Annotated in this window: 64 protein-coding genes and 1 riboswitch (1 of these 65 running past the window's edge); of the genes, 28 read left to right on the top strand and 36 right to left on the bottom strand. The window is 69.3% G+C overall.

Features of this window, described 5'->3' with window-relative positions; all coding sequences use genetic code 11:
• Positions 1–90: 90 nt before the first annotated feature.
• From ABZ863_RS28540 to ABZ863_RS28595, 12 genes are all read right to left on the bottom strand, one after another.
• Positions 91–663 carry a nucleotidyltransferase family protein gene (locus ABZ863_RS28540; protein ID WP_358541795.1) on the bottom strand — a complete coding sequence of 191 codons (573 nt, stop codon included), beginning with the start codon at positions 661–663 and terminating at the stop codon, positions 91–93.
• Positions 660–1454, bottom strand: a complete 795-nt coding sequence (locus ABZ863_RS28545; RefSeq protein ID WP_358541797.1) for an IclR family transcriptional regulator C-terminal domain-containing protein — start codon at positions 1452–1454, stop codon at positions 660–662. The genes ABZ863_RS28540 and ABZ863_RS28545 overlap by 4 nt, the downstream gene beginning before the upstream one ends.
• 9 nt (positions 1455–1463) lie before the next feature.
• A complete protein-coding gene (gene pcaC / locus ABZ863_RS28550) occupies positions 1464–1841 on the bottom strand; it encodes a 4-carboxymuconolactone decarboxylase (RefSeq protein WP_358541799.1) in 378 nt (125 codons plus the stop codon).
• On the bottom strand, positions 1838–2602 hold the full coding sequence (gene pcaD, locus ABZ863_RS28555) for a 3-oxoadipate enol-lactonase (protein ID WP_358541959.1): 765 nt from the start codon (positions 2600–2602) through the stop codon (positions 1838–1840). The genes pcaC and pcaD overlap by 4 nt, the downstream gene beginning before the upstream one ends.
• 2 nt (positions 2603–2604) lie before the next feature.
• Positions 2605–3939 carry a 3-carboxy-cis,cis-muconate cycloisomerase gene (pcaB, locus tag ABZ863_RS28560; protein WP_358541801.1) on the bottom strand — a complete coding sequence of 445 codons (1335 nt, stop codon included), beginning with the start codon at positions 3937–3939 and terminating at the stop codon, positions 2605–2607.
• A complete protein-coding gene (pcaG, locus tag ABZ863_RS28565) occupies positions 3932–4450 on the bottom strand; it encodes a protocatechuate 3,4-dioxygenase subunit alpha (RefSeq protein ID WP_358541804.1) in 519 nt (172 codons plus the stop codon). Before pcaG ends, pcaB begins: the two co-directional genes overlap by 8 nt.
• Complete coding sequence (gene pcaH, locus ABZ863_RS28570) at positions 4447–5199, bottom strand: protocatechuate 3,4-dioxygenase subunit beta (RefSeq protein WP_358541806.1); 753 nt, start codon at positions 5197–5199, stop codon at positions 4447–4449. The genes pcaG and pcaH overlap by 4 nt, the downstream gene beginning before the upstream one ends.
• 14 nt (positions 5200–5213) lie before the next feature.
• Positions 5214–6389 (bottom strand): thiolase family protein, encoded by a 1176-nt coding sequence (locus ABZ863_RS28575; RefSeq protein ID WP_358541808.1) that lies wholly within the window; start codon positions 6387–6389, stop codon positions 5214–5216.
• Positions 6386–7162, bottom strand: a complete 777-nt coding sequence (locus tag ABZ863_RS28580) for a CoA-transferase subunit beta (RefSeq protein ID WP_358541810.1) — start codon at positions 7160–7162, stop codon at positions 6386–6388. The genes ABZ863_RS28575 and ABZ863_RS28580 overlap by 4 nt, the downstream gene beginning before the upstream one ends.
• Positions 7159–7977 carry a CoA-transferase gene (locus ABZ863_RS28585; RefSeq protein WP_358541812.1) on the bottom strand — a complete coding sequence of 273 codons (819 nt, stop codon included), beginning with the start codon at positions 7975–7977 and terminating at the stop codon, positions 7159–7161. The genes ABZ863_RS28580 and ABZ863_RS28585 overlap by 4 nt, the downstream gene beginning before the upstream one ends.
• A gap of 70 nt (positions 7978–8047) precedes the next feature.
• Positions 8048–8347, bottom strand: coding sequence for a transcriptional regulator (locus ABZ863_RS28590; protein WP_358541814.1), 300 nt, complete (start codon positions 8345–8347; stop codon positions 8048–8050).
• Positions 8344–8811, bottom strand: coding sequence for a hypothetical protein (locus ABZ863_RS28595; protein WP_358541817.1), 468 nt, complete (start codon positions 8809–8811; stop codon positions 8344–8346). The genes ABZ863_RS28590 and ABZ863_RS28595 overlap by 4 nt, the downstream gene beginning before the upstream one ends.
• 124 nt (positions 8812–8935) lie before the next feature.
• On the opposite strand from ABZ863_RS28595, the gene ABZ863_RS28600 reads away from it, so the two are divergent.
• Positions 8936–9910 carry a D-glycerate dehydrogenase gene (locus tag ABZ863_RS28600; RefSeq protein WP_358541819.1) on the top strand — a complete coding sequence of 325 codons (975 nt, stop codon included), beginning with the start codon at positions 8936–8938 and terminating at the stop codon, positions 9908–9910.
• Positions 9911–9916: 6 nt separating this feature from the next.
• A complete protein-coding gene (locus ABZ863_RS28605) occupies positions 9917–11038 on the top strand; it encodes a glycerate kinase (protein ID WP_358541821.1) in 1122 nt (373 codons plus the stop codon).
• Positions 11039–11137: 99 nt separating this feature from the next.
• On the opposite strand, the gene ABZ863_RS28610 is transcribed toward ABZ863_RS28605, so the two are convergent.
• The 3 genes from ABZ863_RS28610 to ABZ863_RS28620 all read right to left on the bottom strand — a co-directional run bounded on the left by ABZ863_RS28610 (position 11138) and on the right by ABZ863_RS28620 (position 12612).
• Positions 11138–11437 carry an iron-sulfur cluster biosynthesis family protein gene (locus tag ABZ863_RS28610; protein ID WP_358541824.1) on the bottom strand — a complete coding sequence of 100 codons (300 nt, stop codon included), beginning with the start codon at positions 11435–11437 and terminating at the stop codon, positions 11138–11140.
• Between the two features lie 93 nt (positions 11438–11530).
• Positions 11531–12172, bottom strand: coding sequence for a UdgX family uracil-DNA binding protein (locus ABZ863_RS28615; protein ID WP_358541961.1), 642 nt, complete (start codon positions 12170–12172; stop codon positions 11531–11533).
• 2 nt (positions 12173–12174) lie between these two features.
• Positions 12175–12612 carry a hypothetical protein gene (locus tag ABZ863_RS28620; protein ID WP_358541826.1) on the bottom strand — a complete coding sequence of 146 codons (438 nt, stop codon included), beginning with the start codon at positions 12610–12612 and terminating at the stop codon, positions 12175–12177.
• Between the two features lie 239 nt (positions 12613–12851).
• On the opposite strand from ABZ863_RS28620, the gene ABZ863_RS28625 reads away from it, so the two are divergent.
• The 3 genes from ABZ863_RS28625 to ABZ863_RS28635 all read left to right on the top strand — a co-directional run bounded on the left by ABZ863_RS28625 (position 12852) and on the right by ABZ863_RS28635 (position 14980).
• Positions 12852–13274 carry an anti-sigma factor antagonist gene (locus ABZ863_RS28625; protein ID WP_358541829.1) on the top strand — a complete coding sequence of 141 codons (423 nt, stop codon included), beginning with the start codon at positions 12852–12854 and terminating at the stop codon, positions 13272–13274.
• Positions 13275–13609: 335 nt separating this feature from the next.
• Positions 13610–14248: an RNA polymerase sigma factor ShbA gene (gene shbA / locus ABZ863_RS28630; protein WP_358541832.1), complete on the top strand. Its 639-nt coding sequence runs from the start codon at positions 13610–13612 to the stop codon at positions 14246–14248.
• Positions 14249–14488: 240 nt separating this feature from the next.
• Positions 14489–14980: an ANTAR domain-containing protein gene (locus ABZ863_RS28635; RefSeq protein WP_358541835.1), complete on the top strand. Its 492-nt coding sequence runs from the start codon at positions 14489–14491 to the stop codon at positions 14978–14980.
• A gap of 8 nt (positions 14981–14988) precedes the next feature.
• Here ABZ863_RS28635 and ABZ863_RS28640 read toward each other — a convergent pair whose 3' ends face one another.
• Together ABZ863_RS28640 and ABZ863_RS28645 are read right to left on the bottom strand one after the other, a co-directional pair.
• Complete coding sequence (locus ABZ863_RS28640; RefSeq protein WP_358541838.1) at positions 14989–15288, bottom strand: WhiB family transcriptional regulator; 300 nt, start codon at positions 15286–15288, stop codon at positions 14989–14991.
• A 77-nt stretch (positions 15289–15365) separates the two neighbouring features.
• On the bottom strand, positions 15366–15542 hold the full coding sequence (locus ABZ863_RS28645) for a hypothetical protein (protein ID WP_358541840.1): 177 nt from the start codon (positions 15540–15542) through the stop codon (positions 15366–15368).
• Between the two features lie 129 nt (positions 15543–15671).
• Here ABZ863_RS28645 and ABZ863_RS28650 point away from each other — a divergent pair, with 129 nt between their 5' ends.
• The gene (locus ABZ863_RS28650) at positions 15672–16844 is read left to right on the top strand and encodes a saccharopine dehydrogenase NADP-binding domain-containing protein (protein WP_358541843.1); all 1173 of its coding nucleotides are present in this window, start codon (positions 15672–15674) and stop codon (positions 16842–16844) included.
• Here ABZ863_RS28650 and hemW read toward each other — a convergent pair.
• Positions 16837–18042 carry a radical SAM family heme chaperone HemW gene (gene hemW, locus ABZ863_RS28655; RefSeq protein ID WP_358541846.1) on the bottom strand — a complete coding sequence of 402 codons (1206 nt, stop codon included), beginning with the start codon at positions 18040–18042 and terminating at the stop codon, positions 16837–16839. The two genes, ABZ863_RS28650 and hemW, sit on opposite strands and share 8 nt — an antisense overlap.
• 341 nt (positions 18043–18383) lie before the next feature.
• Here hemW and ABZ863_RS28660 point away from each other — a divergent pair, with 341 nt between their 5' ends.
• The 7 genes from ABZ863_RS28660 (at position 18384) to ABZ863_RS28690 (ending at position 24768) form a co-directional block, all read left to right on the top strand.
• Complete coding sequence (locus ABZ863_RS28660) at positions 18384–20066, top strand: nitrite/sulfite reductase (RefSeq protein ID WP_358541848.1); 1683 nt, start codon at positions 18384–18386, stop codon at positions 20064–20066.
• Entirely contained in the window at positions 20063–20221 is a 159-nt protein-coding gene (locus ABZ863_RS28665; RefSeq protein ID WP_358541851.1) for an Insertion element protein, read from the top strand. Before ABZ863_RS28660 ends, ABZ863_RS28665 begins: the two co-directional genes overlap by 4 nt.
• A complete protein-coding gene (locus tag ABZ863_RS28670) occupies positions 20221–20925 on the top strand; it encodes a phosphoadenylyl-sulfate reductase (RefSeq protein WP_358541854.1) in 705 nt (234 codons plus the stop codon). The genes ABZ863_RS28665 and ABZ863_RS28670 overlap by 1 nt, the downstream gene beginning before the upstream one ends.
• Before the next feature lie 82 nt (positions 20926–21007).
• The gene (gene cysD / locus ABZ863_RS28675; protein ID WP_358541857.1) at positions 21008–21928 is read left to right on the top strand and encodes a sulfate adenylyltransferase subunit CysD; all 921 of its coding nucleotides are present in this window, start codon (positions 21008–21010) and stop codon (positions 21926–21928) included.
• Positions 21928–23223: a GTP-binding protein gene (locus tag ABZ863_RS28680; RefSeq protein WP_358541860.1), complete on the top strand. Its 1296-nt coding sequence runs from the start codon at positions 21928–21930 to the stop codon at positions 23221–23223. The genes cysD and ABZ863_RS28680 overlap by 1 nt, the downstream gene beginning before the upstream one ends.
• Positions 23220–23963, top strand: a complete 744-nt coding sequence (locus ABZ863_RS28685; protein ID WP_358541862.1) for a sirohydrochlorin chelatase — start codon at positions 23220–23222, stop codon at positions 23961–23963. The genes ABZ863_RS28680 and ABZ863_RS28685 overlap by 4 nt, the downstream gene beginning before the upstream one ends.
• Before the next feature lie 34 nt (positions 23964–23997).
• Positions 23998–24768, top strand: a complete 771-nt coding sequence (locus tag ABZ863_RS28690) for an enoyl-CoA hydratase family protein (RefSeq protein WP_358541865.1) — start codon at positions 23998–24000, stop codon at positions 24766–24768.
• A gap of 12 nt (positions 24769–24780) precedes the next feature.
• On the opposite strand, the gene ABZ863_RS28695 is transcribed toward ABZ863_RS28690, so the two are convergent.
• The 3 genes from ABZ863_RS28695 to ABZ863_RS28705 are packed head-to-tail and all read right to left on the bottom strand — an operon-like array spanning position 24781 to position 25790.
• Entirely contained in the window at positions 24781–25155 is a 375-nt protein-coding gene (locus tag ABZ863_RS28695) for a barstar family protein (protein WP_358541867.1), read from the bottom strand.
• Positions 25152–25574 carry a ribonuclease domain-containing protein gene (locus tag ABZ863_RS28700; protein ID WP_358541870.1) on the bottom strand — a complete coding sequence of 141 codons (423 nt, stop codon included), beginning with the start codon at positions 25572–25574 and terminating at the stop codon, positions 25152–25154. Before ABZ863_RS28700 ends, ABZ863_RS28695 begins: the two co-directional genes overlap by 4 nt.
• A gap of 9 nt (positions 25575–25583) precedes the next feature.
• Entirely contained in the window at positions 25584–25790 is a 207-nt protein-coding gene (locus tag ABZ863_RS28705) for a hypothetical protein (RefSeq protein ID WP_358541872.1), read from the bottom strand.
• A gap of 32 nt (positions 25791–25822) precedes the next feature.
• On the opposite strand from ABZ863_RS28705, the gene ABZ863_RS28710 reads away from it, so the two are divergent.
• Positions 25823–26788, top strand: a complete 966-nt coding sequence (locus ABZ863_RS28710) for a zinc-binding dehydrogenase (protein ID WP_358541874.1) — start codon at positions 25823–25825, stop codon at positions 26786–26788.
• A gap of 60 nt (positions 26789–26848) precedes the next feature.
• Entirely contained in the window at positions 26849–27838 is a 990-nt protein-coding gene (locus tag ABZ863_RS28715; RefSeq protein WP_358541877.1) for an alpha/beta hydrolase, read from the top strand.
• A 7-nt stretch (positions 27839–27845) separates the two neighbouring features.
• Here ABZ863_RS28715 and ABZ863_RS28720 read toward each other — a convergent pair whose 3' ends face one another.
• Both ABZ863_RS28720 and lepA read right to left on the bottom strand, forming a co-directional pair.
• Positions 27846–28901, bottom strand: a complete 1056-nt coding sequence (locus ABZ863_RS28720; protein WP_358541879.1) for a nitronate monooxygenase — start codon at positions 28899–28901, stop codon at positions 27846–27848.
• Positions 28902–28959: 58 nt separating this feature from the next.
• Positions 28960–30822, bottom strand: coding sequence for a translation elongation factor 4 (gene lepA / locus ABZ863_RS28725; protein WP_358541881.1), 1863 nt, complete (start codon positions 30820–30822; stop codon positions 28960–28962).
• Positions 30823–30935: 113 nt separating this feature from the next.
• Here lepA and ABZ863_RS28730 point away from each other — a divergent pair, with 113 nt between their 5' ends.
• Genes ABZ863_RS28730 through ABZ863_RS28740 form a run of 3 tightly spaced genes read left to right on the top strand, consistent with a single transcriptional unit; the run spans position 30936 to position 32461 of the window.
• Positions 30936–31547, top strand: a complete 612-nt coding sequence (locus tag ABZ863_RS28730) for a class I SAM-dependent methyltransferase (protein WP_358541883.1) — start codon at positions 30936–30938, stop codon at positions 31545–31547.
• Positions 31548–31563: 16 nt separating this feature from the next.
• Positions 31564–31959: an AraC family transcriptional regulator gene (locus ABZ863_RS28735; protein ID WP_358541964.1), complete on the top strand. Its 396-nt coding sequence runs from the start codon at positions 31564–31566 to the stop codon at positions 31957–31959.
• Between the two features lie 34 nt (positions 31960–31993).
• Positions 31994–32461, top strand: coding sequence for a VOC family protein (locus ABZ863_RS28740; protein WP_358541886.1), 468 nt, complete (start codon positions 31994–31996; stop codon positions 32459–32461).
• A gap of 33 nt (positions 32462–32494) precedes the next feature.
• Here ABZ863_RS28740 and ABZ863_RS28745 read toward each other — a convergent pair whose 3' ends face one another.
• Complete coding sequence (locus ABZ863_RS28745; RefSeq protein ID WP_358541888.1) at positions 32495–32875, bottom strand: VOC family protein; 381 nt, start codon at positions 32873–32875, stop codon at positions 32495–32497.
• A 209-nt stretch (positions 32876–33084) separates the two neighbouring features.
• Here ABZ863_RS28745 and rpsT point away from each other — a divergent pair, with 209 nt between their 5' ends.
• Entirely contained in the window at positions 33085–33345 is a 261-nt protein-coding gene (gene rpsT / locus ABZ863_RS28750; RefSeq protein WP_358541890.1) for a 30S ribosomal protein S20, read from the top strand.
• A 273-nt stretch (positions 33346–33618) separates the two neighbouring features.
• On the opposite strand, the gene holA is transcribed toward rpsT, so the two are convergent.
• Positions 33619–34599: a DNA polymerase III subunit delta gene (gene holA, locus ABZ863_RS28755; RefSeq protein ID WP_358541892.1), complete on the bottom strand. Its 981-nt coding sequence runs from the start codon at positions 34597–34599 to the stop codon at positions 33619–33621.
• Between the two features lie 113 nt (positions 34600–34712).
• Positions 34713–34845, top strand: a riboswitch (SAM riboswitch).
• Positions 34846–34857: 12 nt separating this feature from the next.
• On the opposite strand from holA, the gene thrC reads away from it, so the two are divergent.
• Positions 34858–36120, top strand: a complete 1263-nt coding sequence (gene thrC / locus ABZ863_RS28760) for a threonine synthase (RefSeq protein ID WP_358541895.1) — start codon at positions 34858–34860, stop codon at positions 36118–36120.
• Here the strand turns inward: thrC and ABZ863_RS28765 are convergent.
• The 7 genes from ABZ863_RS28765 to nadD all read right to left on the bottom strand — a co-directional run bounded on the left by ABZ863_RS28765 (position 36114) and on the right by nadD (position 42955).
• A complete protein-coding gene (locus ABZ863_RS28765; RefSeq protein ID WP_358541897.1) occupies positions 36114–38567 on the bottom strand; it encodes a ComEC/Rec2 family competence protein in 2454 nt (817 codons plus the stop codon). The genes thrC and ABZ863_RS28765 overlap by 7 nt on opposite strands.
• Entirely contained in the window at positions 38564–39418 is an 855-nt protein-coding gene (locus ABZ863_RS28770; protein ID WP_358541899.1) for a ComEA family DNA-binding protein, read from the bottom strand. Before ABZ863_RS28770 ends, ABZ863_RS28765 begins: the two co-directional genes overlap by 4 nt.
• Positions 39419–39572: 154 nt before the next feature.
• A complete protein-coding gene (locus tag ABZ863_RS28775) occupies positions 39573–40418 on the bottom strand; it encodes a DegV family protein (protein ID WP_358541902.1) in 846 nt (281 codons plus the stop codon).
• A gap of 10 nt (positions 40419–40428) precedes the next feature.
• Positions 40429–41187 carry a diglucosylglycerate octanoyltransferase gene (gene octT / locus ABZ863_RS28780; protein ID WP_358541904.1) on the bottom strand — a complete coding sequence of 253 codons (759 nt, stop codon included), beginning with the start codon at positions 41185–41187 and terminating at the stop codon, positions 40429–40431.
• Positions 41188–41190: 3 nt separating this feature from the next.
• Entirely contained in the window at positions 41191–41802 is a 612-nt protein-coding gene (locus tag ABZ863_RS28785; RefSeq protein ID WP_358541907.1) for a histidine phosphatase family protein, read from the bottom strand.
• Positions 41799–42209: a ribosome silencing factor gene (gene rsfS / locus ABZ863_RS28790; RefSeq protein WP_358541910.1), complete on the bottom strand. Its 411-nt coding sequence runs from the start codon at positions 42207–42209 to the stop codon at positions 41799–41801. Before rsfS ends, ABZ863_RS28785 begins: the two co-directional genes overlap by 4 nt.
• 149 nt (positions 42210–42358) lie before the next feature.
• Positions 42359–42955, bottom strand: a complete 597-nt coding sequence (gene nadD, locus ABZ863_RS28795) for a nicotinate-nucleotide adenylyltransferase (RefSeq protein WP_358541913.1) — start codon at positions 42953–42955, stop codon at positions 42359–42361.
• 172 nt (positions 42956–43127) lie between these two features.
• On the opposite strand from nadD, the gene ABZ863_RS28800 reads away from it, so the two are divergent.
• From ABZ863_RS28800 to ABZ863_RS28825, 6 genes are all read left to right on the top strand, one after another.
• Positions 43128–45233, top strand: coding sequence for a RecQ family ATP-dependent DNA helicase (locus ABZ863_RS28800; RefSeq protein WP_358541916.1), 2106 nt, complete (start codon positions 43128–43130; stop codon positions 45231–45233).
• 107 nt (positions 45234–45340) lie between these two features.
• A complete protein-coding gene (locus tag ABZ863_RS28805) occupies positions 45341–46621 on the top strand; it encodes an MFS transporter (protein ID WP_358541918.1) in 1281 nt (426 codons plus the stop codon).
• Between the two features lie 520 nt (positions 46622–47141).
• Positions 47142–47498, top strand: a complete 357-nt coding sequence (locus ABZ863_RS28810; RefSeq protein WP_358541921.1) for a sensor histidine kinase — start codon at positions 47142–47144, stop codon at positions 47496–47498.
• An 80-nt stretch (positions 47499–47578) separates the two neighbouring features.
• Positions 47579–48217 (top strand): hypothetical protein, encoded by a 639-nt coding sequence (locus ABZ863_RS28815; protein WP_358541924.1) that lies wholly within the window; start codon positions 47579–47581, stop codon positions 48215–48217.
• Positions 48218–48314: 97 nt separating this feature from the next.
• Complete coding sequence (locus ABZ863_RS28820; protein WP_358541926.1) at positions 48315–50216, top strand: TIR domain-containing protein; 1902 nt, start codon at positions 48315–48317, stop codon at positions 50214–50216.
• 12 nt (positions 50217–50228) lie between these two features.
• Complete coding sequence (locus ABZ863_RS28825; RefSeq protein WP_358541929.1) at positions 50229–50558, top strand: hypothetical protein; 330 nt, start codon at positions 50229–50231, stop codon at positions 50556–50558.
• Positions 50559–50602: 44 nt separating this feature from the next.
• Here the strand turns inward: ABZ863_RS28825 and ABZ863_RS28830 are convergent, their stop codons facing one another.
• Both ABZ863_RS28830 and ABZ863_RS28835 read right to left on the bottom strand, forming a co-directional pair.
• Positions 50603–51400, bottom strand: coding sequence for an alpha/beta hydrolase (locus ABZ863_RS28830; RefSeq protein ID WP_358541932.1), 798 nt, complete (start codon positions 51398–51400; stop codon positions 50603–50605).
• A gap of 49 nt (positions 51401–51449) precedes the next feature.
• Positions 51450–52550, bottom strand: coding sequence for a zinc-binding dehydrogenase (locus ABZ863_RS28835; RefSeq protein WP_358541935.1), 1101 nt, complete (start codon positions 52548–52550; stop codon positions 51450–51452).
• Between the two features lie 127 nt (positions 52551–52677).
• Between ABZ863_RS28835 and ABZ863_RS28840 the strand changes: the two genes are divergently transcribed.
• Together ABZ863_RS28840 and ABZ863_RS28845 are read left to right on the top strand one after the other, a co-directional pair.
• Positions 52678–53052, top strand: coding sequence for a DUF488 family protein (locus ABZ863_RS28840; protein ID WP_358541938.1), 375 nt, complete (start codon positions 52678–52680; stop codon positions 53050–53052).
• A 10-nt stretch (positions 53053–53062) separates the two neighbouring features.
• The gene (locus ABZ863_RS28845; RefSeq protein ID WP_358541941.1) at positions 53063–54118 is read left to right on the top strand and encodes a tellurite resistance/C4-dicarboxylate transporter family protein; all 1056 of its coding nucleotides are present in this window, start codon (positions 53063–53065) and stop codon (positions 54116–54118) included.
• Here the strand turns inward: ABZ863_RS28845 and ABZ863_RS28850 are convergent.
• The gene (locus tag ABZ863_RS28850) at positions 54115–54603 is read right to left on the bottom strand and encodes a carbonic anhydrase (protein ID WP_358541944.1); all 489 of its coding nucleotides are present in this window, start codon (positions 54601–54603) and stop codon (positions 54115–54117) included. The two genes, ABZ863_RS28845 and ABZ863_RS28850, sit on opposite strands and share 4 nt — an antisense overlap.
• A 93-nt stretch (positions 54604–54696) precedes the next feature.
• Positions 54697–55079, bottom strand: partial view of an NrfD/PsrC family molybdoenzyme membrane anchor subunit gene (gene nrfD, locus ABZ863_RS28855; protein WP_358541946.1) — the 3' portion only. Its footprint extends 562 nt past the window's final position; 383 of the gene's 945 nt are visible here — the last part of the coding sequence; the start codon falls outside the window, past its right edge — the gene reads right to left on this strand; its stop codon occupies positions 54697–54699.

A 55079-nucleotide genomic window follows, 5' to 3' on the forward strand; every position in this document is an offset into this window, starting at 1 on the left:
TCACCATGACTCCGTCATGGCTCCCTCCTCCGCCTTGCGATGCATCCATCTGGATCACCGCTCGCACGGAGGACGGTTCCCAGACGCGCTCTAAGGGTTCAGCTCCGCTGGGGTGTCGGCGTCGGCGCCGTGGCCGAGGTCCCCGCACTCCACCAGGCGGACGTCGGCGCGGCCCGACAGCCAACCTCGCGCCCCTCGGTCACCCTGGGCGGTCGCCGCGATCTCCGCCCACCACTTGCGCCCGAACAGCACCGGATGGCCAGGCACACCGTCGTATCCGGCACGGGCGACCGCCTCGGATCCGGTGTGGGTGACCAGGCGGGCCACCACCTCCGCCCCCACACCCGGCAGGTCGACCAGCTGCACGAGCGCGGCGTCCGGCACCGGGTCCAGCGACGGCAGCGCACGCAGCCCAGCGCGCAGGGACGCACCCATGCCCTCGGCCCAGTCGGCCGCTACCACAACGGTCGCCGTCCGAGGCACCAGCGCGCGCGCCTCGTCCGCACCCGCGCCGAGGACCACGACCACCGGATCGCAGCCGCCCTCGGTCAGGATGCGGACCGCGCGCGTCACGAGCGCCTCACCGCCCAGCTCCGCCAGCGCCTTCGGCTTGCCGAAACGGCGGCCGGCACCGGCCGCCAGCAGCAGTCCCGCGGTGATCATGACACCCTTGCCGGTGACGTGACGGCGAGATCGGCCTCGATCCGCCCCGCCGCCGCGAGCAGCGGCGGGAGCAGTTCGGCGCGCACCGACTCGGGCGTGTTACGGCTCGCATGCGTCGACAGGTTGATGGCGGCCACCACGGCCCCGTCCGGCCCGTGGATCGGCGCCGCCACGGACCGCAGGCCCTCCTCGAGCTCCTGGTCCACCAGCGCCCACCCCTGTGTCCGCACGGTCGCCAGCTCGGCACCTAGACGGGCGGGCGAGACGATGGTGTGGGAGGTGTACTGCTCGAACGACGCATGCTGCAGGTACTCGGCGAAGGCCGCCTCATCGAGCCCGGCGAGCAGAACGTGCCCCATCGAGGTCGCGTGCGCGGGGAAGCGCGTCCCGACATTGATCGACACCGCCATGATCCGCGACACCGCGACCCTGGCGACGTAGACGATGTCGGCGCCTTCCAGTACCGACACCGAGCTCGACTCCTGTACCTCCGCCGACAGGCGCTCCAGGTGCGGCTGGGCGACCTCCGGCAACGACAGACTGGACAGGAACGCGTAGCCGATTTCGAGCACGCGCGCGGTCAGCGAGAAGTACTTGCCGTCGGTTCGGACGTAGCCGAGGTCGGCCAGTGTCAGCAGGAAACGCCGGGCCGCCGCGCGGGTGAGCCCGGTGACCCTGGCGACCTCGCTCAGCGTGAGCTCCGCCGACCCGGCACCGAACGCCTTGATCACGGCCAGACCGCGTTCCAGCGACTGCACATGGTGCGCACCGCGCTCCGTACCTTCTGCCATGGAGAAAACCTATATCTCGCCCATCTCGGCCAGCGTGCGCGCCGCGATGGCGAACGCCTCGTTCGCCGCGGGCACACCGGAGTAGACGCCGGTGTGCAACAGCACCTCGGCGATCTCGTCGGGAGTGAGCCCATTGCCGATAGCAGCTCGCACGTGCATGGCGATCTCGCCGTGACAGTGCAGCGCGGTCAGCACGGCCAGGGTGATACAGCTGCGCGTCTTACGGTCCAGCCCGTCCCGGGTCCACACCGAACCCCACGCCGCGCGTGTGATGTAGTCCTGAAACGGCGCTGTGAACTCGGTCGTACCGGCCACTGCCCGGTCGACGTGCTCATCGCCGAGCACCTCGCGGCGGACCTTCATTCCCTCGGCATACCAGTCGGTCATCGCGCCAGCCCTTCGATGATGAGTTCGCTGAACCGCTGCGGCTGCTCCACATTCCCGAGGTGGGCGGCCTGTTCCACGACCTCGAACCGCGCGCCGGCAACGGCATCGGCGATCAGCCTGCCGTGCTCCTCGGGTGGGGTGGCCGGGTCATCGGCTCCGGAGATCACCAGCGTCGGCGCGCTGATCTTGAGCAGGTCGTCGACCAGGTCCATCTCGCCGATCGCAGCACAGCAGGCCGCGTAGCCCTCGGCGGGCGTAGTGGCGGTCATGTGGTGATACTCCCGCGCCAGTTGCGGGTTCGCGGTGAGCCAGTCCTGGGTGAACCAGCGCTGGATGCTGCCGTCCGCGATGGCCGCCATGCCCTCGGTGCGCGCGGTCCGCGCCCGCTCCGCCCACATCTGCGGTGTGCCGAGCCCGGCGGACGTGCAGCACAACACAAGACTCGCGATCCGGGCGGGTTCGTGAATGCCGAGCCACATCCCCGTCATTCCACCCAGCGACAGGCCCACGAAGTGGGCGCGCTCAACGCCGAGCGAGTCCAACAGCTCGACGACGTCACCGCCGAGGTCCGCCAGCGTGCACGGTCCGGACGGGACCGGCGTGCGACCGTGGCCCCGCTGGTCGTAGCGCACCACTCGAAAGCCGGCCGAGGTGAGCGGCTCGACCTGCGGGTCCCACATGCTCAGGTTGCTGCCGATCGAGCCGGACAGCACCACGACCTCACCATCGGCGGGGCCGTCGGCGACGTAGTTCACCCGCACGGTCATTCCTTCCTTGCGTTCTTGTGCGCGGCCAGCGCGCGTTCGACGAACACGCCCGCGCTGCCGAGGTAGTCGGCGGGATCGAGCAGTTGCGCGATGCGTTCGGCGGACAACCGCGCACCCACCAGCGGATCGGCCGCGAGCAGCTCGGCCAGCGTGCCCTCACCGGCCAGCGCCCGGTGGCAGCAGGCGGTGACGGCGTCGTGAGCCGCGAGCCGCCCGGTCTCCGGAGCCAGCTCGGTGGTGATCCGCTCCGCGAGCAGCACTCCCCCACTGCGCTCCAGATTCGCTTGCATGGCAACAACATCCACCTGCAGGCGGTCAAGGCTGGTGCGCAGCCAGTGCGCCGCCGACCCGGCCGCAAGCCACAGCTCGGTGAACGGGCGCCATTCCGCGTGCCACGCGCCCGCGGCGCGCTGGTGCTCCTGTTCCATCGCCGCGAGCAGGTCGGCGACCAGGCCGGGCGCCCGCTTGGCACAGGCCAGCGCCGACACGGCGGCCACCGGGTTGCGCTTGTGCGGCATCGTCGACGACCCGCCGCTGCCCGGCGGGCCCTGCTCGTGGAGCTCACCGACCTCGGTCTGCGCGAGCAGCACGATGTCGCGGGCGATGCTCGCCACCACACCGGCGGCCTCGCCGAGCGCACCGGCCAGGTCGGCGACGGGTGTCCTGTCGGTGTGCCACGGCAGCACCGGTTCGGCCAGCCCCAGCCGGTGGCTGAGCGCGGCGAGCACGGCGGGGCCGTGCTCGCCGAGTGAGGCCAGGGTGCCGCTCGCTCCGCCGAGCTGCGCAGGCAACCGCAACGCCCGCAACCGGTCCGCCGCCGCGTTCAGCGCACTGAGCCAGCCGGCCGCGGTCAGGCCGAACGTCACCGGCAGAGCGTGCTGCAGCAGGGTTCGTCCTACTTGGACGGTGCCGGTGTGCTCCCGCGCGAGCCGGGCTGCCGTTTCGGCACACGCGCCGAGATCGGCCAGCAGCGGCACCAATGCCCGCTTGCTCACCAGCATCGCCGCGGTGTCCAGCACGTCCTGGCTGGTGGCGCCACGATGGACGTGCCGCGCCGCTTCGCCGCCCACCCGCTCGGTCAGTGCCCGCACCAGCGGCGCGGCCGGGTTGCCGATCCCGGTCGCGCCCCGCCCCAGCGCCGCCGGGTCGTAGTGCTCGGGACGGCAGGCCGCGCTGATGCGCTCGGCGTGTGCCCGCTCGATCAGCCCCGCGTCCGCCTCGGCGGCGGCCAGCGCCGCCTCGAAGTCGAGCATGCCGCACAGCCACGCGGTGTCGCCGACCTCGGCATGGACAGCACCCGCTGCGAGCACCGGGTCGAACAGCTCAGACATCGAAGAACACTGTCTCGCCTTCGCCTTGCAGCCGCACGTCGAAGCGGTAGCCGTCCTCGGTCCTGGTGGCGATCAGCGTGCCCCTGCGGTCGGCGGGCACCGACGCCAGCACCGGGTCGGCGGCGTTGTCCGGGAAGTAGATGCGGGTGACCACCCGGTGCAGCAGCCCACGCGCGAACACCGACACGTTGATGTGCGACGCCTCTCCGGGCAGTGCGCCCGGCAGCAGCGTGAGAATCCCGTACTCACCGTCGTCGTTCGTGGGACAGCGCCCGAAGCCACGGAAGCCCGGCCGCGCGCCGCGCGGGTCGTCCGGATGGTCGAAGCGGCCATCCGGATCGGCCTGCCAGGTCTCGATCATCGCGTCCGGCACCCGCGCACCGGCGCCATCGGTGATGACGCCGCGAATCCACACCGCACCGGGTGTGCCCTCCTCGACCACCGTGGGTCCGTCCGGCCACGGCAGGCCGATCGACAGGTAGGGGCCGACAGTCTGTGAGGGTGTGCTCACTCGTCCTCGTCCTCCTCGTTCTCGAACGGCGTCGCCTCGCGCCCGCGCAGCACGATGTCGAACTCGAACGCCAGCGCCCATTCCGGCACCGTGCGGCTCATGTCGAAGCTCGAGACCATCCGCTGCCGCGCCTTCTCGTCCGGCACCGAGTTGAAGATCGGGTCCTGGAAGAACAGCGGATCGTCCGGGAAGTACATCTGCGTGACCAGCCGCTGGGTGAACGCCATGCCGAACACCGAGAAGTGAATGTGCGCTGGCCGCCAGGCGTTGTCGTGGTTCTTCCACGGGTAGGCGCCCGGCTTGATCGTGGTGAACTCGTAACGCCCCTCGCTGTCGGTCAACGTGCGGCCCACGCCGTCGAAGTACGGGTCGACCGGGCAGGGCCAGTTGTCCCACATGTGCTTGTACCGGCCGCCCGCATTGGCCTGCCAGATCTCGATCAGAGAGTTGGGCACCGGCCTTCCGTCACCGTCGAGCAGCCTGCCGTGCACGATGATCCGCTGCCCCTGTGGTTCCTGCGGGTGCTGCCGGGTCAGGTCGTTGTCGAGCTCACCGATGCGGCCGGGGCCGAGCAGCGGCCCGGTGATCTCGGTGAGCTTGTGCGGCAACAACACGAGCGGCTGCTGCGGATGGCGCAGGCCTGTCGACTTGTACCCCAGTGAATCGAGTGGGGGATGTGTCCCTTCCGGATCCCGCCGGTACCTCGGCAGGATGAGCCCGGATTCCGACGACGACGTGTGCGCGGTCATCAACCCTCCTTGGTCTACGCCTCGAGCACAACGGCCAGTCCCTGGCCGACGCCAATGCAGATGGCCGCCAGGCCCCAGCCGCCGCCGCGGCGGCGCAGCTCGTGCGCGAGCGCACCGAGGATGCGGCCACCGGAGGCGCCGAGCGGGTGGCCGATGGCGATGGCACCGCCGTTGACGTTCACGATCTCGGGATCCAGCTTGGGCCAGTCGGCGAGGCAGGCCAGCGACTGCGCCGCGAACGCCTCGTTCAGCTCGACCGCGGCGAGATCACCCCAGCCGATACCGGCACGCTCCAACGCGATTTCGGCGGCACGAACGGGACCGATCCCGAACACGTCCGGATCCACCCCGGCGGCGCCGCGCCCGGCGATGCGCGCGAGTGGCCTCTTACCGAGCCGGTCGGCGGCCTGCTGGTCACCCAGCAGGACGGCGGATGCGCCGTCGTTGAGCGGTGAGGCATTGCCCGCCGTAACAGTACCTTGTGGACGGAATGCCGGCTTGAGCTTCGCCAGTTTGTCCACAGTGGAGTCCGGGCGGATTCCTTCGTCCCGGATGAGCTCGGCGCCTGGCACCGGCACGACATGCGAGTCGTAGAAACCAGCGTCCCACGCCTTTGCCGCCTTGAGGTGGCTGCGCAATGCGAACTCGTCCTGCTGCTCGCGCGTGATGCCGTAGCGCTCGGCAAGCCGCTCGGTGCTCTCACCGAGCGAGATCGTCCACTGCTCGGGCATCTCGGGGTTGACCATACGCCAGCCCAGCGTGCTCGAATGCAGCGTCTGGTTGCCGGCGCCATAAGCCTTTTCCGGTTTCAGCAGGATCATCGGCGCGCGGGTCATGGACTCCACGCCACCGGCAACGACGAGCGAGGCGTCGCCGGTCGCAATCGACCGGCTGGCTTGCATCACCGCGTCCAGCCCGGACCCGCACAGCCGGTTGACGGTGCTGCCGGGCACGCTGGTCGGCCAGCCTGCGAGCAGTGCCGCCATCCTGGCGACGTTGCGGTTGTCCTCGCCGGCCTGGTTGGCGTCACCCAGGATCACTTCGTCTACAGTGGACGGATCAAGGTCGCTCCGAGTCGCCAGCTCACGAAGCACGTGGGCGGCCAGGTCGTCGGGGCGGACCTTCGCGAGCGCCCCGCCGTAGCGGCCGAACGGGGTGCGGATCGCGTCGAGTACGAATGCGTCGTTCACTTGGCTGCCTTCAGTTCACGCAGGGTCTGCAGCTCGGTCTCGGTCGGCGCATCAGTACGAGAGAGCTCCGGCGAGACCTTGAGGTCCCAGCCGGTCGCCGCGCGCACCTGCTCGACCTCGACGCCGGGGTGCAGCTGGCTGAGCACCAGCTCGGCGGTCTCCGGATCGGGCCGGAACACCGCGAGGTCGGTGATCACCAGCGTGGGCCCGGCGCCACGCAGGCCGAGCCGCTCCCTGTCGCCCTTGCCGGAGCCGTGACCGAACGAGGTGATGAAGTCGACCTTCTCGACGAAGCTGCGCGCGCTCTGCCGCACCACGACGAACACCTCGCGGCACGAGGCGGCGATCTCCGGGGCGCCGCCCGCGCCGGGCAGGCGCACCGTCGGCTGGGCGTAGTCGTCGCCGATCACGGTGGTGTTGATGTTGCCGAACCTGTCGAGCTGCGCGGCGCCGAGGAAGCCGACGTCGATGCGGCCGGGCTGCAGCCAGTAGTTGAACACCTCGGGCACGCTGATCACGGCATCGGCGGTCTCGGCGAGGATGCCGTCACCGATCGAGGCGGGTAGCCGGCCGGGCTTGGAGCCGAGCGTGCCGGACTCGTAGATCAGCACGAGGCCCGGAGCGTGTGTGCGGCGCGCGAGGTTCGCGGCCGTGGAGGGCAGGCCGATCCCGACGAAGCACCGCTTCCCGTTGGTCAGCGCCCTGGCAGCGGCGATCGACATCATCTCGTCGGCGGTGTAGGTCCGCTCGGCGTCAGCGGTCGTGGCCGTCATTGCGCACCCTCCATGGTGAACACCTTCTCGCGAAGCCAGTCCTGGAACGAGTCCCGCTTTCGCCCAATGGAATCCCAGTGTGCGTAGTAGGCGTTGTCGCGCTCGTAGTAGCCCTGCGCGTAGGACGGATGGGCACCGTGTGGCGCCACGGCAACGCAGGTGAGCGCCCAGCTCGGCAGGATCAGCTGGCCGGGCACCGGCTCGAGCTCGTCGACGATCTCCTCAACGGTGACCAGGCTCCGCTTCGCCGCGAGTACCGCTTCCTTCTGCACCCCGACCAGGCCCCAGATCTGCACGTTGCCGGCGCGGTCGGCGCGCTGGGCGTGAATGACCGACACATCCGGGTTCAGCGCGGGAACGGCGGCGAGCTGCTCACCCGTGAACGGGCAGGTGATCTGCTTGATCGTGTCGGTGCGCTTGGGCAGGTCGGTGCCGGAGTAGCCGCGCAGCACCGCGAACGGAAGCCCGGAGGCGCCCGCGACGTAGCGGTTGGCCATCCCGGCGTGGCTGTGTTCCTCGATCTCCAGCGGAACCGGCCAGCCGTTCTGCACGGCGTCGCGGAAACGGTGCAGCGAGCCGACCCCGGGGTTACCACCCCAGGAGAAGACCAGCTTGCGCGCGCACCCGGCGCCGATGAGCTGGTCGTAGATGATGTCCGGCGTCATCCGCACCAGGGTCAGGTCCCGGCGCCGCTGGCGGATGATCTCCTGCCCGGCCGCGTGCGGGATCAGGTGCGTGAACCCCTCCATGGCGACCATGTCGCCATCGTGCACCAGCCTCGCGACCCCCTCGGCCAGCGAAACGATCTCCGCCACGTTGCACCACCTCGTTCGCATTGCGCACACACGTTCTGCATATGAACATACTGGGCGCCGCGCGAACCCGTCAATGGCCGACGATGTCGCGCAGTGCAGCCACATGTGCGCGGTAGGCTGCGCGGCCGTCCTTGGTCAGGTGCAACCACACACGCTGCCGGGTGTCGCGAACGGCCTTGCGCTGTTCCACGTAACCGGCGTCCATCAGCACACTCACATGCTTGCTGAGCACCGAAGCGCTGACCCCGAGCCGCTCCTGGACCACGCCGAACTCGGCATGCTCCACAACATCGAGCAGGGCACAGATCCGCAACCGGTTCGGGGCGTGGATGATCGCGTCGAAACCAGTGGCGGGATCACGCATGGTCATGCCATCTTCCGAGCCTTGCGCCGGAGTACGCCACCCATGACCACGATCAGGGCGGCGAGTACACCCGACGCGACGAACCAGATCCACTCCTGGTCGTAGACGTTGACCAGTACCGCGGCGCCGATCAGCAGCGCGAGAACACCGACCATCGGCAGCCACACGACACGCCGCGGCACCGCGCTGACCCGCGGCACGATACCGACCTTCCGCACGTACAGCCCGATCGCGATACCGAGCAGCGCAGTCCATGCCACGACCCCGACGAGGGTCAGCGTGATGCCCAAGAGTGTCGGCGGCGCGACGTTGACGACCGGCGCGATGGCCACCAATGCGGCCAGCGCAAGGAAATACCACCACGGTGGCGGTGTTCCGGCGAGCGAGGCTTGCGCTTGTTCGATCTCCCGCAGGGCGGCGCCTGCTTCTTGCGGAGTCGGCCGGCCGCCTGGTTCCCCATCTGTTTCCATGTTGGAAACCGTAGCCCTTGACTTTCCAAGTCGTCAACACAAGATTTTCCATCCTGGAAAAAGGCGAGCCCCCTACTAAGGTGACTCTGGGGGCATGTTGATCAGCAGCGCATAGGAGCGGTGGATGACGGAGAACCGGCCTCGGATCGTGGTCACCAGGAAGATCGCGGAGCCCGCACTCGCGGTGCTGCGCGAGGTCGGGGACGTGTGGTTCCCCGAACCGGACCGCGCGCTGTCACCCGGCGAGCTGCACACCGCCATTGCGGGCGCCGACGCCATCGTCAGCACACTGCACGACCGCGTCGACGCCGCGTTCGCCGACGCCGCGGGCCCCCAGGTGAAAGTCATCGCCACGGTGGCGGTCGGCTACGACAATGCCGATGTCGCCGCGCTCACCGACCGCGGCATCGTGTTCACCAACACGCCTGGTGTGCTCACCGATGCCACCGCGGACCTCGCCTTCGGCCTGCTGCTGGTGGTGACCCGGCGACTCGGCGAAGGCGAGCGGCTCCTGCGTGCCCGTACTCCGTGGTCCTTCAACCTCGGCTTCATGCTCGGTTCCGGGCTGCAGGGCAAGACGCTCGGCATCGTCGGGCTCGGCCAGATCGGGCAGGCCGTCGCCCGCCGCGCGCTCGCGTTCGGGATGGACATCGCCTACAGCGGCAGGCGGCGGGTCCCCGGCGAGGTCGAGAACGCGCTGCAGGCGCGCTACCTGCCGTTCGAGGAACTCCTGCACACCGCGGACGTGCTGTCGCTGCACTGCCCGTTGACGCCCGAGACCCGCCACCTCATCGACGCCACTGCGCTCGCTTCGATGAAGCCCTCGGCGTTCCTGATCAACACGACCCGGGGGCCGGTCGTCGACGAGGCCGCGCTCGCCGACGCGCTGGCCGACGGTGTCATCGCCGGCGCCGGACTGGACGTCTTCGAGAAGGAACCCGAGGTCCATCCACGGTTGCTGGAGCTGGACAACGTCGCGCTCGCACCGCACCTCGGCTCCGCGACCGTGGAGACCCGCACCGCGATGGCGATGCTGGCCGCGCGCAACGTCGCGGCCGTGCTGACCGGTGGCGACCCGCTGACCCCGGTGAAGGGGTGAGCCGGGATGCGCGTGGTCATCGCACCGGACAAGTTCAAGGGCAGCCTCACCGCCGTGGAGGCGGCCGAGGCCATCGGCGCCGGCGTGCGGGACGCGGTGCCGGATGCCGAAGTGACACTGTGCCCGGTTGCCGACGGCGGTGAGGGCACGCTCGACGTGCTGCTGGCCGCCGGTGGAAAGCGCGTGGACCTGCGGGTCAGCGGGCCGCTCAGCGAGCAGGTCGATGCCTGGTACGTGTTGCTGGACGGCGCGGCCTACATCGAGTCTGCGCGCGCGTGCGGCATCGAGTACGTCACGCCGTCGCCCGCGGTGGCACTGGCGGCGCACACCTACGGCGTCGGGGAGCTCATCGGTCACGCACTGACCGGAGGCGCGAGCCGGATCGTGCTCACGGTCGGCGGGACCGCCAGCACCGACGGCGGTTCCGGGATGCTGCGTGCGCTCGGCGCTCAGGTGCTCGACTCCTCCGGCGCACACACCGCACTGGGCGGCGGCGCGCTCGGTGGGGTCGCCACGGTGGAGCTGGCCGCCGTACGCGAGCGCCTCGGCGACACCACTGTGCGCGTGGCGACCGACGTCACGAACCCGCTACTCGGCCCGAACGGCGCCGCCGCCGTCTTCGGCCCCCAGAAGGGCGCAGGCCCACGTGAGGTGGAGCAGTTGGAGGCGGCGCTGCGCGCCTGGGCCGACGCACTGCACCGGGCAGGCACCATCGCGCTGGGCGATGTGCCGAGTGCCGGCGCCGGCGGCGGCGTGTCGGGGGGCGCCATGGCCGCACTCGGCGCTCGCGCGGAATCCGGGTTCCACCTGGTGGTCGAGCTCACCGGTGTGGCACAGGCGCTGCCTGGTGCGGACCTGGTGATCACCGGCGAAGGTTCGCTCGACCAGCAGAGCCTTGCCGGCAAGGCCCCAGCCGGAATCGCCGCGATGGCAGGGCGGCACGGCATACCCGTGCTGGCCGTGGCCGGGCGGGTCGCGTTGAGCCCCGAGGAGCTCGCCGGCGCGGGTATCGCGGGCAGCCGCGCCCTCATCGACCACGCACCCTCGCTCGAGCACGCGCAACGCGAGGCCGCCCGGCTGCTACGCGAGCAAACCGCCGCCCTGGTTCGGGCGCACCGCGAAGACTAAGAGGACCCCAGCACCACCTTTGTCCACTAAGGACGCACAGCAACATGCTCGGCGGCGGCCGATTCTCCGGCCGCCGCCGAACAACCCACCGGCGCCTTCTCAGGCCTGTGGTTGCTGCATCACCGCAAAGTTCAGCTGACCCTGATCGTCCTGCTGGACGTCGAGCACTTTGTCGTCGAGGAACGTAGCCGCCTGCGGCTCGAGGAAGACGCGCGCACCGCTTTCGGTGTCGAGCACCTGGTCGCCCTCCTCGGGTGCGGGGGCGATCGAGAGGGCCAGCTGCGCACCCGCCTCGGTTTCCTGCCGCACCGAGAACCGCAATCCGGCCGCGCCCTGGCCATCCTGCTGAGAGGTCAGCGCGCTGATCGCCTCAGCGGCAGCGTCTGTCATAGCAAGCATGTTCGGCGTTTCCCTTCGGTGTACTGGGAGGAGCTGCCACTGTCCACCGTAGGGGGGCGAGGCCGAATGCGCTGCCCGCACACCCGATCGCTCTCAGATTGCTTTCGCCACAACGTGAAGATCGGCGACCAGCTCGGCGTATGCCTGCTCGCGCTCCTCCGGGGGCGCGCGTAACACCGCGGACGGATGTAGCGTTGCCAGCACGCGAGGCGCACCCGGCAGTTCGCCCGCGAACCCGTCGAGCAGCAGACCACGCTGCTCGCGGACACGGAAGTCCTTTCCCAGCAAGGATTGTGCTGCGGTCGCACCAAGACAGACCACCACCGCGGGTGCCAGCACCGCCAGCTCCGCGACGAGCCAGGGGTGGCAGGCGACGATCTGCGACCGGGACGGCTTCATGTGAATACGCCGCTTTCCCCTATCTGCGGGGGAAAATCGAAAGTGCTTCACGGCATTGGTGACATACACCGTTTCCCGGTCGATTCCGGCATCGTCCAGTGCCCTGTCGAGCAACGCGCCCGCCGGGCCGACGAACGGCCTGCCCGTCACGTCCTCCCGGTCGCCTGGCACCTCGCCAACGAGCACCACGTGAGCAGTTGACGGGCCTGCGCCGAAAACGGTCTGCGTTGCGTCCCGGTAGAGATCGCAACCGCGGCAACCACGGGCCGCCGACCGCAGCGCCTGCAGGCTGCGGTCGGCAGGCAGGTAACGTTCGGCGCCCTCGTAGCCGACCACGATCATTTCCCGCCCGTCAGCGCGTTCGCCCACCGCAGCACATGAACCACAGCGTCGAGCCTGCCGAGCGGATCCGGATCGCCGGTCACCAGGCCCACCTGGAACCGGGTGCCTGCACCGTCATCGTTGAGCGCGGCGAGCACCGCACGCAGCATCGCCCGCAATGCCGGTGGCACCGCGTCGATCTCCAGCAGACAGTCGTCATCGTCGAACACCTCGACCGTGTACAGCGCGCCGTCACGGCGTCCGACCCGGTGCTGCAGTTCCCGCACGATTGTTGCGATGAGCTCCAGCAGCACAGGCTGGAACAGGTGCCTGCGTGGCGCGCGCTCGCCGATCAACTGGGCAAGCAACACCGCGAGACCGTCCAGGTCGCCAGAGGAGGCAACCTGACGCAGCTGCCCGGCCAGCCCGCGAACACCGAGCTCTCCCCAACTCACCCGGATCAGCCCTCCCAACGCTCGGCTACGCCTGTACCCGAGCCGGCAACGGGGCAAACGCAGCGCACCAGTGCATCGGCAGCGGGTTGCGCATGAGGTGGGAGCTTCCTACGGTGGTAGGCACGGTTGAGCACACAGCCGCGAGCGTTGACTTGCGTGTCGCGCGCCGCGTGGCTCACACAATGTTCTTCTGTAATTTCCCCCAACTCCCTGTCCGAACCCTACGGAGGGATTCCACCGTGCGAAGCACCGAGCCGAACGGCCTGACAGTGCAGTCTCCGGTGAGCACGCGATCCATTGTCGCCGACGCCCACGGCATGCGCATCGAAGCAGAACGCAGGCCGGACGAGGTGGTGCTGGCGCACATCACCGGTGAGATCGACCTGCTGTCGGCGCCCGAGCTGCGGAAATGGGTACAGGAAGTGGGGACACGAGCCGGCGGGCTGGTACTGGACTTCGACGATGTCGGATTCCTCGGTTCCGCAGGGCTGTCGGTGCTGGCCGAGCTCGCTGAGAAGTCCGTATTGGATCAATTGAACTGGGCCATCGTCGCAACCAGCCGGGTCGTACTGCGGCCCTTGGAGGCGACCGGCCTGGTCGTGCAGATGCCCGTGTACGCCAGCGTCGACGCCGCGATCGACGCCGTGGTCATGGGCGCGTAACGCACTAGTTGTACCGGCATTGTCCTGTCGCGACGCCGCGACGAGACGCGATTTGTGCTGTGCTGAGACGACGGATCTGGGCGTGTCGGTGACCCCATCACCGACATTCGACGCTGATCAGGCATTTCCGGTCCGACGCCGTCGTCGCTATAGGACATTCCAGCTAACTTTTCTTGGTAACTGGATTACCTGACTTGACGCCTCTAGCATGGCGCTGAAGTGGTCACGAGCAGGCTGGCTCCCCGCACCTTCCAGCTCATGGCCCGGAAACCCCCCGAATCGCGCCGTCCAAGACCCCGGCGGCGACCGCATTGTTCATGGTCTGGGAGCCGACTATGGAAAGCGTCGCCATCACTCTTGCGCCGACACCTGAGCGCGCTGAGCCCCGGGAGAACCGGGGTTATCCGCTCACTCGTGCGGAGCTCGATCCACTCGTAAAAGCAGCAGCAGGTGGTGATCCATTCGCCGTCGACACGCTGCTGTCAATGATTACCCCTGTCGTCACCAGGTACTGCCGCGCGCGGCTCGGCCGGCGCGATCTCTCCTACGTTTCCGCCGATGACGTCGCACAGGAGACCTGTGTCGCCGTCCTGCGGGCACTACCGAACTACCAGGACCGCGGCGGGTCATTCCTCTACCTCGTGCATGCCATCGCGGCGAACAAAGTGTCGGACGCGTTCCGCCTGGTGGCACGTGAGCGTGCCGACCCGACGCCGGAGGTGCCGGAACCGGGTGCAGGCGGGAACGAACCCGAGCGGCATGCGCTCAACACCGATCTGGGGCGCCGGCTCAGCCGGCTACTTCGCATCCTGCCCAGGACGCAGCGCGACATCGTGACCCTGCGCATCGTGGTCGGGCTGTCCGCGGGCGAGACCGCGGAGGCACTGGGGTTGTCCTCGGCCAACGTGCGGACGTCACAACACCGCGCGCTGACCCGACTGCGCACCCTCGTCAACCAGGACGGTGGGTTCTGAGGACGGTGCCTGCGACGACATTCCGCGGGGCTGTGCGGGCACGCGCGCCCAATCAATCTCTGGAGCCGACGTCAACAGCGGTCGAGAAACCAGCCGCAGCGCGCTGGCGCGGCCGGCGACTGTAAGCGCTCTCGCGTCCGCACCTCTTCGTGCCTGCCGACCGGGGGAGTTTTTCAATGACGTTGCCGCGCCTGCCATTCCGCTGTCACACCACCCCGCGGTAAGTGGGCGGTCCGTCGCGTGGCCCACACTTCGGACACTCCCGGTTCCGGCCCTCCCGACGACATCGGCCTGCGGAACGAACTGGACGGGTTGCGGCGCGCACTGCGCAGTCGCGCCACGATTGAACAGGCCGTTGGCGTGCTGGTGGTCTCGCATCGGTGTTCACCGCAGGAGGCGTTTCGCCTCCTGATCGGGCTGTCCCAGCAACACAACATCAAGCTGCACCGGATCGCGCAGGCGCTCCTACAGCTGGCGGAACGCGTCGAACACGCTGCCATCGAACCGATGTTGGACCGCGCAGTGGCGTCGGGCTCGGTGACGCCGGACGGCACGCCGCCCGGGCCGGCGCCCGAACCGGACCAGTCCGTACTCGACCGTGCGCGGATGCTGGTGGACGCGAAGGGAGACAACGAGATCCGGGCCAATCTCGTGGCGCTGTACGACGTGCTCGTCGACCGCGGCTGGATCCCGCCCTACGAGGTGCTGAGCAGCCTGCGTGCCCGTGCGTGAAAAAGAACTCAGTGCGCTACCGACTGCAGCTTCTTGCGGCGAGCGATCGCATCTCGCCGTTCGGCCTCGTCCAAGCCACCCCAGACGCCGAACGGCTCCTGCACCGTGAGCGCGTGATGCCGGCACTGGACGATCACCGGGCAGGTACGGCAGATCTCCTTGGCCCGCGCCACCCGGTCGGCTCGCGCGAAGCCACGTTCTCCGTCAGGATGGAAGAACACCGAGCTGTCGAGATTGCGGCAGTTGCCATGCCGCTGCCATTCCCAGACCTCGGCGACGGGAGTGGGCAGGCGAGACGTATCGGCCATGTGGTCACCTCCGTGGACGGTGCTGCGCGGTCGCTGGCGCGGTGTACCCACCTTTGTCGAAACTCACACCTCAGCCGTCACCGACGATGGTCGTCGTCTTCATCGAGAGACACCGGGACTGCCTGCTCGGCGACGTCCGCGGGATCGGCCTCGAGCGGCATGGCCGGCTCGAGTTGCTCGGCCGCGCCCCCCGCGGCCGGCCGCTGCTGATCCGAGACGTCCGCCGCGGGCTTCGGCTCATTCTCCTGGGTCATGTGGGCGTGGTACCCGGAACTGGCCGGGCCCAATCGATGCTGCCGCAACGAAAGCCCCGCTCACGCCGATGGCGCCAACGTTGCCTACTTGTGGGTAGCCTACGGGCACCACAGTGGAAGGAGCAGCGGATGGGAGCCGAGCGCGAACACGATCTCGTTCTGTTCGGGGCGACCGGGTTCACCGGCGGACTGACCGCCGAGTACCTCGCCCGGCACACGCCTCCGGGCTGCCGCTGGGCACTCGCAGGGCGCGACCGGACGAAGCTGGAGCGGGTACGCGCGCGGCTGGCCGGACTCACCCCCGCGTGCGCGGAACTGCCGCTGCTGCACGCCGATGCGACCGATCCCGTCTCGCTGCGCGCGGTCGCGTCCGCGAGCCGGGTCGTGATCACCACCGTGGGGCCGTACCTGCGCCACGGCGAGCCGCTCGTGGCCGCCTGCGCGCAGGCTGGGACCGACTACGTCGACCTCAGCGGCGAACCCGAGTTCGTTGACCGGATGTACCTCGCCCACCACGAGACGGCCCGGCGCACGGGCGCCCGCATCGTGCACGCGTGTGGCTTCGACTCCATCCCCTACGACCTCGGCGTGTACTTCACCGTGAAGCAGCTGCCCGAGGGCGTGCCGCTCAGCGTCACCGGCCAGATCCGGGCGCGGGCGGACATCTCCGGCGGCACGTACTCCTCGGCACTCACCGCGTTCTCGAGGGCCCGTTCCATGCTCAGGACAGCGGAACAGCGGCGCCAGGCGGAGCCGTGGCCCGCGCACCGCCGGATCCGCCTGCCGCAGGGCCTGCCGAACCGCGACGAGGAAACGGGGCGGTGGCTCGTGCCGCTGCCGACGATCGACCCGCAGATCGTCGCGCGCTCAGCCGCGGCGCTGGAACGCTACGGACCCGATTTCAGCTACCGGCACACCGCGTCGGTCACACGGCTGCCGACGGTTGTGGCTGCCGGCCTCGGCCTTGGCGCACTGGTGCTGCTCGCCCAGATCCCGCCGGCACGGGAGGCACTCGGCCGGCTCCGCAAACCGGGCGAGGGCCCCAGCGAACGGCGCCGGGCCGCGTCGTGGTTCACGGCCCGGTTCGATGGCCGGGGTGGCGGGCAGCGGGTCGTGACCGAGTTCTCCGGCGGCGATCCCGGCTATGACGAGACCGCGAAGATGCTTGCCGAGTCCGCCCTCTGCCTCGCCTTCGACGACCTGCCGGCGACCTCCGGTCAGGTGACCACGGCGGTGGCCATGGGAGACGCGTTGCTGGACCGGCTCAGCAAAGGCGGGTTGACGATCCGCGTCATCAGCTGACCAGACGGCGGACGACAGCGTCGGCCAGCAGCCGCCCGCGATCGGTCAGCACTGCCCGCCCCGCTGCCAGCGCGGGCTCCAGGAGCAGGCCTTCCGCAGCGGCGGCGCGTGCCTCGCGCACACCGGCGCCATCGAGTGCGTCCAGCGGCAGCCCCTCGGCGAGCCGCAGCTCCAGCATGACCCGTTCGAGGTGACGGTCGGCCGCGGTGAGCACCTCGTGGCCTGCGGCAGGCGGCTCGCCTTCGGCGAGCACCGCCGAGTAGCGCGCCGGATGCTTGACGTTCCACCACCGGACGCCGCCGACGTGGCTGTGCGCACCGGGCCCCGCGCCCCACCAGTCACCGCCATGCCAGTAGCCGAGGTTGTGCCTGCAGCGGGCGCCCGGCTCGTCGGCGGCCCAGTTCGACACCTCGTACCAGCGCAGCCCCGCCGAGGTGAGCGTGCGGTCGATGAGCTCGTAGTCGGCGGCGAGAACGTCGTCGTCCGGTGCGGGCAGCTCGCCCTTACGCACGCGCCGGGCCAGCGCGGTGCCGTCCTCGACGATCAGTGCGTAGGCCGACACGTGATCCACCCCCGCGCCGAGCACCGCGTCGAGCGAGGCCCGCAGGTCGTCGGTGCGCTCCCCCGGCGTTCCGTAGATCAGGTCGAGGTTGACGTGGGCGAACCCGGCGGCGCGCGCCTCCCGCGCGGCAGCGGCAGGCCGGCCCGGCGTGTGCACCCGGTCCAGCACGCGCAGGACGTGCGGGGCCGCCGACTGCATACCGAGCGACACCCGGGTGTACCCGGCCGCGCGGATCCCGGCGAAGAACTCGGGGGAGGTGGACTCCGGGTTCGACTCCGTGGTCACCTCGGCGCCCTCGGCCAGCCCGAAGGCCTGCCGCACCGCGTCGAGCACCGCGCCGAGCCCATCGGCACCGAGCAGTGAGGGCGTGCCGCCGCCGACGAAGACGGTGTCCGCGGCGGGTGGCTCGCCGAGCATCCCGGCCGCCAGGTCCAGCTCTCGGCGCAGCCCCTCCAGCCACGACTCCGGCGAGGCGGCCGAACCCAGCTCGCCCGCGGTGTAGGTGTTGAAGTCGCAGTAGCCGCAGCGGGTGGCGCAGAAGGGTACGTGCACGTACACGCCGAACGGCCTGCTGCCGAGCCCGGCCAGCGCGGTGGCGGGCAGGGCGAAACGATCAGTGGTCGGCGCGGTGGTCACTTCTCCAGTGTCGCACCCTGCTGGCAGGGCCCGGCGAGGCCGCGGGTGACCTTGCTCCCACCATGCGGACGCCTCTGGACCACATTCTGAGCAGCGTGGCACCCTGACAGCGTGACTTCTGCCGGTGTGTCCCTCGTGGTGCGACGCCACGTCGACTACCTGCGTGTCTCCAGCAGTCTCTGCCGGCGCTGAGCTGCCGCGCCACGTGCCCACGACGGACAACCTGGCGCCGGATGTGCCGCGAACTGCTCCCACCACGAGTTCTTCCAGGGCGTTCCGGCACGCGCGGCGCCGGCCGCGGCGAACCGCCGCACACCATGCCCTGGAGGACTGGAGAACAGATGGCCCCGAACACGAGCCGCCCGGCACGGGCGAAGCAACGGCGTGGTGAAGGTCAGTGGGCCCTGGGCTACCGCGAGCCGCTGAACCCGAACGAGCGCTCCAAGAAGGACGACAACCCACTCAACGTCCGCGCGCGCATCGAGAACATCTACGCCCGCGGCGGTTTCGACTCGATCGACCCCGGTGACCTGCGTGGCCGCTTCCGCTGGTACGGCCTCTACACGCAGCGCAAGCCAGGGATCGACGGCGGCCGCACGGCGACCCTGGAGCCGGAGGAGCTGGACGACCGGTACTTCATGCTGCGGGTCCGGCTCGACGGCGGCGCGCTCACCACCGACCAGCTCGCGCTGCTCGGTGAGCTCTCGCAGACCTACGCGCGGGACACGGCCGACATCACCGACCGGCAGAACATCCAGTACCACTGGATCCGGATCGAGGACATGCCGACGATCTGGCAGAAACTCGAGAACGCAGGCATGACCACCATGGAGGCATGCGGCGACAGCCCGCGCGTCATCCTCGGCTCCCCCGTCGCCGGCATCTCGGCCGACGAGCTCATCGACGGCACGCCCGCGATCGCGGAGATCACGCGGCGCTATATCGGCGACCCGCAGTTCGCCAACCTGCCGCGGAAGTTCAAGACCGCGATCTCCGGGTTGCAGGACGTGGCGCACGAGATCCACGACGTCGCGTTCGTCGCGGTCGAGCACCCCGAGCACGGCCCCGGCTTCGACGTCTGGGTCGGCGGCGGGCTGTCCACCAACCCGATGATCGCGCAGCGCCTCGGCGCCTGGGTGCCGCTCGACGAGGTGCCCGAGGTCTGGGCCGGGATCATCGCCGTCTTCCGTGACTACGGCTACCGCAGGCTGCGCTCCCGCGCCCGCATCAAGTTCCTCGTCAAGGACTGGGGTGCGGAGAAGTTCCGGGAGGTGCTGGAAACCGAGTACCTGCACCGCACGCTCGTGGACGGGCCCGCCCCGGAGGTCCCGCAGACGCCCATCGACCACATCGGAGTCCACCGCCAGCGGGACGGCAACTACTACGTGGGCGGCGCACCCGTCGCCGGCCGCGCGTCGGGCTCGATGCTCATCGCGGTCGCCAAGGCGGCCGAGCGAGCCGGCTCCGGCCGGGTCCGGCTGACGCCGCAGCAGAAGCTCGTCGTGCTCGACGTCCCGGAGAGCGAGGTGGAGACCCTGCGGGCCGAGCTCGCCGAGGCAGGCCTGCAGACGAACCCCTCGCCGTGGCGGCGCAGTGTCATGGCCTGCACCGGTATCGAGTTCTGCAAGCTCGCGATCGTCGAGACCAAAGCCAGAGCAGCCGAGCTGGTCGCCGACCTCGAACACAGACTTGCCGGCATCCAGGACGGTCTGGACAACCCGGTCACCATCCACCTCAACGGCTGCCCGAACTCGTGCGCGCGTATCCAGGTGGCCGACATCGGGCTCAAGGGCCAGATAGTCACCGACGACGACGGCAACCAGGTCGAGGGCTTCCAGGTGCACCTCGGCGGTGGTCTGGGACTCGACACGGGCTTTGGCCGTAAGCTGCGCGGGCACAAGGTGACCAGTGCGGAGCTGACGGACTACGTGGAACGAGTCGTGCGCAACTACATTGCCCAGCGCGAGGACGGCGAGCGTTTCGCGCAGTGGGTCACCCGCGCCGAGGAAGCTGATCTGAAGTGACCGACGCCACTCCTTCACGGGCCACGCCTTTCTACTGTCCGTACTGTGGGGATGAGGATCTTCGTCCGGAAGACAACGGGGCGTGGCTGTGTTCGTCGTGTAGACGGGTGTTCTCGGTGAAGTTCATCGGCCTGCAGATACCGGAGGTGACGTGATGACCGCGGCGACATCGGCGGATGCGCTGAAAGCACTGGCGGAGCAGGCGGCGGAACGTCTCGCCGACGCCGGCCCCGGCGAGGCATTGCGCTGGGCCGTCGAGCAGTTCGGCGACGATCTCGTTGTGGCGTCGAACATGCAGGACGCGGTACTGGTCGACCTCGTGACGAAGGTCAAGCCCGATGTGGACGTACTGTTCCTGGAAACCGGCTATCACTTCGCCGAGACGATCGGCACGCGCGACGCGGTGGCCACGGTGTACCCGGACATCAGAATCGTCAACGCCACAGCGGAGCAGACGGTCGCCGAGCAGGACGCCCAGTACGGGCCGAGACTGTACGAGCGCGATCCCAACCAGTGCTGCCACCTTCGCAAGGTCGTGCCGCTGCGCGCGACGCTCGCGAAGTACTCGTGCTGGATCACCGGCGTACGGCGAGTGGACGCACCGACCAGAGCGAACACGCCGATCGTCACCTGGGACGATCGCAACGGCCTCGTGAAGGTGAACCCCATCGCGGCGTGGAGCGACGACGAGTTCAACGGCTACGTCGACCAGCACGGGATCCTGCAGAACCCATTGGTCGGCGAAGGCTACCTGTCGATCGGCTGCGCGCCGTGCACGGCGAAGGTCGCGCCGGGCGCCGATCCCCGCAGCGGCCGCTGGGCCGGCAATTCCAAGACCGAGTGCGGGCTGCACGCCTGAGAAACGGATGGGACGTGCATTGCGTAGCGTGCAGGCAGCGGTGCGAGCTGCGTGCCCCACAGCACTGGAGGAAAAGGACGTCATGACCACACTGGAGGCCGCGACGGATGCGGCTCGGGACAACCTGACCGCCCTGGAGTCCGAAGCCGTCCACATCTTCCGCGAGGTCGCGGGCGAGTTCGACCGCCCGGTGATCCTGTTCTCCGGTGGCAAGGACTCGACGCTGCTGCTGCACCTCGCGATCAAGGCGTTCTGGCCGGCCCCGGTGCCGTTCCCGCTGCTGCACGTGGACACGGGGCACAACTTCGAGGAAGTCATCGACTTCCGCGACCGCATCGTCGACAAGTACGGCCTGCGACTGGTCGTCGCGCACGTGCAGGACTGGATCGACGACGGAAGGCTGACGGAGCGTCCGGACGGGACCCGAAACCCGTTGCAGACACAGCCTTTGCTGGACACCATCGGCGAGCACAAGTTCGATGCCGTGTTCGGCGGCGGCCGGCGTGACGAGGAGCGGGCCCGCGCCAAGGAACGAATCTTCAGCCTGCGCAACGCCTTCGGCCAGTGGGAGCCGCGCAGGCAGCGCCCCGAGCTGTGGAACCTCTACAACGGCAGACACCGGCCAGGCGAGCACGTCCGGGTCTTCCCGCTGTCCAACTGGACCGAGGCCGACGTGTGGAACTACATCGCACGCGAGGGCGTCGAGCTGCCCTCGATCTACTACGCCCACCAGCGCCCGGTGTACCGCAGGGACGGTATGTGGCTCACCGAGGGACCGTGGGGTGGCCCGCGCGACGGTGAGGTCGTTCAGGACCTCACGGTGCGCTACCGCACTGTCGGTGACGGCTCGTGCACCGGCGCGGTGGAATCCACAGCGTCCACAGTGGAGGAAGTGATCGCCGAGGTGCAGGCCAGCAGGCTGACCGAACGCGGGGCCACCAGGGCGGACGACCGGCTATCCGAAGCCGCCATGGAGGACCGCAAGCGGGAGGGGTACTTCTAATGGGATCGAAGACCAGCCTGTTGCGGTTGGCAACCGCCGGCAGCGTGGACGACGGCAAGTCGACGCTCGTCGGACGGCTCCTCTATGACACGAAGTCGGTGCTGGCCGACCAGCTCGACGCGGTACAGCGCGCGAGTGTCGATCGTGGACTGTCCACACCGGACCTCTCGCTGCTGGTGGACGGCTTGCGTTCCGAGCGCGAGCAGGGCATCACCATCGATGTGGCCTACCGGTACTTCGCCACGCCGAAGCGCAGCTTCGTGCTCGCCGACACTCCAGGGCACGTCCAGTACACGCGCAACACCGTGACGGGCGCGTCCACCGCGCAGCTCGCCGTGCTGCTCGTCGACGCGCGCAAGGGTGTCGTGGAGCAGACACGGCGGCACGCGGCGGTGCTCGCACTCCTCGGCGTTCCCCGCCTCGTCCTTGCCGTGAACAAAGTGGACCTCATTGCCTACGACGAGGCCGCGTTCACGGTGATCGCGAAGGAGTTCACCGCGCACGCGTCATCGCTCGGGTACACCGAGGGCTCGGTGCTCGCCATTCCGGTGTCGGCACTGGTCGGCGACAACGTGGCCACGCGTTCGGAGAACACCCCCTGGTACACCGGTCCGACGTTGCTGGAGCACCTGGAGACCGTGCCCGTCGCACCGGATCCGCACGAGGCGGCATTCCGTTTCCCCGTGCAGTACGTGATCCGCCCGCGCACGCCGGAGCATCCCGACTACCGGGGCTACGCGGGGCAGATCGCGGCGGGCACCGTGCGGCCGGGTGACGAGATCGTGGTGCTGCCGCAAGGCCTGCGCACCACCGTCGAGCGCATCGACACCGCCGACGGTCCGCTGCAGGAGGCGGGCACGGGGAGCTCGGTGACCGTGCTGCTGGCCGACGAGCTGGACATCTCGCGCGGCGATCTGATCGCCTCAGCGACTGAACGACCGGTCGTCACCGACGAGCTCACCGCCGCGCTGTGCTGGCTGTCCAGCACGTCGCTGCAGGCAGGCGCTCGCGTGCTGGTCAAACACGGCACCCGCACGGTGCAGGCGCTGGTTGAGGAGCTCAGCTCGCGCTTCGACGAGCAAACCCTGTCCACTGTGGATGGACCGGCTTCGCTGGAGCTCAACGAGATCGGCAGCGTGCGGCTGCGGCTGTCCGAGGAGATCGCGGTGGACGACTACGCCGCGAGCCCCCGCACCGGCGCGTTCCTGGTGATCGACCCCAAGAACGGCGACACGCTCGCCGCGGGGCTGATCGGCGAGCGCTTCGCGGCACTCGGCGGTGCGGAGCCGGAGTGATACCGGGGCCACTCGTCGTCGTCGCGCACGGTAGCCGCGACCCCAGATCGGCGGCCACCGTGCGTGCGCTGGTGGACCTCGTGCGGGCGACCGCCCCCGAGACGGATGCGCGGGCGGCGTTTCTCGACCTGTCCGAACCGCCGGTCGGTGACGTCCTGGCCGGCCTGCATGCCGAGGGGCATCAGCACGTCGTCGTGGTGCCGCTGCTGCTGGGCCGTGCCTACCACGCCAGGGTGGACCTGCCCGGCCTCGTCACCGCGGTGACCGCCCGGCTGCCGCGGCTGGAGGTGTCGATCGCCGGTGTGCTGGGCGCCGACCCACTGCTGGAGGCCGTCGCCGTCGACCGGCTGACCGACGCGGGCGCCGACCTCGCCGCAGCCGACCTCGGGGTGGTGCTCGCCGCGGTGGGGTCCTCACACGCGCCTGCCAACGCCGTCGTCGCACGGCTGGCACGGCGCTGGGCCCGCCACGGCTGCCAGGTGTCACCGGCGTTCGCCAGCGCCACCAAACCCGATGTCGCGGCGGCCGTCGCCAAGCTGCGTGCCCGCGGCGCCCGGCGGTTCGCCGTCGCCTCGTGGTTCCTCGCCCCCGGCCTGCTGCCCGACCGCGTCCGCGCACAGGCCGGGCAGGCGGCTCCCGGTGTGCTGATCGCGGGCCCACTCGGCGCGGACGCGCGGGTGGCGGGTGTCGTGCTCGACCGCTACGCCGAGGCTCTCGCCACCACCGCCCGTTCGGCCTGAGGCCCAGGCCGGGGAACGTGGCAAGGTGTTTCCCATGGCTGACGAACTGGTGCACTACGACGTCGCGCAGGGCGTCGCGACGATCACGCTGGACTCGCCGCACAACCGCAACGCGCTGACCGCGCAGCTGCGCGGCGAGCTGAGCGCGAGTCTGGACAAAGCCATCGGCGACGCCGCCGTGCGGGTGGTCGTGCTGACCCACACGGGGCCCGTGTTCTGCGCGGGGATGGATCTCAAGGAGGCGCGCGGGGCAGGCGCACAGGATCAGGGCGTCAACGAGTTTCCCGCAATCCTCGAACGGATCTGGACGAGCCCGAAGCCCGTGGTGGCCAGACTCGCCGGCCCGGCGAGGGCAGGCGGCGTTGGTCTGGTGGCCGCGGCCGACATCGCCGTCGCAGTCAGCGACGCGACGTTCGCGTTCACCGAGGTCCGCATCGGCGTCATCCCGGCGATCATCTCGGTGACGGTGCTGCCGCGACTGGCGCCGCGAGCCGCGCACGAGCTGTTCCTCACCGGCGACGTGTTCGACGCCGAGCGCGCCGCCACGATCGGCCTGATCAACGCCGCGGTGCCCGCCGAGCAGCTGGACGCCACAGTGCAGCGCTACGTCGACTCACTCGGTCTCGGCGGGCCGCGGGCGCTCGCCGCCACGAAGGACCTGCTCCAGGGCGAACGTGCCCGCGGAATGGGACAGACGTTCGAGGCGATGCTGGCCACCTCGGCCCGGTTTTTCGCCAGCGACGAAGGCCAGGAAGGGATCACCGCCTTCGCCCAGAAACGCAACCCGAACTGGGTTGTCTCCTAGGCGACGGACCCGCTAATCGTCGGTGAGGACGACGGTGAGGGTGCGGCTGTCGGCGCGCTCACCGCCGGGGGCGAGGGCGCGCTGGGCGTCCGAAAGCACGCTGTGCACGGCGAGGTAGGACTTCGGGTCCGCGCGCCTCAACACGTCCGAGGCGATCCAGATGAGGACGTGCTCGCCCGCGGGAAGCCACGACAGGTCGGTGAGACAGTCGTACAGCGCGTCGAGGTTGCGGCCGAAGTAGTCCGGGAAGGACAGTGCGGCGGCGATCGCGTCCAGCGTGCTCAGCTTGTCGCCGAGCGCGCGGCCGTCGAGGACGTGACTGAACGCCCCACGGGCGCGAGCCTGCTGGGTGATCGTCTTCGAGTCCGGTTTCTGCTGCACCGTCATCGCCGGGGGTCCACGACTTCGAACGACGCGTAATGGTCGCTGGTGTAGTACAACTCGTGTTCCTGGCCGGTGACAAGGCGTCGAGCTCCGCGGTCGGCGCTGCCCGGCGTGTCGACCGTGTATTCGCGGTAATAACCGGATGCCTTCTCGGGCAACAACCTCTCCCTATTGCCGAACGTCGTGCCGTCTTTGCCCGGATACGGGAAGGGGCCACCGTGCTGGATCAGCTGCCAGGTCTGGCTCACCTCGGGCGGCAGGCTGGACAACGCCACCACCTGCAGCCCCGAATCCGCGCCCGGGAGGCTACCCCCTCCTGGGGGATTGCCGTCAACCGCTGTGACATCCCTGACCAGCCACCCACCGAGCACGAGAACGATGAGGGCGATCAGCGCCACGCTGATGCGCCTGCGGGAGAACAACGCCGCCCCCTAGAACGTTCTGCCCGGTCGGCGGCTGCCACGGCGGTGGCGCGCGGCACGATCGGCTACGACGTCAACGACACGATGAACCAGCCATGCCAGCCCCACGCACAGCGGCACGAGCACAGCCATGACCAAGACGAACTGCACGGGGAACCATTGTTGCACCAACCACAGCTCGAAGCCGTCCCACCAGCGGGTCACTCCGTCGAACACAACGGAGAGCGTACGCCAGGTAGGTTGGCGCCATGTTCGCCGTCTATGCCAAAGAAGCCAATCCTGACGATCCGCTGGCATCGCTCGTGGTGGGTGAGCGACCGGAACCCGAGGTGTCCGAGGGCTGGGTGAAGGTGACCGTCAAGGCGGCCAGCCTGAACATGCACGACATCTGGACCCTGCGCGGCGTCGGAATCAGGCAGGAACAGTTCCCGATGATCCTCGGCTGCGACGGCGCCGGTGTACTCGACGACGGCACCGAGGTGGTCATCCACTCGGTCATCAACGACGAGTCCTGGCGGGGCGACGACACGCTCGACCCGAAGCGCACACTGCTGACCGAGAAGCACCAGGGCACGTTCGCCGACGCGGTCGTCGTTCCGGCACGCAACGTACTGCCGAAGCCGGCGGGGCTGTCGTTCGCCGAGGCCGCGACCATGGGCACCGCCTGGCTCACCGCCTACCGGATGCTGTTCGTCAAGTCGGGCCTGCGGCCAGGGCAGACGTTCCTCGTGCAGGGAGCCTCCGGCGGGGTGTCCACCGCGCTGGTCCAGCTCGGGCGGGCAGCCGGCTTCCGGGTGTGGGTGACCGGACGCAGCGAGGACAAGCGCGCGCTGGCCGAGCAGCTCGGCGCGCACCAAACCTTTGAATCGGGCGCACGGCTGCCGGAACGCGTCGACGCCGTGTTCGAAACGGTCGGCAAGGCCACCTGGGCGCACTCGATGAAGTCACTCAAACCGGGCGGAACGGTTGTCGTGTCCGGTTCCACCAGCGGTCCGGACCCCAGCGCCGACCTCCAGCGCCTGTTCTTCCTGCAGCTCCGCGTGGTCGGTTCCACCATGGGGACCAGGGACGAGCTGGCGAGCCTGCTCAGCTACACCGACATCGCCGGCATCCGGCCGCAGATCGGCACCGAGCTGCCGATGACCGATGCCGCGAGCGGGTTCGCGGACATGCTCAAGGGCGAGACCGCCGGAAAGATCGTGTTCACACACTGATACGACTTCGTATCCTCTTTCCGGCGGAAAGAACGGAGGGTTATTGGCTACCCTGGGGGGGTGGTCGCAGCGCAGCGACAGGTCTTGCCGATACCGGCAGGCCCGGGAGTATCCGGCCCGGATGTGAGGGCCGGATACCGCCGCTACGCCGGTTTCCGGACACGCGTGCTGGAAGCCGGACCAGTCACCGCCGACGGACGCCCCAAGCGGCGCAAGACAGTCCACCCGACGGCGCCTCGAATCGTGTTACTGCACGGATACTGCGACAGCGCCGACACCTGGCGTTCCGTCCTCGCCGAGCTGGCTACCGCGGGAATCGCGGCCATCGCTGTCGACCTGCCCGGTTTCGGCGAGGCAGCCGCTCTGCGACCGGGCGCCATGTTGCCGCAGCTGGACGCGTTCACCGCCGCCGTCATTCGTGAGCAGGCCGCGCTGGGCAGCGTCGTGCTGGTCGGCAACTCATTGGGCGGAACCATGAGCCTGCGGGCTGCGCAGAACCCGGCACTGCGCGTCGCCGGCGTGGTGTCCATATCGGCACCGGGTTTCGTCGACTCCTGGCTCATCAGAACGATTGCGAGCTATCCGCTGGCCTTGCGCGTGTGCGCGTCACTGCCGGTACCGGGCGTCATCGTCCGCACGATCGCCCAGCAGGTGGTGCCGCGCCTGCTCTACGCGGACCTGAAAACCGCCGATGCGGTACACGTGCGGCGCTTCCTCGAGCTCTTCCCCGACTACCAGTCCACGACGAGCCGCCTTCAGGAGGCGAGAAGACTCATCTCCGAGCTCGCCGGTGCCTACCAACTCGACCGGATCAGCGTGCCGCTGCTCGTCATCGCCTGCGGCAAGGACCGGCTGGTCAGCGCCGCCTCGGGCAAGCAACTGCACGGCCTCGTCCCGCACAGCAGGCTCCTGGTCAGGGAGGACTGGGGGCATTGCCCACAGCTGGACGACCCACTGGCGATCGCCGAGGTGCTGGGCTACTTCGCCACGGGCGCGCTGCGCGGGCAGACGCGCGGCGCACCGGCCTCCTCCACCGAAGCCGCAGGCTGATACAGCGTCAGGCGAACCTTCCGGCGCCCTGCCGCAGGGCCTCGACAGCCTGCTCGCGCAGCATCATGATGATCTCGGCGGCCGGCGCTGGGCCGTGAGCCAGCGGGTAGGTCTGGCCCGCCCACAGCGACATCGACTCCGGGTCCCCCGCCGCGGCGGCGGCCGCCCTTATCGGCCTGGTCAGGTTGTTCACCTGCGGGTACGCGGCGGGCGCAGGCACGGAATACTCCCGTAAGAACCTGTTGACCAGACCGCGCGCGGGTCGCCCGCTGAACGCCCTGGTGAAGGCCGTCGGCCTGGCTCCTTCGGCCAGAGCACGGCGCTGAACGGGGTTGGTGCCCGCCTCGTCCGCGAGCAGGAAGGCGGTGCCCAGCTGCGCCGCCACCGCGCCGGCCACGACGACCGCGGCGACATCCGCGCCGTGGACCAGGCCACCAGCCGCGATGAGCGGCAGATCTGTGACGGCCGAGATCAGCCGCAGGGCGGCGAGCAGCCCGCACAGCTCTCCCCCGGCGGCGATGGCCGGATCGTCGTTGAAGAGGCCGCGATGACCTCCGGCCTCGAAACCCTGCACGCACAGTGCGTCGGCGCCCACCGCGGCCGCCTGCTGTGCCTCGGCGGGACTGGTGACGGTGACGACGACGGCGCTGCCAGCGGCGTGCAGCCGCTCGATGTCCGCGGCCAGCGGTGCACCGAACGTGAACGACACCACCGGAACCCGCTCGGCGACCACGAGGTCCAGCTTCGCGGCGTAGGCATCGTCGTCCCACCGCGCGGCGCCGGGCTCGCATCCGTAGCGCCGCGCCTCGGCCCCGATCCGCTCGGCGTAGGGGCGTACGTCGACGGTCGAGCGGATACCGGGTACGAACAGGTTCACACCGAAGGTGTCGCCGCAGCGCTCCCGGGTCGTGGCGATCTGGCCGGCCAGCCCGGCGGCGCTGAGGTAGCCGCCTGCCAGGAAGCCGAAGGCCCCCGCGTGCGCTGCCGCGGACACCAGTTCCGGTGTGGAAGGCCCACCGGCCATCGGCGCCACAACCACAGGGACGCGCAAGCTGTCGAACATGTGCCTAGCCTACGAACCGCCGGTACGCGCGCGGGAAGTGCCCACTAGGACGGCGTGGTCACTTCTTGCCTTTGCCCTTCTCTCCTCCACTGTCCTCAGTGGACAGAGCGGCTACGAAGGCCTCCTGGGGAACCTCGACCCGACCCACGGTCTTCATCCGCTTCTTGCCTTCCTTCTGCTTCTCCAGCAGCTTCCGCTTCCGCGAGATGTCACCGCCGTAGCACTTGGCCAGAACGTCCTTGCGGATGGCGCGGATCGTCTCGCGGGCGATGATGCGCGAACCGATCGCGGCCTGGATCGGAACCTCGAACTGCTGGCGCGGGATGAGCTCACGCAGCCTGGTCGCCATCCTGTTGCCGTAGGTGTAGGCGGCGTCCTTGTGCACGATGGCGGAGAACGCGTCCACCGGCTCACCCTGCAACAGGATGTCCACCTTGACCAGGTCGGCGGCCTGCTGACCTGCCTCCTCGTAGTCCAGCGAGGCGTAGCCGCGGGTGCGCGACTTCAGCGCGTCGAAGAAGTCGAAGATGATCTCGGCGAGCGGCAGCTGGTACCGCAGCTCCACGCGGTCTTCCGACAGGTAGTCCATGCCGAGCAGTTGACCACGCTTGCTCTGGCACAGGTCCATGATCGCGCCGATGAACTCCGCGGGCGCGATCACCGTGACCTTGCTGACGGGCTCGTGTACCTCGGCGATCTTGGCGCCGGTCGGCCAGTCGGACGGGTTGGTGACGACGCGCTCGGTGCCGTCCTCGAGGTAGACCTGGTACACGACGTTCGGGGCGGTGGAGATCAGTTCCAGGCCGAACTCACGTTCCAGCCGGTCGCGCGTGATCTCCAGGTGCAGCAGCCCGAGGAACCCACAACGGAAGCCGAACCCGAGCGCCACCGACGTCTCCGGCTCGTAGCTCAGCGCCGCGTCGTTGAGCCGCAGCTTGTCCAGCGCCTCCCGCAGGTCGGGGTAGTCGGAACCATCCAGGGGGTAGAGGCCGGAGTAGACCATTGGTTGCGGCTCGCGGTATCCAGCCAGCGGCTCGGTAGCGCCGCCTCGCTCCGCCGTCACCGTGTCGCCGACCTTGGACTGGCGGACGTCCTTCACACCGGTGATGAGGTAGCCGACCTCGCCGACGCCAAGGCCCCTGGCGGCCTTCGGCTCCGGCGAGATGATCCCGACCTCCAGTAGCTCATGGGTGGCGCCCGTGGACATCATCCGGATCCGCTCCCGCGGGGTGATCTTGCCGTCCACCACCCGGATGTAGGTGACCACGCCGCGGTAGGTGTCGTAGACCGAGTCGAAGATCAGCGCACGCGCAGGCGCGTCGCCGTCGCCCTGGGGCGCGGGGACCTGGCGGACGACCTCGTCGATCAGCTCCTGCACACCCGCGCCCGTCTTGGCCGACACACGCAGAACGTCCGACGGCGCACAGCCGATGATGTTGGCCAGCTCCGCGGCGTACTTGTCCGGGTCGGCGGCAGGCAGGTCGATCTTGTTGAGGACCGGGATGATGTGCAGGTCCTTCTCGAGCGCGAGATAGAGGTTCGCCAGCGTCTGCGCCTCGATGCCCTGCGCCGCGTCGACGAGCAGGATCGCGCCCTCGCACGCCTCCAGCGCCCGCGACACCTCGTAGGTGAAGTCCACGTGCCCTGGTGTGTCGATGAGGTGCAGCACGTGGTCCTTGCCGTCGAACCGCCACGGCAACCGCACGTTCTGCGCCTTGATCGTGATGCCGCGCTCACGCTCGATGTCCATACGGTCCAGGTACTGGGCACGCATGGCCCGCTCCTCGACCACGCCGGTGAGCTGCAGCATCCGGTCGGCCAGGGTCGACTTGCCGTGGTCAATGTGCGCGATGATGCAGAAGTTGCGGATGAGCTCCGGCGGCGTGAACGTGGTGTCGGCGGACGGGCGTGTCTGTGTCACTCGTTACCTCAGGTCGTTCGCGGGTGGCACCGTCCATGTTCCCATGCCGCCACGACGACATTTCCGGGTCATCCCCGATGCGGCCCCAGCTCCGTCCGTGCTGACCTCGAAGGATGAGTTCTGCACTGACAGATGTCCTTGATCGCGCATTCGGCCACCCGCGCGGTGTGCTCGGCCGGCTCGGCGGGGCGGTCATGGCCCACGGCAACGGGTCGACCGAACGGCACATCGTGCACGTCGCCAAACCGGTGCACGGGGAGACCGTCCTCGTCGTCGGCCCAGGCCCCGGCGTCGGGCTCGCCGAGGCCGCGGACCAGGCGACGCTGACGATCGGCGTCGACCCCTCGGAGGAGATGCTGCAGCTGTGCCGTCAGCGCTGCGCGGAGCAGGTGCGCTCGGGCTCGGTCCTGCTCCGCGCCGGCACCGCCGCGGCGACCGGGCAGCCGCCGGAATCGGTCGATGCCGTGGTCAGCGTCAACAACGTGCAGCTGTGGGACGACCGGCCTGCTGCGTTCGCGGAGCTGTTCCGGGTGCTGCGGCCGGGTGGGCGTCTCGTGCTCTCGGCGCACGAGAAATGGCTACCGGTGCCCCGGCACGAACTGGCGACCGAACTCGAGGCGGCCGGCTTCACCGACCTGCAGACGTGGGTCTGGGATCCGCCGGGCGTGGGCGCCACCCGGGCTGCCCAGCTGCGTGCTTACCGGCCGGCGGAAACCACGGAGTAGGTTCGCCACCGTGCGACTGACGCCGGCCGAAGACCGCAACCGCCGCCTGCTGCGCGCGCGTGACGCGATCGATCGCGACTACGCCTGCCCGCTCGACGTGCCGGGGCTGGCCAGGATCGCATTCATGTCGCCGGCGCACTTCAGCCGCAGCTTCCGCGACACCTTCGGCGAGACGCCGCACCGATACCTGCAGCGCCGGCGCATCGAGCGCGCATGCGCCCGGCTGCGCGACACCGACAGTTCGGTCACCCGGATCGCACTGGAAGTGGGCTTCGACAGCCTCGGAACCTTCAGCCGGACCTTCAGCGAGATCATCGGCTGCTCCCCGTCACGCTGGCGCGACAAGGCGATTCCGGTGCCGGTGCCGGTGTGCTTCGTCAAGGCATGGAGCAGATCCAGCAGTTTTGGATAAGCCGGCGCGGCCCTCCGCCGCCTAACGTGAGCGCATGTTCACCGGAATCAGCATCCACGCGGTCAACGTCCTCGACCAGGAAGAGGCCCTCGACTTCTACGTCGGCAAGCTCGGCTTCCAGGTCACCGGCGATGTCGACATGGGTTTCATGCGCTGGCTGACCGTCGCGCTGCCCAGCGACCCGAAGCGGCACCTGCTCCTCGAAGTGCCCGGGCCGCCCGCGCTCAGCGACGAGGTCGCCGCGCAGGTTCGCGATCTGGTCACCAAGGGCGCGCTCGGCGTCGCCGCGATCCTCAACACCGACGACTGCCACAAGACCTACGAGACCCTGGTCGCCCGTGGAGTCGAGTTCACGGAGGAACCCGTCACGCAGCCCTACGGCATCGACTGCGCGCTGCGGGACCCGTTCGGCAACCACATCCGGATCACCCAGCTCACCGAGATGCAGCCGATCACCCAGGACGACCTCGACCGGTGGAATGGCACCGGCGGCAACAGCTGAGTGATGACCCCGGTCTTGTGCGGGGATGGGCGGCTAGGGAGTGCGGACATCGGCGCGCAGCGGATGCTCGGCAGGAATCTCCACCAGGACGATGCGCACCCCGTCCGGATCGGAGATCCACGCCTCGTCCAGACCCCACGGCTCACGCTGCGGGCCGCGTTCGGGCTCGACTCCCGCGGTCCGCAGCTCAGCCAGCGTCGCGTGCAGATCGCGCACCTGTAGCCAGAGCGCCACGTCCGGCCGCGTGTCGCCCGTGCCACGGCCCACCACCTCGAGGAAACCGCCGCCGAGGAAGAACACCGTCCCGCCGGGGAACTCCCGGTACACCGCGAGCCCGAGTGTGTCCCGGTAGAACGCCGTTGTGACATCGGGATCGCGGGGATGTACCAGCACGCGGCTACTCAGGACCTCCATGGAGACACCGTCTCATGGCAGAAGGTCGCGCGATCCGAACGGCACGGGTACCGGAGCGGCGGACCTGCCCCGCCCGGCCGGGCGGGGCGTTGTTATCCTTTTCAGCTGTTGCCGCGTGGCATTCCGCCAGGGAGGAAACCCAGCCGTCGCGCCGGGGCCACGAGAACGCGGCAACGACAACCGCCGGAAACGATGTGAGGAGCGCCCGCGTGGCCAACATCAAGTCCCAGATCAAGCGCATCAAGACCAACGAGAAGGCGCGCCAGCGCAACCAGGCGGTGAAGTCGGCGGTCAAGACCGCGATCCGCAAGTTCCGCGAGGCAGCCGAGGCCGGTGACAAGGAGAAGGCCATCGAGCTGCAGCGCGAGGCGGCACGCAAGCTGGACAAGGCTGCCAGCAAGGGCGTGCTCCACAAGAACCAGGCGGCGAACAAGAAGTCCGCGATGGCTCAGCGGGTCAACAAGCTCTGACTCTGAACTCACGAAGCCCCGGCGCCACCCGGCGACCGGGGCTTCGTTGTGTCCAGTGCCGTGCCGACGCCGGCAAGCGTTGACACGTTCAGCTGATGTGCCCCAAGGCCACTGGGTTGCATTTGTCAAACACCGCGACGCGAAGCGTCTCCGTTTGGGCGGGGGTGGGAGACGGGTGGGCGCGACCAAGAAGGTGGCCTCGGGGGCTGGCAGTGCCCTGCCTGGCGGTGCGAGTTGCCTGCCCCACGCAAGCCCGCCGCCTAGAAAAACGCGCTAACGCCGTTCCCTGGCTGCGGCTATGTCGAACACGGCGCGCTCGAGCGCGTAGCCCGGATCGGCCGCCGCGCCCTTCACCTCGGCGTTGACGCGGGCCACGACGCGCATCGCTTCGGCGAGCGAACCGGCGGACCAGCCCCGCGACTGTCCCTGTGCCTTGCGGATCTTCCACGGCGGCATGCCGAGCTCACCGGCCATCTGGTTGGGGTTGCCGCGCCCGGCAGCCGATACGCGCGCGATCGTGCGCACCGCGTCGGCCAGCGCATCGGCCACGAGGACATGCGGTACGCCGATCTGCTGCGCCCAGCGCAGCGACTCCAGCGCCGCCGCCCGGTCACCCGCGACTGCCTTCTCGGCGACCATGAACCCGGTGACGTCGGCCTTTCCACGGTGGTAGCGGCGTACCGCGTCCTCGTCGATGCCGCCGCCGGAGTCCGCCACCAGCTGAGCAGCGGCAGACGCCAGCTCCCGGAGGTCGGAGCCGACGGCGTCGATCAGGGCGAGCACCCCGGCCGCGTCGATCCGCCCGCCAGCCCTGCGCACCTCGTTGCGCACGAACGCCTCACGCTCGGCTGGTTTGGTGATCTTGTCGCATTGCGTCACGGCCGCGCCGGCCTTCTTCAGCGCACCGGGAAGCGACTTGCCGGCCTTGCTCCTACCGCCGCCGGTGTGCACGACGACGAGCACGATGCCGTCGGCTGGCGCAGCAACGTAGGCGAGGACGGTGTCGGCCACCTCCTGTGAGATGTCCTGCGCACCGTCCACGACGATTACCCGGCCCTCGCTGAACAACGACGGGCTGACCAGCTCGGCGAGCACCGGAGGCGTCAGGTCGGTGGCCCGCACCCTGGTCAGCTCGGCGGCGGGATCGGCGAGGCGGGCCGTTTCGAGCGCACCGCGAACGGCACGTTCGACGAGCAGTTCCTCGTCGCCCAGCACGAGATGCAGCGGCGCGGGCGTGGTGGCTGGCGCGGTCACGCTGTCGATCCTGCCACGGTGACATAACCCGCAGAGGCATGGCACGAACTGATCGGCATGCCGTAGGGTGAATGGCAGTGCGGCGCGATCTTCGCCCGCCCACAACCGAATACCGCTCATCCAGAGGGGCAGAGGGACCGGCCCGTTGAAGCCCCGGCAACCGGCGTCAGCCTGTCATCTCGATTCCGCGAGGTAGCTGGCGATCACGGTGCCAATTCCGACCCGTGCCAGCGGGACAGATGAGGAAGGAACCTCGCGATGACTGCAGCCGTTCAAACGACCACCAAGCGCACCTTTGACCTCGGTCCTGCCGTGGAGCTGGTCTCGAAGGAAGAGGGTCACCGGCAGCCGCTTGCCCCCGAGTTCGTGTCCGCGGAGGATTTCTCGCCGCTCGAGGTGGCCTACGACTTCGGCCGTGTGCGCCGGGAGGACATCGAGGCTGGTCCGCGCAACATCTGGCGTTACAAGAAGCTCCTCCCGGTGCCGTCCAACGTGGAGGAGATCCCCAACACCGAGCCCGGTTGTACCAGGCTGGTGCGCGCCGACCGGCTGGCGAAGGCTCTGGGGGTCAAGCGAATCTGGGTCAAGGACGACACCGGCAACCCCACTCACTCGTTCAAGGACCGCGTGGTCGCTGTCGCGCTCGCCGCGGCCCGTGAGTTCGGTTTCGACACGCTGGCCTGCCCGTCAACGGGCAACCTGGCCAACGCCGTCGCCGCGGCGGCCGCCCGCGCCGGCTGGCAGTCGGTCGTGCTGATCCCCGCCACACTCGAGCGCGCCAAGATCCTCACGACCGCCGTGTACGACGGCGCGCTGATCGCCGTCGACGGCAACTACGACGACGTCAACCGGCTCGCGACCCAGCTGGCAGCCGAGCACGAGACCTGGGCGTTCGTCAACGTCAACGTGCGCCCCTACTACGCCGAGGGCTCCAAGACCCTGGCCTTCGAGGTCGCCGAGCAGCTCGGTTGGCGGCTGCCGGAGCAGATCGTCGTTCCCATCGCGTCCGGGGCTCAGCTGACGAAGGTCGACAAGGGCTTCCGCGAGTTCGGCGAGCTCGGCCTGGTGGACCAGACGCCGTACAAGGTGTTCGGGGCGCAGGCGACCGGTTGTTCGCCGGTGTCCGCCGCCTTCCGCGCAGGGCTGGACGTGGTCCAGCCGGTGAAGCCGAACACGATCGCCCGTTCCCTCGCCATCGGCAACCCTGCCGACGGCCCCTACGTCCTCGACATCGTGAACCGCACCGGCGGCGCCATCGAGGATGTCAGCGACGAGGAGGTCGTCGAGGGCATCCGCCTGCTGGCCCGTACCGAGGGCATCTTCACCGAAACGGCCGGCGGCGTCACCGTGGCGACCACGAAGAAGCTGATCGAGGCCGGCAAGCTCGACCCGGACGCCGAGACCGTGCTGCTGATCACCGGCGACGGGCTGAAGACCCTGGACGCGGTCGAGGACCGGATCGGGCCGAAGGCGACCGTGCCGGCGTCGGTCGACGCGGTGCACGAGGTACTCGGCTACTGACGCCTCCTTCCTGGCGAGCGTGCGGTCGGCACCGGCCGGCCGCACGCCCGCCTCGACGATCCACGCCGCACTACGGCAGGGCCGCCTTCGACGGTCACTACTGCCGTATCGCCCCCGGTGTCGGTACGGGCCACGAGTGCACCACCGCCGGTCAGCAACCGCAACGTCGTACCGTTCGGGTGGCCGTAGGCGTTGTCGGCCCCCACGCTGACCAGTGCGACTCGCGGCGCCACCGCACTCAGGAACTGGGGTAGGACGAGCCGGCTCCCGTGGTGCGGCACCTTGAGGATCTCGGCACGCAGGTCGGCGCCCGCGTTGAGCAGGTCACCCTGCGCGGCGAGTTCGATGTCGCCGGTCAGCAACACACGCCCCGCAGGCGTGCTCGCCCGGAGAACCAGCGAGGTGTTGTTGATCCCGGTGCCGTCCTCGTCGTCGCCGCGGCCCGCCTCGACATAGTGCGGGCCGATGACCTCCAGTCGCAGTTCTGGCCAGCCGAGCCTGTCGCCGGTGCGCAACTCCAGCAGTGGGACCCCGCGAGCCGACGTCTCCGCCGCGACCTGGCGCCACGCCCAGGCCGGTGAGCGGCCCGCGCCCAGCGCGACCGCGCCGACGGCGCGGCCGTCGAGTACGGCACTCAACCCGCCGACATGGTCGGCATGGAGATGGCTCAGCACTACCAGCGGCACCCGGTCGACGTCCAGCTGGTCGAGGCACTTGTCGAGCCGTCCAGGCTCGGGCCCCGCGTCGACGACGATGGCACGACCCGGCTCCCCTGTCGCCAGAACCAGCCCGTCGCCCTGCCCCACATCGCAGGCGACCACCGCCCAGCCGGGTGGCGGCCATCCGGGAGCGACGACCTGAACGGGCACGAGCACAACGAGCAGCGCGGCCAGTGCGAGCGCGAGCGCGATCCGGGCGGGACGGTGCCGCAGGGCCAGCACCAGCAGGACGACGATCCCCGCTGCGATCAGCCCGCCCCACCAGCCCGAGGGCCAGGCCAGGACGGCGCCGGGCACCCCGGCCGCTTCCCTGCCGACGAGGACCAGCCAGCTGACGCCGGGCCCCGCGATCTGCACGAGCAGTTCGGCGCCTGCGGGCCACGGTATCGCGAGCGCGGCCGCGAGCGCGCCGATCACTGTCACGGGCGCGACGACCGGGGCGGCCAGCAGGTTCGCCAGTGCGGACACCAGGCTCACCTCACCGGCCATCCCAGCGATGATCGGCGCCGTGACGAGGAAGGCCGCAACTGGCACGGCCAGTGCTTCGGCGAGCCCGGCGGGCATGCGCCGACGGCCCAGGGCGTCGGCCCACCGTGGCGCGAGCAGCACCAGCCCCGCCGTGGCGACGACCGACAGTGCGAAACCCATGCTGGTGGCCATGGCGGGGTCGAACAGCACCAGCAGGCAGACGGCGGCCGCCAGCGCCGGTACAGCCGAACCGCGGCGACCAAGTACGAGGGCCAGCAAGCCCACCGCTCCCATCACTGCGGCCCGCAGCACGCTCGGCTCGTATCCGACCACAACGACGAAGCCGATCAACACAACGCCTGCGACTATCGCCGAAACGCGGGGCCCCAGCCGCAACGCCCGCGCCAGCAACAGAACAGCACCGCAGATGATCGCGACGTTAGCGCCCGAGACAGCGGTAAGGTGTGACATTCCCGAGTCCAGGAACTCCTGCTCGACTCTCGGCGGCAGCGCACTGGTGTCTCCGACGACCAGTCCGGGAAGTAGCCCAGCCGGCTCAGGCGACAGCACCGAGCACACTGACCGCATCGCCGACCGGATCGACTCGGCATGCCGCTGCCACCACGGCGCGACGGTGACGTCACGCGGAGGACCACGCACGTAGATGACGGCAACCGTCAGCTCGCCCGGCCGTGGTGGAGCGAGCGACCCGGCGGCGGTGACCTGTTGCCCTGGCAGCAGCCGTGACCATCCGTCGAACGGAGCGATGAGCAGCGCGCGTCCAGCCGAGCGCACCTCGCGCTCCCCCGCCAGCGCACCCACGATGGTGACCGGAACCAGGACCAGCCGCGTTCCGCCCGGCTGGGCCGCGTACCCCGCCGAACGCAAGGGCCTCGGACGTTCCGCGACCGCGGCGCGAACGACGGCATCCGCGCCCTCCTCAGCGACCACGCGGAGCGGGTCCCGCTCCGCATCCGCGAGGCGTGCCGTCAGTGGCCCCACAGCCAGGATCCCGCACACGAGGAGCGCGCCGGCAGCGGGCAGCCGCCGGGCCGCAGCACGCCGCGCACGGGCGGCGAGTGTGTGCCAGGCCATCGCTATCGCCAGCAGCACACCGACTGTGCCGCAGGCGGCCGCTGCCCACGATCCCCACAACAGGCCGAGCAGCCCGGAGGCCCAAACGGTGATCGCCGCCGGCACCAGGCGCAGGTCGTGCTGGTGTCCCACCAGGGTGCGGCCACCCGGCAGCATGGTCGTCATCCGACGGTCACCTGCTCGCGAATTCGTTCGAACCGCTTCTCCCCGATCCCCTCGACCTCGCGGAGTTGCTCGACCGCGGTGAATCTGCCGTGCTCCGCGCGCCATTCGAGGATGCGCTGCACCGTGACCTCACCAACACCGGGCAGGCTGTCCAGTTGCTCCTCGTCGGCGGCGTTCAGGTCCACTTTGGTCTCGCCGGCGCCCGTCCCCGGAGGGACACCCACGTCGGCCGCCGCCCCACCACCGGCGGCCTGCATGGCCGGCGGCACCGGCACTCCCACGTACAACTGCTCCCCATCGACGAGCCGGCGAGCAAGGTTCACCGTGATCAGGTCGGCGTCGGAGTGGGCGCCGCCGGCCATTTCGATCGCGTCCGCAACACGAGCTCCTGCGGGCACCGTGATCAAGCCGGGTTTCGCGACCTTGCCCACCACGCTGACGACCAGTGGCTCAGCCTTAGCAGCCTTGGCAGAGCTGGCGGCGACAGGGCGTGCGGCGGAAGTGACCGGCGATGCGTGAGCGACCGGCAGCGGCGGCGGGCGTTCCGGGTCGGGGCGCCCGCCAACCAGCAATGCGGCGATGGCGGCGATGGCGGCGGTACCCAGGAACGCGGACACGATGATCCAGCGGCGGCGCTGAGGTGCCGCCGCTGCGAGCCCTGGCGGCACCCACCGCTCCACGAGCCGTCCGACCCTGCCGGGAGGCGGGGCCGCGGTGGATGTCGGCTCCTGGCACGGGTCACCGGTGACCTGCGCGGCCAGCTGGTCCAGCCGCACCCGCGCCGTTCTGCCGTCGGTCTCGGACGTCTGTGGTTCCGCGTCATGGGAACCACGCTGCATCTGATCGAACACACATTCGACGCTAGGGCGGACTCGTCGTGGGTGGCAGCCGGAATCGGCCGGCCTGTGGATTGACCGGGTGATGTGGACAACTACGCCGATGACACGGCGGGACAGGGGTTTCCGTCGGGGTCGTCCGGTAGGGTCGCTGGTTCGCCCACAGGGCTCAGCACAGCCGCCGCACGACAACACCGACTACTCCGGGGCCGGTGTGCGCACCGATCACCGCACCCAGCTCGGACACCACACAGCCTTTCGATCGCGGCAACCGCTCATCGAGATGGTTCGCCAGTTCCGCCGCGCGCTCCGGCGATGCCAGATGGTGCACGGCGAGCTCGACTTCCCCATCACCGGCCGCTTCCACGGCGAGGTCGGCCAGCCGCGCCATTGCCCGCTGAAACGTGCGCACCTTTTCCAGCGGCTTGATCTCGCCACTGTCCATGTGCAGCACAGGTTTCACGGCGAGGGCGGTCCCCAGCAGCGCGGCGGTGTGCCCGATGCGCCCGCCACGACGCAGGTATTCCAGTGTCTCAACGACAAAGAACGTCGCGGAGCGTTCGGCAGCGGAGACCGCGGCGGCCTCGACCTCCCGTCCACTCGCACCCGCCGCTGCGGCGTCGGCGGCATGCAGGGCGGCGAAGCCGAGCCCCATCGCGATGGTCCGGGAGTCGACGACCCGCACCCGGTCTGGACCGACCTCCTGCGCGGCGAGTACCGCCGATTCCCAGGTACCGGACAGACGTTTCGACAGGTGAACCGACACCACGGCGTCCGCACCATCGTCCAATGCGTCCCGGAAGGCGGCCACGAACGCCGACGGCGTAGGCCGTGAGGTGGTCACGATCCGGCGCTGCCCCAGCGCCTCGGCGAGCGCGGCGGGCCCGACGTCGATGCCGTCGAGCGCGGCGGCACCGTCGATGAGCACATGGAGCGGGACCACCCTGATCCCGTGTCTGTCGGCGAAACCCTCCGGCAGGTGAGCTGTGGAGTCCGTGACAACGGCGACCGGCACGAACGCCAGCCTACGTTCCCGAGCCGCCGGAAGCGGGGCTCGGCGCGCCCGCAGGCGACAGGAGAGGTGCCGCGAGGGCTGCCATCGCCGTACCCACCGCCTCGTGCCCCGCCCAGCCCCAGTGCATCCCGTCCGGATTGCCGTGCCCGCCGAGCACGTGCTGCCCGACGACGGCGGGCAGGTCCAGCAGCGGCACCCCGACCCGGCCTGCCCAGCCGGCGATGGCGGCAGCCGCCGCGGCGCGCGCGGTGTGCACGTAGCCGTAGGAGGCCGCCCGGTGCACGGATGGCAGCCAACCGATGATGGGCAGTTCGGGCCGCAGCACCCGCAGCGCGGTGACAGCGGTGTCCAGGTAGCGCACCGTCAGCCGAGCTGGGAGCACGGCGGGCCGCCCGCGCAACGCCACCGCGAGCCTCGGTTGCGCAGCCAGGTAAGTCTTGCGGACGACGCGGCGCAACCCGTCGGGCCGCACGTAACGCAGCCCGGTCCGCAGGTAGGTCGGCAACGGCGAGGGCAGTGTGTCCATGCTGCCGACTGCGAGCACGACGACGTCCGCGCGGTGCAGATCTGTCCACACCCTCGGGTCGCCGATGAGTGACCACCACACGTCCCGCGCGGTCCAGCCGAACCCGGCGACGAGATCAGCGCTGCCGCCGAGTTCCCGTGCGGCCACATTGAGCCACAGTCGCGGTTCGTCGGCGGGATGACCGCCGTCGGGACCGTGAAAACTGAGCGAGTCGCCGAACACCAGCAGCCGTGGCGAGGCCATGCGCTATCCGGTCATCCCCGTGTTGTAGGCGTGCAGGCGCCACGTCTCATCGCGCAGGCGCAACTTGACCCAGTGGCAGTTCGAGATGCCACCGAGGGAGGGCCACAGCCCGATCGGCAACCCGAGCAGGTGCGCGGTGAGCGCGACGATCAGACCGCCGTGGGCGGCGAACAGCACGGTGTCGTAATGGTCATCGTCATCCAACAGATCCGTGACGACCTCGGCGGCCCGCTGTGCCACGTCGGTGCGTGACTCACCACCGGGCGGCGCCCAGGTGGCGTCCATCGCCCACCGGTCCCGCTCCCCCGGCGACTTCGCGTCGACCTCGGCTCCGGTGAGCCCTTGCCACACACCGAGATGTGTTTCGCGAAGCCGCTTGTCAATGCGCAGCGGCACACCGATGGCGTCGGTGAGCACGGTCGCCGTGTCGGTCGCACGGCGCAGGTCCGACGCGATGACGAGGTCGGGCTCGAAACGCGCCAGCGCGGGGGCTGCGAAGCGCGCCTGGTTCCAACCGACCTCGGTCAGCGCGGAGTCGAGATGGCCTTGCATCCGCCCGGCGGCGTTGAAGTCCGTCTCCCCGTGCCGCCACAGCACGAGCCGCCGCAGGCTCACAGGTTGTCCGGTCCGTCAGCATCGGCCCGTGCTGGAGCACTCTCGACGTCGAGTCCCTCGACCTCGATGCGCGGGCAGTCCTTCCACAACCGCTCCAGCCCGTAGAACGACCGTTCCTCGTCATGCTGTACATGGACGACGACATCGACATAGTCGAGCAGCACCCAGCGCCCTTCGCGGGCGCCTTCCCTGCGCACCGGCTTGTGGCCGGCCAGCCGCAGCTTCTCCTCGACGTTGTCGACGATGGCGCCGACCTGACGCTCATTGGGCGCCGATGCGATCACGAACGCATCGGTGATCACGAGTCGTTCTGAGACGTCGAGCACGACCACGTCGGTCGCCTTCTTGTCCGCCGCCGCGTGCGCGGCCGCGGTCGCGAGGTCTCGTGCTTCGGCCGTCGCTGTCACGGTGCTCCTTCGGAAATCGAACCTGCGTCCGGAGAAGCCTACCCGGCGAGGCCGACAAGCTGGTCAGCTCGTCGGGTTGTTCCGGGTTCGTAGGCGAATGAGAGCGGCTGCGCCGTGCGCGGAGATTGGTGCCGCTCAACCGAAGTAGGTCAGCGGGCATCATCCCGGTACAGCCGCCGTTTGTCGATGTACCTGACAACGCCGTCCGGCATGAGGTACCACACGGGTTCGCCTGCGCGCACGCGCTCGCGGCAACCGGTGGACGAGATCGCCATCGCCGTCACCTCGACAAGGCTGACCTTGCCTTTCGGCAGATGGTGGTCGTCGAGGTCGTAGCCGGGCCGCGTGACACCGATGAAGTGCGCGTACTTGAACAGCTCCTCCGCGTCACGCCAGGTGAGGATCTGTTCGAGCGCGTCCGCGCCGGTGATGAAGAACAGCTCGTCGTCCGGGTACTCGGCATGGAGATCACGCAGCGTGTCGATCGTGTAGGTCTGGCCGCCCCTGTCGATGTCCACCCGGCTCACGAAGAACACCGGGTTCGAGGCCGTCGCGATGACGGTCATGAGGTAGCGGTCCTCGGCCTTGGAGACGATGCGATCGGCCTTCTGCCAGGGCTGTCCGGTGGGCACGAAGATCACCTCGTCGAGCCCGAACCGGGCCTGGACCTCGCTGGCAGCGACGAGATGACCGTGATGCACGGGATCGAAGGTGCCTCCCATGACCCCTATGCGGCGTGGCGACATGAATGCCAACCCTATACGCCCAGGTGAGACAGGCTGCGGGGTCGGTTCTCCCTGCCACCACCCCGCCGAAATGTGAACTAGCTCACAAATCAGGGCGTTTTGTGTAGCGACGGTTCCGTTCGCGAAGCCCAGAAGCAGACATCGTCAGCGGCATCCGGTAGAGCTGGGTGGCGTGGACATCGACATCCTTCGCCAGCGAGCCGAGACCCTGCTGCGCTCACTTGCCGGCACCGCCGCACGTCTGCGCGACGACCAGTGGACGGCCATCGAAGCGCTCGTCGCGCAGCGGCGGCGTGCACTGGTGGTGCAGCGGACGGGCTGGGGCAAGTCGGCCGTGTACTTCCTGGCGACCGCACTCCTGCGCGAGCGCGGAGCCGGGCCGACAGTCATCATCTCGCCGTTGCTGGCCCTCATGCGCAACCAGATCGCCGCCGCGGCACGTGCGGGAATCCATGCGGCGACCATGAACTCCGCCAACCAGCAGGAGTGGGCCGAGGTCCAGACCAAGATCTCGACCGGTGAGGTCGACGTGCTACTCGTGAGCCCTGAACGGCTCAACAATCCGGATTTCCGGGACACGGTGCTGCCCAAACTCGCCGCGTCGGCGGGCCTGCTGGTGGTCGACGAAGCACACTGCATTTCCGATTGGGGTCACGACTTCCGCCCCGACTATCGCCGCCTGCGCACGCTGCTCGGCGAACTTCCGGACGGCGTGCCCGTACTCGCCACCACCGCGACGGCCAATGACAGGGTCGTCACCGATGTCGCCGAACAGCTCGGCATCGGTAACCGGTCGGACACACTCGTGCTGCGTGGTCCGCTGGACCGCGAGAGTCTCCACCTCGCCGTGGCACGGCTGCCGACCGAGACCGCGCGGCTGGCCTGGCTCGCGGAGCGGCTCGGCGAGCTCCCGGGGTCGGGCATCATCTACACCCTCACCGTCGCCGCAGCTCACGATGTCGCCGCCCTGCTGACGGAACGCGGGTATCCGGTCGCCGCCTACACCGGCAAGACGGACCCCGCGGACCGGCAGGCCGCCGAGGACGATCTGCTCGCCAACCGAGTCAAGGCACTGGTCGCGACCTCCGCACTCGGCATGGGCTTCGACAAGCCGGATCTGGGTTTCGTGGTGCACCTCGGAGCGCCGTCCTCGCCCATCGCCTACTACCAGCAGGTGGGCCGCGCAGGGCGTGGTGTGCAACGCGCCGAGGTCATCTTGTTACCCGGCCCCGAGGACGTGGAGATCTGGAACTACTTCGGCTCATTGGCCTTTCCCGATGAACATCGCGTCACCCAGGTGCTGAACGCGCTCGCCGGTGCCGACCGTCCACTGTCGACAGCCGCGATCGAGCCCATGGTGGAACTGTCGCGATCCAGGCTGGAGATGGTGCTCAAGGTGCTCGACGTCGACGGCGCCGTGCGGCGGGTACGAGGCGGCTGGGAGTCGACGGGCCGGAACTGGCACTACGACGAGCAACGGTACGTGCGCGTGCGCGAGTCCCGCGAAGCCGAACAGCAAGCCATGCTCGGCTACCTGCAGACCACGGGTTGCCGGATGGAGTACCTGCGCAGGCAGCTGGACGACCCCCACGCCGCGCCGTGCGGGCGCTGCGACAACTGCACGGGACGGCACTGGCCCGCCGAGGTGTCCGCCGGTGTGGCCGCGGCGACGAGCCAGCAGCTGAGTAAACCGGGCGTGGAGGTCGCGCCGCGCCGGCAATGGCCCACCGGAATGGCCACTTTGGACGTCCCGGTGTCCGGGCGGATTGGCAAGGAGGAGCAGGCCGAGCCGGGCCGGGTCGTCGGCAGGCTCACCGACGTCGGGTGGGGTGGCAGGCTGCGGGAGCTCGTCGGTGCCCATGCCGGTGACGGTCCGGTGCCCGACGCGGTGTTCCAGGCGTGTGTATCGGTCCTCGCCGGGTGGGACTGGCGAGCGCGACCGGCAGGCGTAGCGGCCATTGGCTCGCTCACCCGGCCGCAGCTGACTTCTGACCTTGTGCACCGTCTTGCCGAGATCGGCAAGCTGCCTTTCCTCGGCACCATCGATGTGCTGGGGCCGCCACCGCGCCGGGCCAACAGTGCGCAACGGCTCGCCGACCTGTGGGGCAGGCTCCAGGTGCCCGCCGCGCTGGGCTCCGCGGTCGCGCAGGCACAGGGCCCAGTGCTGCTCGTCGACGACCTGGTGGACACGGGCTGGACCATGACGGTCGCGGCACGCCTGCTACGCCAGGCAGGTGCGCCTGCGGTGCTGCCCTTCGCACTGGCCACAACGGCATAGGGGCCTTGCGATGACCGCACCCAGCCAGACCATCCTCATGGACCTTCCACGTCAACCGGACCTGTGGCACAGTGCCACATCAGACTACGGTGACGTGGAGGGTCGACATGGACAAGTCGAACGTGAACGCGCCGGTCCAGCACCGGCTTCCGGTGCGCAAACTCTTCGCCGCCAGCGTTGGCAACGCCTTGGAATGGTTCGACTGGACCATTTACGCGACCTTCAGCATCTACTTCGCCAGTGCTTTCTTCCCCGGCGAGCTCGCGCAGATCAACACCTTCGCCACCTATGCGCTGGCCTTCTTCTTCCGGCCGCTCGGTGGCATGCTGATCGGCCGTTTCGCCGACGTCCGCGGCCGGAAGCCCGCGATGATCTTCACAATTGTACTGATGGCGGGCGGATCCATCGTGATCGGGATCTTGCCCACGTTCGAACAGGTGGGCTGGTTCGCGCCGCTCATGCTGCTATTCGCCAGGGTCGCCCAAGGCCTTTCGCTCGGAGGCGAGGTCTCGAATGCCTCGGCCTATCTCGGAGAGATCGCGCCGCCGCGACGACGGGGGCGGTTCTCCTCGTTCTTCTATATCTCGACGGGCAGTGCCGTGCTGCTCGCCTCCTTGCTCGGTTTTGTGCTGGCCCGGACGATGGACGAGGCCCAACTCGAGTCCTGGGGCTGGCGAATTCCGTTCCTGCTGGGCGGCGTCCTCGGCATCATCGGGCTGTGGCTGCGTTCCAGCCTCGAGGAGACCGAACACTTCAAGGACAACAAGGGAGCCGCGCGGCGCGTCCACCGCCCGCTGTTGACGACGCTGCGAGCGCACCCCAAAGCGGTCGGGCAACTTGTCGGCTTCACGATGCTGTCGACGTTGTGCTACTACACCTTCTTCAGCGCACTGACGCCGTTCGCGGTGAACACACGTGGAGCTGACGATGTCGACGTGTTCCTCGCCCTGTCGATCGCCACCGCGTTGTTCGTCGCACTGCAGTACCCGATGGGCGTGCTGTCGGACCGGTTCGGACGCAAACCGCAGTTGCTGGTGTGGTCGGCGGCGACTGCGATCCTGATCGTCCCGCTCTCGACGCTGGTCCGGCCAGGGCTGGGCGGCCTCCTCGTGGTCTTCTGCGTGGGTCTCGGCCTGTACACGGCGATGACGTCGATCGCGCCGGCGATCATGAGCGAGTTGTTCCCGACAGCGTTGCGCGGACTCGGAATCGGCGCCTGGTACAACCTGACTGTCGCGGTGTTCGGTGGCACCGCACCACTGGTGATCACGGCGCTGTCCGACGCCGGGGCATCCACGTTGTTCTTCTGGTACGTCGCAGCGGGCGCGGCAGTCGCGTTCCTCGTGATCCTGCGGCTGCCCGAGACCAGCCACAGCGAACTGCGCTAGTTCTCCCCGCTCGAACGGTTCGTGAACGAACTCAAACGCAAGGACCTGCGCGCAAAGATGCGCCACGATTTGTGATTCAGAACTGTAAAAGGGCATGCTTGGGCCCAGCGTTTGAATCAACGCTGGACCCAGGGGAAGTAGGTCTGGTCAGATCACCAGCGACGACGGTTCCTTCCGTAGCCCCTCTTCCTGCCACGTCGAGTCGGCCTGCGCGGCCGCCGGCGGAATGGGTATGACATTTTTCTCGCCTCCTTCCTTCTACCATTTCAGATTTCGTTCGTACCGCCGACGTTACGCGCGGCGAGGCGCACGGAACTGTGTGGACACTGTGCATATTCTGTGTGTTGACTGGGTTCGCAGAATAATTCTAATCTGGCGTGTCCGAAAAGGACGCATCCCGGCCAGGTGCCGTCCGCCATGGTGGCACCCGACGTCGGCGGCAGCTCGAGCTGCGCGGCGCGCACCACATACCGCCACTTTCGGCTTCCAGAGTCGGGTCGATGCGATAGGTGCCGACCTGGTGTTCAAAACAGCACTGCTGACGACGCTCACCGATCGGGCCAGACGCTGGCCTGCCATCCCGACGCCGAGGCGAGCCAATGGCGCGGCGACTGTCGTCGTCACCAACACGGGCACGGTCATTCCGCCGTATGACATCCCCGGAATCGTCGAGCCCTTTCGCCGACTGGGTGCGGACCGGCTCGCGCCCCCGCCCGGCGCGGGACTGGGGCTGCCCATCGTGCGCGCCGTGGCCCGCGCGCATGGAGGTGAGGTCGAGGCGCGGCCACGGGACGTTGGCGGCCTCACCGTGACGGTCACCCTGCCAGGCGTCCACGTCCTGAGTGGCGATGAGGTGGCAGCCGATAACGGAAAGTAATATCAGACGGTCCGGACAGAGGGGGCGCCGTGGGAAAGTCGCAAACCAGTACGGGTTGGTGGGTGCGCAACCGCTTACCCGTGCTCTTGGTAGCCGTCATCGTGGGCATGGGCGTCGGCGCGCTGGCCTACTACGCGTTGCGACTGAGCGGTGTGGCCCTGTATGTGCTGACCGGTGGTGTCACCGCTGCCATCGGGGCCGTCATCTGGGCGTGGCTGACCAAGTCGACCGCCGTCTCCGAGGTGGAGGTGACGGTCCCGCAGTTCAGCAAGGTGAAGTTCGCCGTCACCAAGGACCACAAGATCATGGCTCGGCGCATTGTCGTGCAGATGGCGACCCGGGTCGCCGTCCAGCCGCTGGAGGACAACTCCGGTCGAGTCGACGAGGCCATCGCGTCGCTGCACTCACTGTTCCTGTTCGTCCGGGAACTGCTGGACGAGGACGCCACGACACGTCCGACGCCGGGACGGCCAAAGGTCGACGTGCTGGCGATGAACATGCTGACCCGCCACCTGCGTCCGTTCCTGAGCAACTGGCATCGCCGGTACTCTGACTGGCATGCCGCGAATCCGGACAGGCCGGAGTCGGAGTGGTCCGAGGATCAGAAGTTCCGCAGCGAGCTGCGCCAGCTCCAGGCCCAACTACGACCGCAGGCGGTAGCGTTCGCCAAGATGGCGGAATACGACGGCTATCTGGACGTGATTGGGCTTTCCGAGTGACCGCCGTGGAAAACACATACCCCCCCCCCGTTGTTTTTGACGCGCTGACCCGGCCAGCCCCGTGGTGGTCGGCCGCCATGACGCCAAGGCCACGCACATGAGCGGCGTGCCGCACGCGAACGACGGCTCTGTGCCGTGGGATGTGTTCGTGAGCCACAGCCACGCCGACGAGGCACGTGCTGCCGCCATCGCGTCCGCACTCACCGAGGCGGGGATGCGGGTCTTCCGGGCCATCGGGGCACTCGACCCGTTCACGTCCATCTCCGACTCGGTGTTGCGCGCACTGCGAAACAGCCGCGTGTTGCTGGCCTGCTACTCCGCCGGCTACCCCACCCGGTCGGCCTGCCAGTACGAGTTCGCCACCGCATACCTCACTGGCCAGGCCGAGGGAGATCCGCTGCGGCGTGTCCTCGCGGTCAACCTCGAACGCACCGTGGACCACATCGAACCTCGGCACCTGCGCGATGTCCTGCTCCCGCCGATCCAGTCCATACCTGGCTCGCTCGCCGACGTGGTGAAGGCGGTGGCCGGCAGGGTCGCGGCCATTCCCGGTGTCATGGGTGAGGTTCGCGAGCGCCCGCCACAGTGGGTCACCGGCACGGCCGTGCACCCACCCAACGAGTTCGTCGGGCGCTGGCGCGAGCTGTGGTGGCTGCACTCGGCGCTGCACCCACACGTCGGTCCGCTCACCAGCCAGCCCACCGCACCGGTCGTCGTCGTACACGGCCCCATCGGCATCGGCAAGACCGCACTCGCCGCGCAGTACGTCAGGCGCTTCGGCGCGGCCTTTCCCGGTGGCATCGTCTGGCGGTCGGCACACCAACCCGCACCCGCGTCGCCTGGCGCACAGCGTGAGTGCCTCTGGGTTCTCGACGACGCCGACGGCGACCCCGAGCAGGTAGCGGATCACCTGCCGTCCGATCCCGGCACGCCCTGCCTCGTGCTGACGCGCGATCCACGACTGGCCAGGCTCGGCAACGCCCTCGCCCTCGACGACCTCGACGGACACGAGTCGGCCCAGCTGTTCACCGCACATGGACTCACCGCCGATTCCGTCGCGCTGCGGCGCATCACGGACGCCACGGCGGGCAGCCCCGAGCTGCGTAGCCGGGTCGCCGAGCTCGCGGCAACCAGCGGTATCGACGTCGCACTCACGACATTGCACCGGCCGGTCTCGCCTTTACTGGCGCCGCTGGCGGAGCGGCTCGCCCGGGCCATGCACGCCGTCGGGGACACCGGCTGGGACCTGCTCCGTGTTCTGGCCGCGGCCGCGCCCACGGCGGTCTCGATCCTCCACATCGCCGACATCCTCGGCTCGCTGCACGGCACCGACCGGCTGCGCGAGTTCGCCCCGGTCCAGCACACGGTGACCGAGCTGCTCGCCCACGGGGTGGTGCCTGCCCGGCCCGATGCCGTCGAGCTGAAGCTCGCTGCCAGTGTCGTCCTCGCACTCCGTCAGCTCGATGCCGACCCGTATCGCGCCGATGCCGTCAGAGCACGCACGATCCAGACGCTCATCCAGCCGCGTACCACTGGACCATCGGTACCGGCACGGCGCGCGGGGTCGTCGTGGAACGACGAACAGGCGCGAGCAGCGCACCAGATCAGGTCCGAGCTGATTCACCGGGTCACCGGCAACCCGCTCGCCGACGGCGAAGGCTCCCTGCGCGACGCCCTCAGCTCCTTGCACGAGCTGCTGAAAACGGCGAGAAGCGTCTACGGCAACCTCCCGCCCGGCAGCCTGCACAAGGCACCCTCCGGTGCTGATCTGTCCACACTCGTCAACCACCTGATCAACGACGTACTGCGCAGCAGGCTCACCCATTGGCACGTCGAACTCGCCGCACACGAGGACGTTCGCCCCGACGGCGTCAGCCGAATCGAGCACGAACGCCGGTGGCCCCACAACCGGAAACTCCGGGAGGAGCTGCTTCTCATCCACCGGGAGGCGCTGGACATCGCCGACCAGCTCGCCCTGATCGCAGACGAAACGGGCTGAGTATCTGCCCGCTTGGGCAGGATCTTTGTGCGGCACTATCCCACCGGACGGGGCAACTCGCGCACCCAAGGGGGACTCGCCAACGCGAGCGGCAACTCGCGTACCAGAGCGGGCAACTCGCGTACCAGAGCGGGCAACTCGCGTGCCCCGGCCGGGGACTCGCGCGCCCCGGCGGGCAACTCGCGCGCCCAGGCGGGGAACTCGCGTGCCCAGGCGGGGAACTCGCGTGCCAAAGCGGGGAACTCGCGCGCCCGAGCGGGGGACTCGCGTGCTCCGGCCGGTGCCGAGCAACCGGGTGACCTCGACGTCGACCAGCGGGCGCCGCTGCTCGATCGGCGTTGATCGCGGCCCGACGTGCCGCACGGGCACGACATTTCAGCCGTTCGTCAGCCCGCGGCGAGGACGTGGTGGACGAGCACCGGTGCAAGATCGGCCGGGGACACGCCGTGCCATTCGCCGGGGAGCGTGCGGTGGGTGGCGTTGGGCAGGGCGGCGGCGAGCTCACGGCCCCACGTGCTGAGCCGCTCGTCGGTGGCGGCACTGTTGACGACGAGGGCAGGCGTGGTGACCGTTCGCGCGATCCGGTCGGTCATCGTGGCCGTGATCTGCGGGTCGTAGGCAAGCGTGTGCGCCAGCGCCTGCAGCTGTTGCCACACCGGGCTGTCCGGGGTCCGCTCGATGAACTCGTCCGGCACGCCGATGCTGCGCAGGTAGTGCAGGTACGCATCGGCCCGGCGACCGGCTGTGACGAGCTCGGTCACCTCCGTCGCCAGCGCCGGAAGGCCCACGTCACCATGTAGCTCCACCGGCGGCTCGAGCAGGCTGATCGCCGGAATCGGCAGGCCGGCCGCCGCGGCGTGCACGGCGAGCACGGCACCGGAGGAGAAGCCGTGCAGCGCCGCCGAGCCACCGGCGACCTCGATCAGGGCCTGGAGATCGTCGACCTCGCGTTCCACCGCATAGGGCGGCGTGTCGGTGCTCTCACCGCGCCCGCGGCGGTCGTAGCAGTACACCGTCAGCTCGCCGGTGAGCTGCTCGGCAAGCGCCCGTTGCAAGCCGGTGCCACGGAAATGACCTGCCGCGTCGATGAGGATCACCGCCGGGCCCTCGCCCGCTCGCTCGTAGGCGATCGTCGTGCCGTCGGCCGACCGCACCGTGCCCGTGCTCGTTGTGTTCGCTGTCATGACGTACTAGACCGCTTCGAGCACGCGAAATCGTCGCTGCCGTCCTGTTTCAGCGACCGGGCACGATGAGCGCCTTGACCACGCGCTGCGCGGCCACGTCCTCCAGCGCGGTCTGTGCGTCGTGCAGCGAGTACTCCCCGCTGATCAGCGTCGTCCAGGGGAACTGCGTGCCGTAGCGCGTCAGGACCTGGATGGACCGGTACAGGTGGCCGACGTCGCTGCCCCAGCAGCCGCGGATGTCGAGGTGCTTCTGGTTGAGGTCCAGATGCGGGTTGAAGCGCGCGTCGCCGACGTTGGTGTACTGCCCGACCACGACATAGCGGCCGGCATCCCGGGTCAACCGCATGCCTTCGCGCACCGCGGCGGGGACACCGGTCGCCTCGATCGTGACATCGGCACCGCGCCCACCAGTGAGGTCGTGCACCGCCTGCCTGCGTTCGTCGGCGGTGGTCTCGGCGATGTCGATGACCACGTCGGCACCGAAGGCCGACGCCGCCGCGAGACGCGCGGAGGGACCGCCGATGACGATGACCTTGCCGGCGCCCCGCAGCTGCGCCAGCACCGTGGCGCACAGCCCGACCGGCCCGCTGCCCTGCACGACGACGGTGTCGCCGAACTGGATCTCGGCCAGCGTCGCGGCGTGGAGCGCCGTGGGCATACCGCAGCCGGTGGCGAGGAACGCACGCCAGTCGAGCCCCTCGGGCAGCGGGAGGAGGTGCACACCGGGACGAAGCTCGATGTACTCCGCCCACCCACCGAGCAACCCGTCCCGCGCGGAGAGCGTGACGCCGTACACGCGACGCTCGGGACACCGCGTGGTGGCCTGACCGACGGTGCAGAACCAGCACCTGCCACAGGTCCCGTAGACGTCGAGGAAGGTCACCACCTGCCCGGGCTCGACCGGCCGGCCCGACACGTCACGGGCGACGGCGCCGGGCCCCACCGCCGCGATTTCGCCGACGCTCACATGGCCCGGGATGATCGGGTACGGAACCCCCGCGAGCTGCCCCTGCCACAGGTGCGTGTCCGTGCCGCACACCTCGCTGCCGAGGGTCTTGAGCAGCACGGCGCCGGGTTCGAGCTCGGGCCGTGGGAACTCGCGAAGCTCGAGTGGCTGTCCTGGCCCGGCCATGACGACGGCGGAGATCACGCCTTGGTCCTCCTCGTGTTCGTGTCACCCGTGCTGTCTACTGTAGACGAACGCCGCCAGGGCAGCGGCGCGCTGTTTCACATGCGCGGCTTCGGGTTAACCGACCAACGGCGAGAGGAGGTACGCCATGGGCACGGACATCCACTACCGCAGGATCTACGACGACGCCTCGTCGTCGGACGGGACCCGGGTGCTGGTCGACCGGGTCTGGCCCCGCGGGCTCCGCAAAGAGGAGGCTCACCTCGACGAGTGGCTGCGCGACATCGCGCCCTCCACGGAACTGCGTCGGTGGTACGGGCACGATCCCGGCCGTTTCGCCGAGTTCCGCCGCCGCTACCTGGCCGAGCTGCGGGAGCCGGCATGGCGGCACGCCACACAGCACCTGCGCGAGCTGGCGAAGGGGCACCGGCTGACGCTGCTCACAGCGACGCGGGACGTCGAGCACAGCCAGGCAGCCGTACTCGCGCGGTGGCTCACGGAACGGGCCCGCGCGGCCACCTGACGTCACCAGCATGGCCGAGCGGGCGGCACAGGACCTGCCGCGCCGACCGGATTCCACGCGGTCCCGGTGGATGCTGGTCGTGCGCGACCTCAACCCCGGCGTGTTCGCCTTCGTCATGGCCGCAGGGATCGTGTCCACCGCGCTGAGTGACCAGCCTGTGCTGTCTGTTGCCCTCCTCGCGATCGGCGCGGCCGGCTACCTCGGACTGGTCGTCACCGCCGGCTGGCGCCTGCTGTGCTGGCGGCGCCGGGTGCTCGCTGACCTGACCGGCCCACGGGGGTTCGGCTTCCTGACCTTCGTCGCCGCCTCGAACGTGCTGGCCAGCCAGCTCGCGGCCGAGGGGCAGCGTGGGCCCGCCATCGTGCTACTGGCCGCCGGTGGCCTCGGCTGGCTGGTGCTGGGCTACGGGGTGCCGTTGGGGATGATCGTCGATGCGCGCCGCCAGCACTGGCCGGGCCAGATCAACGGCGGCTGGTTCAACTGGGTGGTCAGCACGCAGTCGGTCGCGGTCGCCGCCGCGGCACTCGCCCCGCTCTGCCCTGCCGGCACCGCGGTGCTCGTCTCGGTGTGCTGGGCGATCGGGCTCGTGCTGTACCTGCTGCTCGCCGCGCTTCTGCTGGCCCGCCTGCTGACGCGGCCGGTCACCCCCGCCGATTTCACTCCGCTCCACTGGGTGCTGATGGGCTCGGCGGCGATCACCGTACTGGCTGGTGCGCGACTGGTCGGCCTGCCGGACTCCACCCGGCTCCTGCCGCACGACGTCGTCACCGGCCTGTGCATGGTGCTGTGGTCGTTCGCGACGTGGCTGATCCCGTTGCTACTGGCGCTGGGTGTGTGGCGGCATGTGGTGCGCCGGGTGCCGCTGCGCTACGAGAGCGACCTGTGGAGCATGGTGTTCCCGCTCGGCATGTACGGCGTGGCCAGCGATCAGCTTGGCCGGGCCACCGCGGCACCGTGGCTCACCGCGATGGCACGAGGCGAGGCCTGGGTGGCCTTCGCGGTGTGGGTGGTCGTGTTCGCTGCCATGCTCATCTCGGTGCACGGCACCGAGCGTCGGCTTCGTTAGGTCACTTCGGCGAGTTTGCCGGTGGCGACATCGAGGACGAAACCGCGAACCGAGTCCGTATGCGGCACGAACGGGCTGCGCTTGATCCTGGCGATCGACTGGCGGACATCGTCGTCGACATCAGGGAAAGCCTCCGCTGCCCATGGCGGTTTGATACCCACATCGTCCTGAATGGACTTCTTGAACTCGTCGTCGGTGAAGGTGAGCATCCCACAGTCGGTGTGGTGAATCAGGATGATCTCCCTCGTACCGAGCAGCCGCTGGCTGATCGCCAGCGAGCGGATCTCGTCATCGGTGATCACCCCGCCCGCATTGCGGATGACGTGCGCGTCGCCTTCCCGCAACCCCAGTGCGCCGTAGACGTTGATCCGGGCATCCATACACGCGACGACGGCGACCTGCTTGGCAGGCGGCAACGGAAGCGGGCCGGCGAAGTCGGCCGCATAGTCGGCATTGTTGGCCAACAGCTCATCAGTGACAGACATTTCGTCAGTGCACCGCGGGTGCCCAGCGGCCGCAACGGGCGTCCGTCTCGTGGACCGGATTGCCGTTGACCAAGCCCTGGCGCATAATGCTGGCTACTGCTCGCCTGCCCTGGCTTGCAAACGCTGCCGTTGCGGCAGGATGGTGTACTTCGGATCGGCTGCCGATGCCTTGCCCGCGGCGAAAACACCCCATTTGGTCAGCGCCGACGAGGCGATGAGCGCGGCACCGGACAGTCCATTGAGGACGGGACTGAGCCTGCCGAGCGAAGCGCCGGCCAAACCCGCCAGCGACAGCACCTCACCGGCTCGCACCAGCAGCCCCGGCGTGCCCGAACGGTAGGGCTCGGCGACCATGCCGAGCCGCCGTTCCATGCGTGTGAACGCCACCAGCTCCAGCGCGGTGCCCAGCGCCGCCAGGTTCCTGGCGGGCCCGCTCTCGCCGGCAGGCGCGGCCAGCAGGCCGAGCCCTCCCGCGG

The sequence above is a fragment of the Saccharomonospora sp. NPDC046836 genome, from assembly GCF_040645195.1.
Taxonomy (GTDB): domain Bacteria; phylum Actinomycetota; class Actinomycetes; order Mycobacteriales; family Pseudonocardiaceae; genus Prauserella_A.

Excerpts from the sequence above, each read along its gene's own strand:
- ABZ863_RS28540 (WP_358541795.1), bottom strand. The coding sequence starts at position 663 with ATGATCACCGCGGGACTGCTGCTGGCGGCCGGTGCCGGCCGCCGTTTC.
- ABZ863_RS28545 (WP_358541797.1), bottom strand. The coding sequence starts at position 1,454 with ATGGCAGAAGGTACGGAGCGCGGTGCGCACCATGTGCAGTCGCTGGAA.
- pcaC (WP_358541799.1), bottom strand. The coding sequence starts at position 1,841 with ATGACCGACTGGTATGCCGAGGGAATGAAGGTCCGCCGCGAGGTGCTC.
- pcaB (WP_358541801.1), bottom strand. The coding sequence starts at position 3,939 with ATGTCTGAGCTGTTCGACCCGGTGCTCGCAGCGGGTGCTGTCCATGCC.
- pcaH (WP_358541806.1), bottom strand. The coding sequence starts at position 5,199 with ATGACCGCGCACACGTCGTCGTCGGAATCCGGGCTCATCCTGCCGAGG.
- ABZ863_RS28580 (WP_358541810.1), bottom strand. The coding sequence starts at position 7,162 with ATGACGGCCACGACCGCTGACGCCGAGCGGACCTACACCGCCGACGAG.
- ABZ863_RS28590 (WP_358541814.1), bottom strand. The coding sequence starts at position 8,347 with ATGACCATGCGTGATCCCGCCACTGGTTTCGACGCGATCATCCACGCC.
- ABZ863_RS28595 (WP_358541817.1), bottom strand. The coding sequence starts at position 8,811 with ATGGAAACAGATGGGGAACCAGGCGGCCGGCCGACTCCGCAAGAAGCA.
- ABZ863_RS28600 (WP_358541819.1), top strand. The coding sequence starts at position 8,936 with ATGACGGAGAACCGGCCTCGGATCGTGGTCACCAGGAAGATCGCGGAG.
- ABZ863_RS28605 (WP_358541821.1), top strand. The coding sequence starts at position 9,917 with ATGCGCGTGGTCATCGCACCGGACAAGTTCAAGGGCAGCCTCACCGCC.
- ABZ863_RS28610 (WP_358541824.1), bottom strand. The coding sequence starts at position 11,437 with ATGCTTGCTATGACAGACGCTGCCGCTGAGGCGATCAGCGCGCTGACC.
- shbA (WP_358541832.1), top strand. The coding sequence starts at position 13,610 with ATGGAAAGCGTCGCCATCACTCTTGCGCCGACACCTGAGCGCGCTGAG.
- ABZ863_RS28640 (WP_358541838.1), bottom strand. The coding sequence starts at position 15,288 with ATGGCCGATACGTCTCGCCTGCCCACTCCCGTCGCCGAGGTCTGGGAA.
- ABZ863_RS28645 (WP_358541840.1), bottom strand. The coding sequence starts at position 15,542 with ATGACCCAGGAGAATGAGCCGAAGCCCGCGGCGGACGTCTCGGATCAG.
- ABZ863_RS28650 (WP_358541843.1), top strand. The coding sequence starts at position 15,672 with ATGGGAGCCGAGCGCGAACACGATCTCGTTCTGTTCGGGGCGACCGGG.
- ABZ863_RS28660 (WP_358541848.1), top strand. The coding sequence starts at position 18,384 with ATGGCCCCGAACACGAGCCGCCCGGCACGGGCGAAGCAACGGCGTGGT.
- ABZ863_RS28670 (WP_358541854.1), top strand. The coding sequence starts at position 20,221 with ATGACCGCGGCGACATCGGCGGATGCGCTGAAAGCACTGGCGGAGCAG.
- cysD (WP_358541857.1), top strand. The coding sequence starts at position 21,008 with ATGACCACACTGGAGGCCGCGACGGATGCGGCTCGGGACAACCTGACC.
- ABZ863_RS28680 (WP_358541860.1), top strand. The coding sequence starts at position 21,928 with ATGGGATCGAAGACCAGCCTGTTGCGGTTGGCAACCGCCGGCAGCGTG.
- ABZ863_RS28690 (WP_358541865.1), top strand. The coding sequence starts at position 23,998 with ATGGCTGACGAACTGGTGCACTACGACGTCGCGCAGGGCGTCGCGACG.
- ABZ863_RS28695 (WP_358541867.1), bottom strand. The coding sequence starts at position 25,155 with ATGACGGTGCAGCAGAAACCGGACTCGAAGACGATCACCCAGCAGGCT.
- ABZ863_RS28710 (WP_358541874.1), top strand. The coding sequence starts at position 25,823 with ATGTTCGCCGTCTATGCCAAAGAAGCCAATCCTGACGATCCGCTGGCA.
- ABZ863_RS28720 (WP_358541879.1), bottom strand. The coding sequence starts at position 28,901 with ATGTTCGACAGCTTGCGCGTCCCTGTGGTTGTGGCGCCGATGGCCGGT.
- ABZ863_RS28730 (WP_358541883.1), top strand. The coding sequence starts at position 30,936 with ATGAGTTCTGCACTGACAGATGTCCTTGATCGCGCATTCGGCCACCCG.
- ABZ863_RS28740 (WP_358541886.1), top strand. The coding sequence starts at position 31,994 with ATGTTCACCGGAATCAGCATCCACGCGGTCAACGTCCTCGACCAGGAA.
- ABZ863_RS28745 (WP_358541888.1), bottom strand. The coding sequence starts at position 32,875 with ATGGAGGTCCTGAGTAGCCGCGTGCTGGTACATCCCCGCGATCCCGAT.
- thrC (WP_358541895.1), top strand. The coding sequence starts at position 34,858 with ATGACTGCAGCCGTTCAAACGACCACCAAGCGCACCTTTGACCTCGGT.
- ABZ863_RS28765 (WP_358541897.1), bottom strand. The coding sequence starts at position 38,567 with ATGACGACCATGCTGCCGGGTGGCCGCACCCTGGTGGGACACCAGCAC.
- octT (WP_358541904.1), bottom strand. The coding sequence starts at position 41,187 with ATGGCCTCGCCACGGCTGCTGGTGTTCGGCGACTCGCTCAGTTTTCAC.
- nadD (WP_358541913.1), bottom strand. The coding sequence starts at position 42,955 with ATGTCGCCACGCCGCATAGGGGTCATGGGAGGCACCTTCGATCCCGTG.
- ABZ863_RS28805 (WP_358541918.1), top strand. The coding sequence starts at position 45,341 with ATGGACAAGTCGAACGTGAACGCGCCGGTCCAGCACCGGCTTCCGGTG.
- ABZ863_RS28820 (WP_358541926.1), top strand. The coding sequence starts at position 48,315 with ATGAGCGGCGTGCCGCACGCGAACGACGGCTCTGTGCCGTGGGATGTG.
- ABZ863_RS28830 (WP_358541932.1), bottom strand. The coding sequence starts at position 51,400 with ATGACAGCGAACACAACGAGCACGGGCACGGTGCGGTCGGCCGACGGC.
- ABZ863_RS28840 (WP_358541938.1), top strand. The coding sequence starts at position 52,678 with ATGGGCACGGACATCCACTACCGCAGGATCTACGACGACGCCTCGTCG.
- ABZ863_RS28845 (WP_358541941.1), top strand. The coding sequence starts at position 53,063 with ATGGCCGAGCGGGCGGCACAGGACCTGCCGCGCCGACCGGATTCCACG.
- ABZ863_RS28850 (WP_358541944.1), bottom strand. The coding sequence starts at position 54,603 with ATGTCTGTCACTGATGAGCTGTTGGCCAACAATGCCGACTATGCGGCC.